At 31.9% G+C, this 57671-nt stretch carries 50 protein-coding genes and 2 riboswitches (2 of these 52 running past the window's edge); of the genes, 21 read left to right on the plus strand and 29 right to left on the minus strand.

All coding sequences use genetic code 11. The annotated features are described in order from the left end of the window. Nucleotides 1-587 carry the end of a sodium-translocating pyrophosphatase gene (locus ACJDUH_RS18195; protein ID WP_406766640.1) on the plus strand. Its footprint begins 1717 nt before the window's first position, so the window shows 587 of its 2304 coding nt (coding positions 1718-2304); its start codon lies off the left edge, out of view; its stop codon occupies nucleotides 585-587. 108 nt (nucleotides 588-695) lie between these two features. Here the strand turns inward: ACJDUH_RS18195 and msrA are convergent, their stop codons facing one another. The 10 genes from msrA to ACJDUH_RS18245 all read right to left on the minus strand — a co-directional run bounded on the left by msrA (nucleotide 696) and on the right by ACJDUH_RS18245 (nucleotide 13748). Continuing rightward, nucleotides 696-1271 carry a peptide-methionine (S)-S-oxide reductase MsrA gene (gene msrA, locus ACJDUH_RS18200; protein ID WP_406766641.1) on the minus strand — a complete coding sequence of 192 codons (576 nt, stop codon included), beginning with the start codon at nucleotides 1269-1271 and terminating at the stop codon, nucleotides 696-698. A gap of 34 nt (nucleotides 1272-1305) precedes the next feature. After that, complete coding sequence (locus tag ACJDUH_RS18205; RefSeq protein ID WP_406766642.1) at nucleotides 1306-1923, minus strand: HutD/Ves family protein; 618 nt, start codon at nucleotides 1921-1923, stop codon at nucleotides 1306-1308. Nucleotides 1924-1946: 23 nt separating this feature from the next. Beyond that, nucleotides 1947-2843 (minus strand): DegV family protein, encoded by an 897-nt coding sequence (locus tag ACJDUH_RS18210; RefSeq protein ID WP_406766643.1) that lies wholly within the window; start codon nucleotides 2841-2843, stop codon nucleotides 1947-1949. 46 nt (nucleotides 2844-2889) lie between these two features. After that, the gene (locus tag ACJDUH_RS18215; protein WP_406766644.1) at nucleotides 2890-3876 is read right to left on the minus strand and encodes an NADH:flavin oxidoreductase; all 987 of its coding nucleotides are present in this window, start codon (nucleotides 3874-3876) and stop codon (nucleotides 2890-2892) included. A 319-nt stretch (nucleotides 3877-4195) separates the two neighbouring features. After that, complete coding sequence (locus ACJDUH_RS18220; RefSeq protein ID WP_406766645.1) at nucleotides 4196-5533, minus strand: NCS2 family permease; 1338 nt, start codon at nucleotides 5531-5533, stop codon at nucleotides 4196-4198. 109 nt (nucleotides 5534-5642) lie between these two features. Next, a riboswitch (purine riboswitch) is annotated at nucleotides 5643-5744 on the minus strand. Between the two features lie 138 nt (nucleotides 5745-5882). Next, on the minus strand, nucleotides 5883-7124 hold the full coding sequence (locus ACJDUH_RS18225) for a HAMP domain-containing sensor histidine kinase (protein ID WP_406766646.1): 1242 nt from the start codon (nucleotides 7122-7124) through the stop codon (nucleotides 5883-5885). Beyond that, nucleotides 7121-7816, minus strand: a complete 696-nt coding sequence (locus tag ACJDUH_RS18230) for a response regulator transcription factor (protein ID WP_406766647.1) — start codon at nucleotides 7814-7816, stop codon at nucleotides 7121-7123. Before ACJDUH_RS18230 ends, ACJDUH_RS18225 begins: the two co-directional genes overlap by 4 nt. Before the next feature lie 104 nt (nucleotides 7817-7920). Further along, nucleotides 7921-10413, minus strand: a complete 2493-nt coding sequence (locus ACJDUH_RS18235; protein ID WP_406766648.1) for an ABC transporter permease — start codon at nucleotides 10411-10413, stop codon at nucleotides 7921-7923. 49 nt (nucleotides 10414-10462) lie between these two features. Next, nucleotides 10463-11155 (minus strand): ABC transporter ATP-binding protein, encoded by a 693-nt coding sequence (locus ACJDUH_RS18240; RefSeq protein ID WP_406766649.1) that lies wholly within the window; start codon nucleotides 11153-11155, stop codon nucleotides 10463-10465. 235 nt (nucleotides 11156-11390) lie between these two features. Then, the gene (locus ACJDUH_RS18245) at nucleotides 11391-13748 is read right to left on the minus strand and encodes a M4 family metallopeptidase (protein WP_406766650.1); all 2358 of its coding nucleotides are present in this window, start codon (nucleotides 13746-13748) and stop codon (nucleotides 11391-11393) included. Between the two features lie 461 nt (nucleotides 13749-14209). On the opposite strand from ACJDUH_RS18245, the gene ACJDUH_RS18250 reads away from it, so the two are divergent. The 7 genes from ACJDUH_RS18250 (at nucleotide 14210) to lplA (ACJDUH_RS18280) (ending at nucleotide 22146) form a co-directional block, all read left to right on the plus strand. After that, nucleotides 14210-14656, plus strand: a complete 447-nt coding sequence (locus ACJDUH_RS18250; RefSeq protein ID WP_406766651.1) for a MarR family winged helix-turn-helix transcriptional regulator — start codon at nucleotides 14210-14212, stop codon at nucleotides 14654-14656. A gap of 21 nt (nucleotides 14657-14677) precedes the next feature. Next, nucleotides 14678-16900 (plus strand): ABC transporter ATP-binding protein, encoded by a 2223-nt coding sequence (locus ACJDUH_RS18255; protein ID WP_406766652.1) that lies wholly within the window; start codon nucleotides 14678-14680, stop codon nucleotides 16898-16900. Beyond that, on the plus strand, nucleotides 16897-18768 hold the full coding sequence (locus ACJDUH_RS18260; protein WP_406766653.1) for an ABC transporter ATP-binding protein: 1872 nt from the start codon (nucleotides 16897-16899) through the stop codon (nucleotides 18766-18768). Before ACJDUH_RS18255 ends, ACJDUH_RS18260 begins: the two co-directional genes overlap by 4 nt. A 272-nt stretch (nucleotides 18769-19040) precedes the next feature. After that, a complete protein-coding gene (gene lplA, locus ACJDUH_RS18265) occupies nucleotides 19041-20003 on the plus strand; it encodes a lipoate--protein ligase (RefSeq protein ID WP_406766654.1) in 963 nt (320 codons plus the stop codon). 18 nt (nucleotides 20004-20021) lie between these two features. Next, nucleotides 20022-20258: a biotin/lipoyl-containing protein gene (locus ACJDUH_RS18270; protein ID WP_406766655.1), complete on the plus strand. Its 237-nt coding sequence runs from the start codon at nucleotides 20022-20024 to the stop codon at nucleotides 20256-20258. 50 nt (nucleotides 20259-20308) lie between these two features. Further along, nucleotides 20309-21178 carry a lipoyl synthase gene (gene lipA / locus ACJDUH_RS18275; protein ID WP_406766656.1) on the plus strand — a complete coding sequence of 290 codons (870 nt, stop codon included), beginning with the start codon at nucleotides 20309-20311 and terminating at the stop codon, nucleotides 21176-21178. Further along, nucleotides 21166-22146 carry a lipoate--protein ligase gene (lplA, locus tag ACJDUH_RS18280; protein WP_406766657.1) on the plus strand — a complete coding sequence of 327 codons (981 nt, stop codon included), beginning with the start codon at nucleotides 21166-21168 and terminating at the stop codon, nucleotides 22144-22146. The genes lipA and lplA (ACJDUH_RS18280) overlap by 13 nt, the downstream gene beginning before the upstream one ends. A gap of 141 nt (nucleotides 22147-22287) precedes the next feature. Here lplA (ACJDUH_RS18280) and ACJDUH_RS18285 read toward each other — a convergent pair whose 3' ends face one another. The 3 genes from ACJDUH_RS18285 to ACJDUH_RS18295 all read right to left on the minus strand — a co-directional run bounded on the left by ACJDUH_RS18285 (nucleotide 22288) and on the right by ACJDUH_RS18295 (nucleotide 25348). After that, the gene (locus ACJDUH_RS18285) at nucleotides 22288-23043 is read right to left on the minus strand and encodes an exodeoxyribonuclease III (protein WP_406766658.1); all 756 of its coding nucleotides are present in this window, start codon (nucleotides 23041-23043) and stop codon (nucleotides 22288-22290) included. A gap of 244 nt (nucleotides 23044-23287) precedes the next feature. Next, entirely contained in the window at nucleotides 23288-24430 is a 1143-nt protein-coding gene (locus ACJDUH_RS18290; RefSeq protein ID WP_406766659.1) for a glycerate kinase family protein, read from the minus strand. Nucleotides 24431-24469: 39 nt separating this feature from the next. Beyond that, nucleotides 24470-25348, minus strand: coding sequence for an aldose 1-epimerase family protein (locus tag ACJDUH_RS18295; RefSeq protein WP_406766660.1), 879 nt, complete (start codon nucleotides 25346-25348; stop codon nucleotides 24470-24472). Between the two features lie 269 nt (nucleotides 25349-25617). On the opposite strand from ACJDUH_RS18295, the gene ACJDUH_RS18300 reads away from it, so the two are divergent. Beyond that, nucleotides 25618-26595, plus strand: a complete 978-nt coding sequence (locus ACJDUH_RS18300) for a Gfo/Idh/MocA family protein (RefSeq protein WP_406766661.1) — start codon at nucleotides 25618-25620, stop codon at nucleotides 26593-26595. Nucleotides 26596-26649: 54 nt separating this feature from the next. Next, nucleotides 26650-27477, plus strand: coding sequence for a methyl-accepting chemotaxis protein (locus ACJDUH_RS18305; RefSeq protein ID WP_406766662.1), 828 nt, complete (start codon nucleotides 26650-26652; stop codon nucleotides 27475-27477). Nucleotides 27478-27572: 95 nt separating this feature from the next. Here the strand turns inward: ACJDUH_RS18305 and ACJDUH_RS18310 are convergent, their stop codons facing one another. The 3 genes from ACJDUH_RS18310 to ACJDUH_RS18320 form a co-directional block, all read right to left on the minus strand. Continuing rightward, entirely contained in the window at nucleotides 27573-29066 is a 1494-nt protein-coding gene (locus ACJDUH_RS18310; protein ID WP_406766663.1) for a WD40/YVTN/BNR-like repeat-containing protein, read from the minus strand. A 199-nt stretch (nucleotides 29067-29265) separates the two neighbouring features. Then, complete coding sequence (locus ACJDUH_RS18315) at nucleotides 29266-30312, minus strand: MupG family TIM beta-alpha barrel fold protein (protein ID WP_406766664.1); 1047 nt, start codon at nucleotides 30310-30312, stop codon at nucleotides 29266-29268. 30 nt (nucleotides 30313-30342) lie between these two features. After that, nucleotides 30343-31770, minus strand: a complete 1428-nt coding sequence (locus ACJDUH_RS18320; protein ID WP_406766665.1) for a PTS transporter subunit EIIC — start codon at nucleotides 31768-31770, stop codon at nucleotides 30343-30345. Nucleotides 31771-32224: 454 nt separating this feature from the next. Between ACJDUH_RS18320 and murQ the strand changes: the two genes are divergently transcribed. Both murQ and ACJDUH_RS18330 read left to right on the plus strand, forming a co-directional pair. Continuing rightward, complete coding sequence (gene murQ, locus ACJDUH_RS18325) at nucleotides 32225-33133, plus strand: N-acetylmuramic acid 6-phosphate etherase (protein ID WP_479723061.1); 909 nt, start codon at nucleotides 32225-32227, stop codon at nucleotides 33131-33133. Between the two features lie 85 nt (nucleotides 33134-33218). Further along, nucleotides 33219-34055 carry a MurR/RpiR family transcriptional regulator gene (locus ACJDUH_RS18330; protein WP_406766666.1) on the plus strand — a complete coding sequence of 279 codons (837 nt, stop codon included), beginning with the start codon at nucleotides 33219-33221 and terminating at the stop codon, nucleotides 34053-34055. A gap of 107 nt (nucleotides 34056-34162) precedes the next feature. Here ACJDUH_RS18330 and ACJDUH_RS18335 read toward each other — a convergent pair whose 3' ends face one another. The 9 genes from ACJDUH_RS18335 to ACJDUH_RS18375 all read right to left on the minus strand — a co-directional run bounded on the left by ACJDUH_RS18335 (nucleotide 34163) and on the right by ACJDUH_RS18375 (nucleotide 47091). Continuing rightward, on the minus strand, nucleotides 34163-37237 hold the full coding sequence (locus tag ACJDUH_RS18335) for an Ig-like domain-containing protein (protein WP_406766667.1): 3075 nt from the start codon (nucleotides 37235-37237) through the stop codon (nucleotides 34163-34165). Nucleotides 37238-37267: 30 nt separating this feature from the next. After that, a riboswitch (cyclic di-GMP riboswitch) is annotated at nucleotides 37268-37351 on the minus strand. A 493-nt stretch (nucleotides 37352-37844) separates the two neighbouring features. Continuing rightward, nucleotides 37845-40880, minus strand: coding sequence for a leucine-rich repeat protein (locus ACJDUH_RS18340; protein WP_406766668.1), 3036 nt, complete (start codon nucleotides 40878-40880; stop codon nucleotides 37845-37847). A gap of 219 nt (nucleotides 40881-41099) precedes the next feature. Further along, nucleotides 41100-42545: a lipase family alpha/beta hydrolase gene (locus tag ACJDUH_RS18345; protein ID WP_406766669.1), complete on the minus strand. Its 1446-nt coding sequence runs from the start codon at nucleotides 42543-42545 to the stop codon at nucleotides 41100-41102. A 171-nt stretch (nucleotides 42546-42716) separates the two neighbouring features. Continuing rightward, the gene (rlmH, locus tag ACJDUH_RS18350) at nucleotides 42717-43196 is read right to left on the minus strand and encodes a 23S rRNA (pseudouridine(1915)-N(3))-methyltransferase RlmH (protein WP_406766670.1); all 480 of its coding nucleotides are present in this window, start codon (nucleotides 43194-43196) and stop codon (nucleotides 42717-42719) included. An 81-nt stretch (nucleotides 43197-43277) separates the two neighbouring features. After that, nucleotides 43278-43781, minus strand: a complete 504-nt coding sequence (locus ACJDUH_RS18355; RefSeq protein WP_406766671.1) for an SEC-C metal-binding domain-containing protein — start codon at nucleotides 43779-43781, stop codon at nucleotides 43278-43280. A 61-nt stretch (nucleotides 43782-43842) separates the two neighbouring features. Next, on the minus strand, nucleotides 43843-44412 hold the full coding sequence (locus tag ACJDUH_RS18360; protein WP_406766672.1) for a GerMN domain-containing protein: 570 nt from the start codon (nucleotides 44410-44412) through the stop codon (nucleotides 43843-43845). A gap of 14 nt (nucleotides 44413-44426) precedes the next feature. Beyond that, a complete protein-coding gene (locus ACJDUH_RS18365; protein ID WP_406766673.1) occupies nucleotides 44427-45215 on the minus strand; it encodes an MBL fold metallo-hydrolase in 789 nt (262 codons plus the stop codon). Between the two features lie 24 nt (nucleotides 45216-45239). Next, entirely contained in the window at nucleotides 45240-46505 is a 1266-nt protein-coding gene (locus ACJDUH_RS18370; protein WP_406766674.1) for a UDP-N-acetylglucosamine 1-carboxyvinyltransferase, read from the minus strand. Nucleotides 46506-46914: 409 nt separating this feature from the next. Then, complete coding sequence (locus ACJDUH_RS18375) at nucleotides 46915-47091, minus strand: DUF1540 domain-containing protein (protein WP_406766675.1); 177 nt, start codon at nucleotides 47089-47091, stop codon at nucleotides 46915-46917. A gap of 154 nt (nucleotides 47092-47245) precedes the next feature. Between ACJDUH_RS18375 and ACJDUH_RS18380 the strand changes: the two genes are divergently transcribed. Further along, nucleotides 47246-47794 carry a 2'-5' RNA ligase family protein gene (locus ACJDUH_RS18380; protein ID WP_406766676.1) on the plus strand — a complete coding sequence of 183 codons (549 nt, stop codon included), beginning with the start codon at nucleotides 47246-47248 and terminating at the stop codon, nucleotides 47792-47794. Nucleotides 47795-47852: 58 nt separating this feature from the next. On the opposite strand, the gene ACJDUH_RS18385 is transcribed toward ACJDUH_RS18380, so the two are convergent. Continuing rightward, nucleotides 47853-48218, minus strand: a complete 366-nt coding sequence (locus tag ACJDUH_RS18385) for a zinc-ribbon domain-containing protein (RefSeq protein ID WP_406766677.1) — start codon at nucleotides 48216-48218, stop codon at nucleotides 47853-47855. A 167-nt stretch (nucleotides 48219-48385) separates the two neighbouring features. After that, nucleotides 48386-50284 (minus strand): type I glutamate--ammonia ligase, encoded by a 1899-nt coding sequence (locus ACJDUH_RS18390; protein WP_406766678.1) that lies wholly within the window; start codon nucleotides 50282-50284, stop codon nucleotides 48386-48388. A gap of 319 nt (nucleotides 50285-50603) precedes the next feature. On the opposite strand from ACJDUH_RS18390, the gene murI reads away from it, so the two are divergent. The 7 genes from murI (at nucleotide 50604) to ACJDUH_RS18425 (ending at nucleotide 55259) form a co-directional block, all read left to right on the plus strand. After that, nucleotides 50604-51389, plus strand: coding sequence for a glutamate racemase (gene murI / locus ACJDUH_RS18395; RefSeq protein WP_406766679.1), 786 nt, complete (start codon nucleotides 50604-50606; stop codon nucleotides 51387-51389). A gap of 127 nt (nucleotides 51390-51516) precedes the next feature. Beyond that, nucleotides 51517-51957, plus strand: a complete 441-nt coding sequence (locus ACJDUH_RS18400) for a hypothetical protein (RefSeq protein ID WP_406766680.1) — start codon at nucleotides 51517-51519, stop codon at nucleotides 51955-51957. 118 nt (nucleotides 51958-52075) lie between these two features. Next, nucleotides 52076-52594 (plus strand): peptidylprolyl isomerase, encoded by a 519-nt coding sequence (locus tag ACJDUH_RS18405; protein ID WP_406766681.1) that lies wholly within the window; start codon nucleotides 52076-52078, stop codon nucleotides 52592-52594. A gap of 32 nt (nucleotides 52595-52626) precedes the next feature. Further along, nucleotides 52627-53013, plus strand: coding sequence for a DUF3783 domain-containing protein (locus tag ACJDUH_RS18410; RefSeq protein WP_406766682.1), 387 nt, complete (start codon nucleotides 52627-52629; stop codon nucleotides 53011-53013). A 230-nt stretch (nucleotides 53014-53243) separates the two neighbouring features. Beyond that, entirely contained in the window at nucleotides 53244-53702 is a 459-nt protein-coding gene (locus ACJDUH_RS18415; RefSeq protein ID WP_406766683.1) for a dUTP diphosphatase, read from the plus strand. A 127-nt stretch (nucleotides 53703-53829) separates the two neighbouring features. Further along, nucleotides 53830-54261, plus strand: a complete 432-nt coding sequence (locus tag ACJDUH_RS18420; RefSeq protein ID WP_406766684.1) for a DMT family transporter — start codon at nucleotides 53830-53832, stop codon at nucleotides 54259-54261. A 101-nt stretch (nucleotides 54262-54362) separates the two neighbouring features. Continuing rightward, nucleotides 54363-55259 carry a selenium metabolism-associated LysR family transcriptional regulator gene (locus tag ACJDUH_RS18425; protein ID WP_406766685.1) on the plus strand — a complete coding sequence of 299 codons (897 nt, stop codon included), beginning with the start codon at nucleotides 54363-54365 and terminating at the stop codon, nucleotides 55257-55259. Nucleotides 55260-55730: 471 nt separating this feature from the next. Here the strand turns inward: ACJDUH_RS18425 and fsa are convergent, their stop codons facing one another. Further along, nucleotides 55731-56378 carry a fructose-6-phosphate aldolase gene (fsa, locus tag ACJDUH_RS18430; protein ID WP_406766686.1) on the minus strand — a complete coding sequence of 216 codons (648 nt, stop codon included), beginning with the start codon at nucleotides 56376-56378 and terminating at the stop codon, nucleotides 55731-55733. Between the two features lie 616 nt (nucleotides 56379-56994). Between fsa and ACJDUH_RS18435 the strand changes: the two genes are divergently transcribed. Further along, on the plus strand, nucleotides 56995-57240 hold the full coding sequence (locus ACJDUH_RS18435) for an AbrB/MazE/SpoVT family DNA-binding domain-containing protein (RefSeq protein ID WP_406766687.1): 246 nt from the start codon (nucleotides 56995-56997) through the stop codon (nucleotides 57238-57240). Nucleotides 57241-57333: 93 nt separating this feature from the next. Here the strand turns inward: ACJDUH_RS18435 and rsmI are convergent, their stop codons facing one another. Continuing rightward, a protein-coding gene (rsmI, locus tag ACJDUH_RS18440) for a 16S rRNA (cytidine(1402)-2'-O)-methyltransferase (RefSeq protein WP_406766708.1) crosses the window boundary here: on the minus strand, nucleotides 57334-57671 show its end. It continues 511 nt past the right edge of the window; the window shows 338 of its 849 coding nt (coding positions 512-849); its start codon lies beyond the right edge, outside the window; the stop codon is at nucleotides 57334-57336.

The following is a 57671-nucleotide window of genomic DNA, read 5'->3' on the forward strand; positions in this document are numbered from 1 at the left end:
TAGTTGAAGAAGTTAGAAGGCAGTTTAGGATTCCAGGATTAATGGAAGGAAAAGTTAAACCTGATTATCAAAACGCAGTAGATATTTGTACTGTTTCTGCTCAGAGGGAACTTATTGGTCTAGCACTTATAGGAATCCTCTCTCCAATAATTGTAGGTATTCTTTTGGGTGTAGAATCCTTAGGAGGCTTCCTTGCAGGGGTAATTGTTTCAGGGCAGTTTCTTGCTGTATTTATGTCAAATACTGGCGGTGCCTGGGATAATGCTAAAAAGACCATTGAGGACGGACTTTATGGAGGAAAAGGCTCTGATTGTCATAAAGCAGCAGTTGTAGGAGACACAGTTGGTGATCCACTAAAGGATACAGCTGGCCCTGCTTTAAATCCTATGATAAAGGTAATGAATTTAGTATCACTATTGGCTGCTCCGGTGCTTGTACAATATAAAGCCTCAGATTTCGGTATGGTAGCTACTTTATCAATCTGTGCTGTAGTTGTTATTGTTTCAGTTTTATATTCTAAAAGTGGTGGTTTTGGATTTTTAAAGGCTAATAAAGGTGCTTCAATAAAAGAAACGACAAAGCTTTAAAGAGATTTTAAACTTATCATTTACGGAATAAGATAGAAACGCGTAAGGGGCTTAATTAAGTTCCTTACGCGTTTTCTTAATATTCAGTGTATTTAGGGGCTAATATTCTTACTCTAAATCATTATATATATCGTAATATTCTTCGCCCCAGTATTTTTGTATGAATTCATCTCTTCCAGAGATTTTTCTGTCTTCCTTATATTCTATGGGACTCTTTTTATAGAAATCTTGATGATATTCCTCTGCTTCGTAGAAGGTACCTGTTGGAAGAATTGGAGTTACTATAGGCCCTGGGAACCTTTTGGATTCGTCTATTGTTTTTTTAGATGCTTCTGCCTTTATTCTTTGATTTTCAGTTGTGTAAAAAATGGCAGTTCTATAGGAAGGTCCTCTATCCTGAAATTGTCCCCCATCGTCAGTTGGATCCACTTGTCTCCAATAGGCTTGAAGAAGCTTATCATAATCTATTACCCTAGGATCATAAATTACCCTTATAACTTCATAATGTCCTGAGGCTTGAGATTTAACATCCTTATATGTAGGATTTTCTATATGACCACCTGTATAGCCTGATTTTACTTCAACAATTCCATCAAGCACATCAAAAGGAGAAACCATACACCAAAAGCAGCCACCTGCAAATATAGCAGTTTCATATTTGTTTTCACTGTTGTTCTGAACCATTTTTAATCTCCCATCTTAATTTTAATTTTTAATATTAGCAGTAACATATAGTGCTTCTAATCAGCTTTACTTCTTTATTTAAACTATTAGTTAAATTTAAGTAAATATCTTTTTCAAAAGGTGCTGCATTTATGCAAATAGAATCACCTTGTAGAAGAACAAACGTTGTACTTTTCTCGGTAAAAACTTGAATTTCACCTTCTATTAAATAAAAAACTTCTGTTAAATAATCTGCTTCCTTATTTTCAAGTTTTAATTTTAAATTCTTTCCTGCATCAATAGTTATTGGCACCAGAATGCCCTTACAGCCCTCAGACATCATAAGATTAAAATCTGTTACCTTTCCATAGCTGTTTGTAACCCAATCACCTTTAAAGCAATCCTGCTGAAAGCCCTTAAGTAGTACTTTATGATGTCCCTCATGTTCAAGTAAAAGTTCACCTTTCAAAACCAAAATAATCCTTGAAATCCCAGGCAGGCTGGTAAAGGTTGATTTTTCTGCCTCTACAGTTGCAGAGCTTAATCTCCATTTAAAATTTCTTTCACTATAGGAGGTCTCAGGGGGGAATATTAATAGCTCAGTAGTTCTTCCCCCTGACCAGTTACTTGTTTTATAATCCTCTTTTTTTAAAATGTTAATATTGTATCCCATATCTTCCCCCACTTGTACGAAAACTAAATATTCACATCAACAATATGATTTTGTCTATGCTTCCCAACAAAGAATACTGCTAGTGCCCCTGGACCACCATAAGTACCCACTACTGGTCCTACATAGTTTATAATAACGTCTTTCACTTTCACTTCTTTCAAAATTGCTTCCTTTAGTTTCTCAGCTTCTAAATAAGCGTCCCCATGGCAAATAGTTACTATTTCTTCTTCAGGGTTTTCCATCTTAGTAACAACAAATTCAGAAAGCTTTTTAATAGCACTTTTTCTGCCCTTAACTTTAAGAATTGCAATAACCTTTCCCTCATTATTTAGAGTAAGAATAGGCTTTATATGAAGAACTAAGCCTACCATAGCAGCTACGGTAGAAATCCTACCGCCTCTTTTAAGATGGTTAAGGTCGTCAACGGTTATATAGGTATTTAAGTTAAATTTAGCAGCCTCCATATAGCTTACTATTTCTTCAAGTCTTACTCCATTTTTCTTCATCTCAATTGCTTTTATAACCATTAATCCTTGCCCTAGAGAAGCAGTTAATACATCTACTATTACAATTTTTATTCCGATAAACTTGTCTTCTATCATATTTTTAGCAATATTAGCACTATTATAAGTGCCGCTTAAACCAGAGGATACACAAATGTAAAGAATATCCTTGCCTTGACTTGCTATCTGCTCAAAGGTCCTATAAAAAGCTTCCGGACTAGGCTGAGAGGTTTTAGGTATCTCTCCTTCCATCATACCTTCATAAAATTCCTTATAGCTCAAACTTTTCCCGAAGTCATCCATATACTCTTTACCTTTAAAGTTACAGGTAAGGCTAACGTAGGAAATATTATTATTTTCTATATATTCATATGGTAAATCACAACAGGAATCAGTAATTATACTATAATCTTTCATAAGTAAATCTCCTCGTCTTTAATATCCTCTTTTTCTTATATAATTTTTAACTTTCCATAGTTCTTTCAGCCCACTTTGAATCTTTTAAAATAGCCCTTCCTACTCCAATAAGCTCTGCCTTACCTTCAGAAAGAAGACTTTCAGCAGCTGAGGCCTCTGTTATTCCACCTGTTAGAATTACAGGAATAGATACCACTTCTTTAATTGCCTTTGTAAGAGGTGAAAAATATCCTTGCTCTGAAACCCCTGGTACTATATATCCACAAAATCCCCCTGAAATATCAAGAATGTCAATACTCGCCTTTTCAAATTCTACTGCAGCAAGCTTACTATCCTCTATAGTTGCTCCGCCCTCCATATAGTCTGAAGCACCTAATCTTAATAATATAGGAAACTCACTGCCAACTGCCTCACGAACTGCTTTAATAACTTCAATATGTATTCTTATACGCCCCTTAACATCTCCACCATATTCGTCTGTTCTTTTATTAGTCAGAGGAGAAAAAAATTGATCTAAAAGATATCCATGTGCAGAATGAATTTCAACAGCGTCAAAGCCTGCTTCTTTAACTCTCCTAGCAGCTTCTTTAAATGAATTAACTATATCTGAAATATCTTTCTTAGTAAGCTCTTTTGGCATACTGCCTTGTCTTGGATTCATAACAGCTGAAGGTCCAACCACCTCACAGCCTGTAACTTCTGACTTAGCAGCACTTCCAGCATGGTTTATCTGCATTACAGCTTTTGATCCGTTGCTGTGAATAACACTTGCTAATTCTTTTAAATTTAGAGCATTTGAATCTTCAGCTATAGAAAGCTGACCTGCGCTGGCTTTTCCATCTTGGCTTATAAAGCTATGCTCTATAATTATCATTCCAATAAAACCACCCTTAGACTTTTCTTCATAATAATCTAATAGAGCCTGGCTCACCTTTCCATCCTCTTTAGACTTAGAAGTAGCCATAGGTGGCATAACTAGCCTATTCTTTAAAGTTAATCTATTTAATTCAAGTGGTTTAAGTAAATTCTTCATAGTAATACCTTCTTTCACAAATATTCTGTGTGATTTCAATAATATAGTTATTATACACTTTATTATTTATTGTTATCAACTTATGTAAAACAGTAGAATATGATGTTTTTATATTGCCTAAATGGGAAGTGCTGATAATACTTTTGAATTTAGTCTTTCGTTATACCTTCAATAGAATAAAATTAATAAAAGGAAAAACTACACTCATTATATTAATGAGTGTAGTTTTTTGCTCTGTAAATAATATTAGTCATTTTTAAATGTTTCTTTAGAGAATCTTAACTACTTTCCATAAATCACTGGTTCTTTATTAATTTTTCTAGATTACAAACATTACTACAAACAATATTGCTATAACATACATTGGCTTTGGTATTTCCTTATGCTTTCCTGTAAGTAATTTTATAAGCACATAGGACATGAAGCCAAAGGCTAATCCATCAGTTATGGAGTAAGTTAGAAGGGTAAGTATTAAGGTTAAAAATACTGGTAAGCCTTCTGTAAAGTCTGAGAAATTAATCTTTGTTATTGGCTCCATCATTAGAAGTCCTAGTAAAATTAAAACTGGTGCTGTTGCAAAGCCTGGTATTGCAGTTAATATTGGTGAGAAGAAAAGTGATAGTAAGAATAAGGCAGCAATAGTTAATCCAGCAAGACCAGTTCTTCCCCCTTCAGCAATACCTGCAGCTGATTCAATAAAGGCAACTGGTGTTGATGTTCCAAGACAGGAACCTATGGTTGAACCTATAGCATCTGCAGTTAAAACCTTATCAGCATTTTGTACATTACCATTTTCATCAAGATAGCCAGCCTTTGAAGCTAGTCCAATTAACGTACCAACACTATCGAATATATCTATAAAAAGCATTGTAATAATAACTGGAATAATTCCTATAACCATTGCGCTCTTAAAATCAAATTGTAAAAATACCGGGCTAACTGATGGAGGCATTGAAACTATTCCACTAGGAAGCTTAGCAGCTCCAAAGATCATACCTAAAACATACACTGAAAGCATTCCTATTATAAAGGAACCTTTAACATTCTTGTAGTATAAAACCGCTATAATAACTACTCCTGCAAAAGCTAGTAATACAGTAGGACTGGTTATTTTACCAAGACCTACTAAGGTTGCCTGATTTGCTACTATGATACCTGCATCCTGAAGACCAATAAAGGATATAAAGAATCCAATTCCAATACTTATTGCATATTTTAAGGTTTGTGGAACACTATCTATAATTGCTTGTCTAACTTTAAAGAAATTTAAAAATAAAAATATAAGTCCTTCAATAAATGATGCTGCTAAAGCAGTTTTCCAAGAAAATTTCATTGTAATACAAATTGTGAAAGTAAAAAAGGCATTTAGTCCCATACCTGGGGCCATTCCGAAAGGATAATTTGCTACTAGAGCCATAATTAAGGTTCCTATAAAGGAAGCAAGTGCTGTAGCAGTAAATACTGCCTTTATTGGCATTCCAGTGTTGCTTAAAATCTGAGGGTTAACAATTAAAATGTAGGCCATAGTCATGAAGGTTGTTAAACCAGCTAGTATTTCTGTTTTAACAGTTGTGTTGTTTTCAGAAAGCTTGAACACTTTCTCTAAAATTCCTCGTTTTGTCTTTGGCACTGATGTGTTTAATGCATTCTCTGTCATGGGTATCCTCCTAAAGTGATTATTTTGAATCTGCAATAATTGCAGCCCTTAAATAATTTTAAAAGAAAAACTCCCCAGATAAATTAAGGGAGTTTATAAATAGGAAATACCTATACCTATAAACACCCATAGTCAGACAATTTACGGCAGTCTGGTAGAAACACTTAAACCATATCTCTAAGCATATACGGGGGTACGTTTTTATTCCAAATTATTTAATTGTTCGGCATTTTTCAACCGATAGCATAATAATACACTATATTTTTACACAAATCAAGCATTTTTTAATATTTTACGAACTTTAAAAAATATTTGTATATAATCATTCGGTAAATGTTTACATTGTTTATTAATACTTTAATAAGGTAATAATAAATTCTGCCCCTTTTCCCATTTCGCTTCTAACCTCTATTAAACCATTATGTGCTTCAATTATTGATTTAGCTAAGGCCAGCCCTATTCCAATTGAATCACTTTTCTTAGAGCCTTTTACCTTATAAAACCTCTTAAATATATTCGGTAAATCCTTTTCTTTTATTCCTTCTCCATTATCTTTAATTATTATTCGTCTATATACAGGATTTTCACATATTTCTATTCTAATTTCACCGCCGCTAGGTGTATGTTCTATAGCATTTTTAATTATATTGTTAAATGCCTCTACAAGCCACAGCCTGTCATGTTGAAACATCACTTCTTGAGTTTCATGGAAACTAATATTTATGTTTTCTTTTTTAGCCCTATCTTCAAAAGTTTCTATGGATTCCAATAAGCTTTCATTTAAGCTTATATTTTCTTTAGAAAACTCTATTGCATTAGCGTCAAGTCTTGCAAGTTTTAGTAATTGTTTAATAAGCCAGTTCATTTTATCCAGCTCATTTTTATCATTTAATAAAAAAGTTTTTCTTTGCTCCACTGTTAGTTCCTTGGTGAGCATTATATCATTATATAGAATCATAGAAGATAAAGGGGTTTTCAGCTGATGGGATATATCAGAAAGTAAATCCACTAAGAATTGTTTTTCTTTTTTAAGTTCATTAATATTATTTCTAATTACCTGCCTCATTGAGTTAAAAGCTATGGATAGCTTTGATAGATCTCCTTCCTTGTCTTCACTTATGAATGTATCATATTCTCCTTCTACCACCCTCTTAGCTGCTGAGGTTAATTTTCTTACTTTATCGTAGAAAAAACCATATTGAAAATAATTAAATATAAATAATGTAATTGCTAAACATAAAAAAATAACCACCATGTAATAATTGTTTCGAGTTAGAGTTTCCTTCATATAGGGAAAAAAACTATAACCTGTTTCCCCATCTAAACCATATTGGGCTAATAGGTTCTTCCCCTCTAAAGCTTCTTCCTTTGATATTTCCTTGGTAATAATGGGCATAACCTCTTTTTCAAGGCTGGGATCTTTATCTATAACTTTTACAGCTATTGCACCAATACTATTTACATAGCTGTTCTTTAAGCTGTCATAATTAAGCTTTTGTATTAGCATTGAAGTAAATAAAAATAAGCTTATTATTGCTAGTAAAACTGTAGAGCTTATCTTTAATTCTGGATTGTTAAAATATGTTTTCACCTTGCATTAACCTCCATTGCCCACATATAGCCAAGTCCCCTTTGAGTTAGGATGTATTTAGGTTCTTTATCATTATCTTCTATTTTTTTCCTTATTCTTTTAATATAGACAGATAGGGTATTTTCATCAAAAAATGCCTCTTCCCCTTCTGTAAGCTTATTTAGTATCTCATTTCTCTTCATAAGAGTCTGAGGCTTACTCATAAAAATTAAAAGGAGCTTATATTCCTGAGATGTAAGCATAATGTTTTTATTCCCTTTTTTAACAGCTGCAGTTCCAGTATCAAGAGTAATATCTCCGCTTATCAACTTAACTGCCACCTCTGCAGCCTTAAAATTCCTTCTAAGCAGTACCTTAATTCTAGATAATAATTCTCTTACTCTAAAGGGCTTTGTAATATAATCATCACCGCCTATTTCTAGTCCTAGAACCACATTGACTTCCTCATCAAGTGCAGTTAAAAATATTATTGGAACCTCACTTTTATCTCTTATATACTTACATAAATCATATCCATTGCCATCAGGTAGATTGACATCCAATATAATTAAATCAAGTTTTTCTGTTTCAAATAGTTCTATAGCCCCTCTATAAGATGAAGTTCTGGATACATCATACCCTTCATCCTTTAATGTAAATTCTATACCCGCTGCTAGAGCCTCATCATCCTCTACTAAAAGTAATCTGCTCATAATCTTACCCCTTTTTATCCTTTATATTTTTAATAATACACAATTAACGCACTAAATTAAATAACCTTACATCTTATAATTATATTTGATGTAAGGTTATATTCTTATTCTTCTCTTATACTGTCTATTAAATTATCCTCATTGACTCTTCTAAGTGGAGATAAAACTGATAGATATCCAATGAAAATGGCAAATGCAGCTGCAATTATCATAGCCTTAATGGGAGGCATATAGCTAAATTCCCTTATGCCATGCATACTTTTAAATAATAAATAAGAAAGTCCAAGCCCTGCTGTGCATCCATAAACACAACCCATAAAACCATATAGCATTCCTTCAATAATAATCATCTTTCTTAGTCCCCTTTGAGTAAGACCTATGGATTTTAGGGTTGCAAATTCTCTTCTCCTTAAAATTATATTTGTAGTTAATGTATTAACTATGTTAACACAACCTATTAAAGATACTACAACTACAAAACCATAAAGTAAAATTTGAATCATCAATATACTTGTTTTTGATTTGTTATTTATATCAATATAATTTATTAGCTGTAATGAAGAATTAGTTTTAATTAAATTCTCTATTTCACTTGTTGCTTTAGCTTCATTATTAATATCTTTGATAATAATATTAATACCTTGTAAAGTAATAGAATTTGGTTTTGCAAGTTTTTGGGCCATCTCTTCAGTAGTAATTATTTTAAGACCGCTAGAATTGCCACTGAAATTAAAAGGTTCCTCCTTAAGTGTAGCAATAACCTTTACCTTTTTAACCTCACCGCTTCCAAACTGTTCTTTACCATTACTCAAATTATCCGTATTTTGCAGCAATATTTCATCTCCAACCTTAATATCTGTAACTGCTCCAATATAGGATTTATTAGTTTTTATGTTAAAAACCTGATTTTTATTAATAACTATTACCCCGTTTTCATTATTAATTTTATCTATATCAATATTTCCTGATTGAAGGTACTTTTTAGAGGCCTCTAAAGCATCTTTATCATATACCATTATATTAGCATCTAGTTTAAATTTATCTTTCCCTTCATAAGTTATATCCTTATAAACTGTTCCAATTTCCTTAATATCCTTTACTTCTTTATCTTTATCAATAGCTGCTTCAAAGGGTATGGTATTATATCGCTTATATATTTTATCTACAAAATTAAATTCTCTAATATTATTTATTAAATTACTATCTATGGATTCCTTTGCTTCCTGAGCTCTGCTGCCAAGTAATATAGAATAATTTACTTTAGTAGATTCATTAGTAGAATCGTTCATGACTAGAGCTATATCCGTAAAGTACTTGAAAGTTACAAATAAAACTACACTTATAACAATAGAAAATACAGTTATTCTATATCTTTTTCTGTTTCTCTTAATGTTTTTAATGGCTAATTCTCCTTCAAAGCCAAGGAGCCTTTTAATAATTATACTTTTTCTTCTTTTAATTTTATCCTTCTTTATAGAATTTCTGCTGCTGATTGCTGTAAGCGGTGAAATCCTTCCAGCAAATAATGCAGGCATTAATGCTGAAAAATAAATAGATAATAGTCCTACTGCAAAACTTAGCAGCATTATTTTTAAAGATACATTAGGAACTATAAAATTATCTGCGGTTCCTCCAATTAATTTAAAAGTAATGCTTATTCCATAAATAGCTATAACTCCGAAAATGAGTCCAATAGGTATTCCAAAACCAGCTATTATTGCAGCTTCCTTAAATACAATATTTCTTATTTGCTTAGGTGTGGCACCTATGGCCCTTAAAAGTCCAAATTCCTTTATTCTTTCCACTACACTTATTTGAAAAGCATTGTATATCACTGCAATGGTTACAATTACAACTACGGATATAATAATACCCAAGGTCATATTTATTGAATTATTGGTTGAATTATCTCCTGCTCCCTCCATTGTAAGAAGCATACTATTTTCCTGAATTTGATTCTTATTAACCAGGCTCTCAATTTCTTTCAATGCAGCTTTAATATTAGTTTTAGAATTTATTTCTATAAGCAGAGTTGCATTTTTAATACTTAAATTGTTATCTTTTGTAATAACTAACCCAGTACTTTCTATTTGTGTAAATGAATTGTCCTCTAAAATTCCGCTTAAAATATACTCCTTATTATTGATCTTAATTTTACTGTTAAGTTTTGCATCCTTGTCTATATACCTAAGAAGCCATCTTTCAACTGCTATTTCCTTATTATTCTCCGGTAGTCTTCCAGATTTAAGACTTAAAGGAAGAAGCTCTAATGCCTTATCTGAAGCAATTATTACATTAGTAGATAACTTATCTGTAAGTCTTATTGGGCTTCCAACCTCATAAAGCCCGCTTCTTGAAACCTTAGGATTGTTAGTAATCTTTGAAGCTATATTTTCATCTATCTTACTAATGGCAGCATGATATGATCCCGTACTTTTCTTAGCGTTATCTATTCCTGCTTGCTGAAGGCCATTAAAGAACAGTCCAATAGAAGATATTAACGCCACTGATAAAATTACTCCTACTACAGTTAATATTGTTCTTTTTTTGTTTGACTTTAAATATTTATTTGTTATTTGTTTGTAACTATTAATCAATCTTTATCCACCCCTGCATTTCTTAATAACACATAAACATAATTAAGCTTTATGCCTGCTTGCTTTTTAGATATTTATCCGAAACTATTTCCCCGTCTTGAATAGTAATTATTCTGTCAGCCATGGCTGCTAAATTAATGTCATGGGTAATAAGCAGCAGAGTTTGATTGTATTTTTTAGCACTTAGCTTTAAAAGTTCTATTACTTCCTTTGAATTTTTGCTGTCTAGGTTTCCCGTAGGTTCATCAGCTAAAATTATTGACGGCTTATTAAGCAGCGCTCTTCCTATGGATACCCTTTGCTGCTGGCCCCCCGAAAGCTCAGAAGGCAGGTGAGTTTTTCTATTTTCAAGTCCTAATAATTTTATAATTTCATTTAAATATTTTTTATCCACTTTATCATTATCCAGAAGTGCAGGAAGGGCTATATTTTCTTCTACATCAAGTACAGGTATTAAGTTAAAAAACTGAAATACAAAGCCTATTTTTCTTCTTCTAAAAATAGCAAGTCTTTCTTCTTTATAATCGTAAATACTCTCTCCGTCTATTAAAACCTTTCCATCTGACGGTCTGTCCAGACCCCCTAATAAATGTAGAAGTGTACTCTTTCCAGACCCTGAAGCACCTACTATAGCTACAAACTCTCCTTTGTTTATAGACATATTAATATTATTAAGTGCCTCTACCTTGTTATCACCTTTTCCATAAGTTTTATTTAAATTTTCCGTTCTCAATATTTCCATAAATTTCTCCCCTTAGTTAGTATCTTATTCTATACGTAAATTATATTATCCAATTGTTTCTAACTCCATATCTATTAGCTTACATAAAAAGAGTTTAACTTACATTTTAGTAAGATTAGCATAGATTTCAGTCTATTTTATCTTGTTTTTGCTATACTAATTAAATAAAAAAATATCCTAGAGAGGATTAACTCCCTAGGATTATCTAATTTTAGGATTTGTTAAATATTATTTGTTAAAAAGTTGCTTTTAAAGCATATTTTGTTGTTTTACTGTATGCCCCATTATAGCCTACAACTTCTACATAGTAAGTTCCTGAACTAGCACTATAACTTATTGATTCGGAGGTTGTACCTGCATTTTCTGAATATGCCACAATTGTACCAGAAGAATTTCTTAAATATAAATCATAATCTCCAGGAAGATTTGTTAGGCTTATAGATATAGTTCCTGAGGTAGTCTTGCTTATCTTATAATAATCCACATCAGTACTTGAATAAATATAAGCATTATAGGTTGTTCCAGATATAATAGCATATGCTGTACTTGTAGAATCATTTGGCTCATATGGGTCCACTGAACTACCCGAAAACGTAGCTTTTAAGTTATAAGCTTGAGTTGTGCTGTAGGCACCATTGTATCCTATTACCTTTATATAGTATGTGCCAGCTGCAGAATTACTATAGGTTAAACTTTCAGAAGTTGTACCTCCATTTATTGATTGTGCAAGCACAGTGCCTGAAGAATTAACAAGATATAAATCATAATCTGCAGGAAGATTTGTTAAGTTAACTGTGATGCTTCCGGCTGATGTCGGGCTTACTTTATAATAATCTATATCCGAACTTGAGAATATATAGGAATTATATACTTGATCAAAATTAATAGCATAAGCTTGAGAAATAGTATTGTTAGGTTCATAGGTATCCTGCGCCGAACTTCCTATCCCTACTGTGGTATAAGCAGAATTAATGGCTGAAACCTCTGCACCACTTGCACCATAGAGATCAGTTGCTGCCTGAACAAGTCCGCTCTTTGATCCTGAAAAATCAGTAGTAGATATAAAGTAATTTGTTAATGCTCTGTAATAAATTCTAGCTGTTTTATCGCAGCCAATAGATTGAGCTATTAAGTAAGCTGCCTTATTAGGAATTCCACTATTTGTATGAACACCACCATAATCAGAAGTGGTGTTTACATATCCACTCATTGTAGAAGGCTGTCCATATAGCCCAGGATTGGCTAAACTTCTAAGGGCATCTCCTGAAGTACCTGGTGTATACACATCATCTCCCACTACCCAATCTGCAGTATTAAATGTCCATGTTCCTCCTCCTTTGACATTATATTTATCATAAGTTTCAATTAATACTCCAAAAATATCTGATAATGATTCATTTAATGCACCCGGTTGGTCTTGATAATTTAAGTTTGCTGTACTACTGTCAACTCCATGGGTCATTTCGTGGGCAACTACATCGAGATCACCACTTAAATAAGTAAATTGAGTGCCATCTCCATCGCCGTATACCATTTGAGTTCCATCCCAAAAGGCATTATTGTATTTTGAGCCATAATGAACAGTAGATATTATATTCATTCCACTATTATTAATGCTATTTCTATTAAATAAATTCTTATAAAAATCATATACCATTCCAGCATAATAATGAGCACTAACTTCAGCTTTATCGCTAATTGTTGTAGAAGTACTAGTTGCCAGTGTTCCAGGCTCTACCTGTGCATTGTTAGCTGTATAGGATGTAATCTGACCTGTCATTGGCTTAGTAACATCCTTTAACTGATAAATGGTACCAGATTGGTAAAGATTCAAGGCCTTAACTGTTCCATCAACAGCTGTTCCGCTTCCCGTTACTGCACCATCATATCTAATGTTATTATCCACTTTTACTACTTCACCAGAACTAGTTTCAACATATACATCCCAATTTCCTATTTCGGGAGTATTATACTGAATATTTATTTTATATACCTGGTAAGCTTTATCTTCCTTTATTAATACTTCCTTTTCAAAAGAAGCCGCTTGTCTAAGTTCTGTAACCCCAATCTTATTTTTAGCGATTTCTATGGCTTCTTTAGAAGTAATATTTTTTGTTCCGAGTTTTGTAACAACATTAACTTTATTTTCAATATTTCCAGTGAAATTTACTATATATCCATCTTTGTCAAAGTGTACAGTAATTACTCTATCCTTTATCTCATATCCATCTAATATCTGTGACAGCTTTACATGAGTATACCCTAGCTCATCTTTAGAAATATTTTTTCCCTTTAGATCATTTTTACTACCTTTAAAATCCAATAGTTCTTTATTTTCTTCTACAAATTTCATTGCTTCATCTGTACTTGGTATTCTTTTATCACTTAACCTGCCAGATATAAATATTTGGTGTCCGTTTTTATCGCTTGTTTCCATTTTTAATTTTCCTGAACTTTTTTCTTGCATGGAAGAAATTATTTGTCCTTTTTTATCAAGCTCTTTTGCATTAACCTTTGTGAAAGAGCCATAAGATGTAGCAGTGGATACAAGCATAACGAATGAAGCAAGTAGGGCAGTAACTTTTTTATTCATATTATCCCCCTAAAATTTATTCACAACTTGCAATTTCTGAATTTAAAAAATCAGATTCTATAAAAGCTTAAAATGATTTTGCAAATTCATATGCATTTGTGATATACATTTTATTTTATGCTTTAAGTTACTAAATTTTGACTTAATTTTTAAAAATATTATATATAAACTTGTTTAATAACTGGTTCTTTACTAGCATTATTCTTATTTATTTTTTTTAATAAATTATGCGGCTTATTGTTAAAAAGTAGTTGAAATTTAGTATAGATAAACTTGCTATTGCAAAAAATACCCTAGAATATTTCGTTAATAAAAAATTTAAATTTGTAATCGTTTATCCATAAGAATTTAAAAAAAGGGTTATTGACATAATGTATAGTACTGAGTAAAATATATTTTGTATCCGAAATATTTTTATGCAAATAATTTTAAATCGAAACATTTAAAGAAGGTGATAAAATTTGGACACAGAAGAAGTAAATGAAGGTGTTAGAGTAATAAAAGTAATAAAAAAAGTGATGCATGTTTTTAAGCAGAAGATGGGCGGTTGCTTTAAGGAAATGAACTTAACAGGTACTCAAGGAATGCTTATAGGGACTTTGACCCACCACGGAAAGATGAAAGTCAGCGATTTAAGCGAAACTCTTGGATTATCTAACAGTACTGTATCAGGAATACTGGATAGGCTTGAAAACCAAAGCTTAGTTGAAAGAATCAGAAGTAAAGAAGATAGAAGAGTAGTTTACGTTGATGTCACTACTAAATGTAGAAAAACCTTTAAAGATCAACATGCGGAAATTAATACGATGTTTCAGAACATGATTAATAAAGCCACTCCTGAGGAACTTAATGTAATATTTAAAGGTCTAGATACACTAGAAAAAGTTATTGAACGAGAAGAAGAATAAGAATATGCCAGGAGGAAAGTAATGACTAAAATATTAAAATATTTAAAACCATTTATTGGTCTCATTCTTGCCGCAATAGTACTGTTATTTGTTCAGGCTATGTGTGATCTTTCACTGCCAGATTATATGTCTAATATAGTTAATATAGGCATACAACAGGGCGGTATAGAAAATGCGGTACCAGAAGCAATTAGAGCAAGCGAGATGAATAAGCTAGAAATATTTATGAATTCAGATGATAAGTCTGAAATTTTAAGCAATTATACTTTGGTTAATAAATCTAGTACAGATTATGATAAGTATGTTAAAAAGTATCCTGTTCTAGCAAATGAAGATATTTATGTTCTTAATAAGGTTAATCAATCAGAAATTGATAAAATGAACCCAATAATCGGAAAAGCTATTCTAACTGTTTCAGGAATAGACAAAATGAAGGCTGATGCCAAGGGCGGGGAAATTAATTTTAATGGAACTAAGCTTCCTGCAAATACTGATTTATTTGCATTATTTTCAAAGCTTCCTGAAAGTCAAAAGTCAAAAATAACCGATGATATGGATAAGAAGTTTACTGCCTTAGGTGACAAAATGATTATTCAAGGTGCTGCCAATGGGCTTAAGGATGAATATAAGGCTTTAGGAATGAATACAGATAAAATCCAAAGCAATTATGTAATTAAAACAGGCGCTTACATGCTTGGTTTATCATTACTAAGTGCACTTGCTGTTATAATAGTAGGCTTTCTTGCATCAAGAACTGCTGCAGGATTATCAAGGAACTTACGTAAAGCCGTATTTAGTAATGTTGAAAGATTTTCAAATACAGAGTTTGATAAGTTCTCAACAGCTTCACTTATAACTAGAACTACAAATGATATTACTCAGATTCAGACACTTATTGTTATGGGTATTAGAATGTTAATTTATGCACCAATCATAGGTGTAGGAGGCGTTTTAAAGGCTTTAAATAAGAGCCAATCCATGTCCTGGATAATAGCTTTAGCAGTTGTAGTACTTTTAGGTCTAATATTAAGTGTATTTACAGCAGCTCTTCCAAAATTCAAGGCTATTCAAAAGCTTGTTGATAGATTAAATCTAGTTACTCGTGAGAGTCTTTCTGGAATGATGGTTATTAGGGCCTTTAACACAGAGAGTTTCGAAGAAGGTAGATTTGATAAGGCTAATAAGGATCTTACAAGCACAAATTTATTTGTAAACAGAATAATGGTAGTAATGTTCCCTGCCATGATGCTTATAATGAACGGAGTTACCCTTCTTATTGTATGGGTAGGCGCACATCAAATTGCAAACTCCAGCATGCAGGTTGGTGATATGATGGCATTTATGCAGTATGCTATGCAGATTCTATTTGCCTTCTTAATGATGTCCTTTATGTTCATTATGATTCCAAGAGCATCTGTTTCAGGTCAAAGAATTGCAGAGGTTATAGAAACAAAGCCTTCAATTCTAGATCCAATTAAACCTGTTAAGTTTGAGAAATCAGAAGGCGTTGTGGAATTTAACAATGTATCCTTCAGATATCCTGGTGCCGAGGAAGATGTAATTAAGAATATAAGCTTCAAGACTAAATCAGGTGAAACTACTGCCTTTATAGGTTCTACAGGCTCAGGTAAAACTACACTTATTAATCTAATTCCACGTTTCTATGATGTAACTGATGGAGAAATCCTTATTGATGGAGTAGATATAAGAACAGTTACTCAACACGACCTAAGAGATAAAATTGGCTATGTACCTCAAAAGGGTTCATTGTTTAGCGGAACCATTGAGTCCAACTTAAAATATGCAGATGAAAATGCATCAGAAGAAGATATTAAAAAAGCTGCTGAAATTGCACAAGCTATGGAATTTATTGATGAGAAGCCAGAAGGCTTTAATAGTGAAATTTCACAAGGCGGATCAAATGTATCAGGTGGTCAAAAGCAGAGATTATCAATAGCTCGTGCTCTTGTAAAGAAACCAAGTATTTATATATTTGATGACAGTTTCTCAGCACTTGACTTTAAAACTGATGCTAAGCTAAGAAAGGCACTTAAAGCTGAAACTGGCTCAAGTACAGTTCTCATTGTAGGGCAACGTATATCAACCATTAAGAATGCTGAGCAGATAATAGTACTTGATGAAGGTAAAATAGTTGGAATAGGTACTCATAATGAACTTATGAAAACATGTGAAACTTATCAGGAAATTGCTTTATCACAGCTTTCAAAGGAGGAATTGGCATGAGTGAGAATAACAAATCGAAAATAAATGGACCTCAAGGAAGACATGGAGGTCGTCCTGGCGGTGGCCCAATGGCTATGATGAAGGGTGAAAAGGCAAGAGATTTTAAGGGTACTATGAAAAAACTTATTGAGTACCTAAGCGTTTATAAATTTTCTATGTTTATAGTGCTTATATTTGCTATAGGCAGTGCTGTTTTCTCCATAGTAGGCCCAAAAATTCTAGGTAAGGCAACTACTAAATTGTTTGAAGGTGTTATTGCTAAAATATCTGGAACTGGTGAAATAGATTTTACCTATATCCAGAATATAATGCTATTACTTATAGCCTTTTATGTAATAAGCTCATTATTCAGTTATATTCAAGGTTGGATTATGTCAAGCGTATCTATGAAAGTAAGCTATGGTTTTAGAAAGGATATTTCAGAAAAAATAAATCGTATGCCTCTTAAGTATTTTGACGGTACCAATCACGGAGAAGTATTGTCCCGTGTTACTAACGATGTAGATACCTTAAGCCAGACCCTTAACCAAAGCTTAGGTCAAATTATTACTTCTGTTACAACTGTAATAGGTGTTTTAGTCATGATGCTGAGTATTAGCTGGATAATGACACTAGTGGCAGTTGCAATACTACCTTTATCCTTTATGCTAATTATGTTTATTGTTAATAAGTCTCAAAAGTATTTTAAAGAGCAGCAGGATTTCTTAGGAAATTTAAACGGTCATGTTGAAGAGATGTATGGTGGCCATATAGTAATGAAAGCCTTCAATGGTGAAGAAAAGAGTATCGAAGAATTTGATAAAGGCAATAACAAACTCTATGGTGTTGCTTGGAAATCTCAATTCCTTACAAGTATAATGATGCCTCTTATGGGCTTTGTAGGCAATCTAGGTTATGTTGCAGTATGTATATTAGGAGGCTGGCTTGCTGTAAAGAAATCTATTGAAGTTGGTGATATTCAAGCCTTCATTCAATATGTTCGTTCCTTTACACAGCCAATTTCACAAATTGCAAATATATCTAATATTCTTCAACAAACAGCAGCTTCAGCTGAACGTGTATTTGAATTCTTAGCTGAAGAAGAAGAAGTTCCAGAAACCTCAACTCCTGTTAAATTAGATCATGTAAATGGCAGTGTTGAGTTTAAGGATGTTCATTTCGGATATAACCCAGATAAGATCATAATTAATGATTTTTCTGCTACAATTAAGCCAGGCCAAAGGGTTGCTATTGTTGGACCTACAGGTGCAGGAAAAACCACTATGGTTAAGCTCTTAATGCGTTTCTACGATGTTAACAGTGGTTCAATAATGGTAGATGGTCACGATATAAGAGACTTTTCACGTAATGATTTACGTTCCATGTTTGGTATGGTGCTTCAAGACACATGGCTTTACAACGGAAGCATAATGGAAAACATAAGATATGGTAGACTTAATGCTACAGATGATGAAGTAAAACAAGCCGCTAGGGCAGCACATGTAGATGGCTTTGTTCATACCTTGCCAGATGGCTATAACATGGTTTTAAATGAAGAGGCTTCAAATGTATCTCAGGGACAAAAACAGCTTCTTACCATAGCAAGAGCAATTTTAGCTGATCCAAAGATATTAATACTTGACGAAGCTACTAGTTCAGTTGATACTCGTACAGAAGTACAAATTCAAAAGGCTATGAATAACCTTATGAAAGATAGAACCAGCTTTATTATAGCTCATCGTCTTTCAACAATCCGCGATGCAGATTTAATCCTTGTAATGGATCACGGTGACATTGTTGAGCAAGGTACTCATGAAGAGCTCTTAGCAAAGAATGGTTTCTATGCTAACCTGTACAACAGTCAGTTTGAAGGCAGTATTGCTAGCTAATAGTGTAGCAAAGTGGCAGGAGGCAATATCCTCAATTTAGTATTCAAATAATTTCTAATTAAATGGCTCAGATAGTTATTATCTGGGCCATTACTATTTTCTATGCTTAAAGACAGAACTTTTATTAAAAGAAAAAGAATAAATATTTCAACAATTTAATGAAAAATAATGTATAATAATGTTGTTTGATAATTTAAAATTGTAGAAAAACGGACTAAATTTGTGGTACCTTGGGGAAAAATTATGTTCTTAATAGAGGAGTTAGACTTAAAATGAAATATATAGAGAATAAAGATAAGGATGTTTACTTCAATCTTGCTCTTGAAGAATATGTGTTTAATAACTTTAAAGAAGATAGTTATTTACTTCTTTGGAGAAATGAGAACAGTATAGTTTTAGGAAAACATCAGAATATCTATGAGGAGATCAACACACTGACAGCTGAAAAAATGGGTGTACGGGTGGCAAGAAGGAATACCGGAGGCGGCACGGTTTTTCATGATACTGGGAACTTAAATTACTCCTTCATAACTCATCATGGAAAAGATCCATCTATAGAATATGATAAGTTTTTAAATCCAGTTATTTCAGCTTTAAGGTCACTTGGAATTCCAGCTGAAAAAAGAAGAGATTGCGATATTGCCATAGAAGAAAAAAAGATATCAGGAAGTGCTGAGGCTATAAAAGGTGGTAGGATACTTCATCATGGGACCTTGCTTTTTAACAGCGATTTATCTAGACTTAATGAAATCTTAAAGCCCTCAGAGGGAAAAATAATTTCAAAAGCTGTTAAATCAGTAAAGAGTCCAGTTACAAATATCAAGTCCTTTATGAAGGATAAGAACATGACTATAGAGGAATTTGAAGAACTTTTACTTAAGGCTTTATTTCCAAAGGGCATTGAGAGGATTAATCTAACAGATGAGGAACTTGTGGAAATAAGAGAACTTGCAGAAAGTAAATATGTACTTTGGGCTTGGAATTACGGGAATTCGCCTAAGTTTATCTATGAGAAAGAGTCAAGGCTTTTAGATATGGACATCTATGTAAAATTAAAGGTAGATAAGGGAATTATCCTATCCTCAGAAATTACAGTAAACAAAATATCTAATACTGATATTATGGAGGCTCTGCAGGGTGCTTGCTATAATTATCAGGTGCTATTAAAGAGATTTAAGGCTATTAAAAGCATTGAAAATATTAATAAAGAGGAATTAGCACTATGCTTTTTCTAAATTTAGGAGGTATACATTATGAAAAAGGAAATTAAAATGCCAAAGCTGAGTGAAAATATGGAAAAAGGAGTTCTTGCAGGCTGGAATATTAAGATAGGTGATAGAGTAAAAAAAGGTGACATAATTTTTGAAGTTGAAACAGATAAGGTTGTAAGCGAAATTGAATCCATGGAAGAAGGGATTTTAAAGGAGTCTTTCTTTGAAGAAGGTGATGAAGTAAAGGTAGGAGAAACAATTGCAGTAATTGAAGGCTAAAAGGCAAAAAGTTAGCTGTTAAATGTTTTGGACTAATAAGGGGGAAAACTATGGATAAGAAGCCTAGCTGGCTTAAGGTGAATTATAACAAGGAAGCTGTGGAAGAGATAAGCAGCCTAATGGCAAATCTTAAATTAAATACAGTGTGTAAGGAAGCAAATTGCCCTAATCTAGGAGAGTGTTATAAAAATCGAACTGCAACCTTTATGATTTTAGGCAGTGTTTGTACAAGACATTGCAGATTTTGCAATGTGACAAAGGGCTTCACTCAGGCAGTAGACCCTATGGAGCCTAAGCATCTTGCTGAAGCCGTGAAAGAGCTTAAGCTAAAGCATGTTGTTATTACAAGTGTAACAAGAGATGATCTCTCAGATGGCGGGGCTGAGCACTTTGCTGAAACTATAAATGAGGTTAGAAAATTAAATCCTGATACAACTATTGAAGTACTTATTCCTGATCTTAAGGGAGAAGCTAAAAACCTTGATATTATAATAAAGGCAAATCCAGAGGTTATAAATCATAATATTGAGACGGTAAAATCCTTATATAGCAAGGTTCGCCCTGAGGCTAATTATGAAAGGTCTCTAAAGGTTATCAGTTATATAAAGAGCAAGGCACCTAGCATCTATACCAAAACCGGTATTATGGTTGGCCTTGGAGAAACAGATGAAGAAATCTATGAATTAATGGATGACAGTTTAAGGGCAGGCTGTGATATTTTCACAATTGGGCAGTATCTACAGCCCTCAAAGCATCATATTGAATTGAAGGAATATGTTACACCTGAAAAATTTGAAGAATACAGGAAAATAGGAATTGAAAAAGGCTTTAAATATATCGCAAGCAGTCCTCTTGTAAGAAGCTCCTATAGGGCAGAAGAGGCATTAAATTATGAAGGAGATGGAAGATGCTCTATATAGATAACAATTCTACAAATCCATATTTTAATTTTGCATTAGAATATTACCTTATTTATGAAAAGCAGCTTCCAGAGGACAGTGTATTTATATTTTGGAGAACTGAACCTACGGTGATGCTTGGAAAATATCAGAATACTCTAGAGGAAATAAATGAAAGCTATGTAAGAGAACATGGGATAAATGTAGTAAGAAGAATAACTGGTGGTGGAACTATATACACAGATATGGGAGGCTGGCAGTTCAGCTTTATAACAAAGGGCTCTGCAAGTCAGATAGATTTTGAAAAGTATATTGAACCAATACTTAAGGCTTTAAATGACATAGATGTTCATGCTGAATTTAACAGCAGAAATGATCTTGTTATTGAAGGAAAGAAGTTCTCGGGAAATGCTCAGTGTATGAGTAATGGCTATACCCTCCATCACGGGTCTCTGCTTTTCAATACTGATTTCGAGCAAATGGTTAGGTGTATAACTGTAGATGATTATAAAATTATTTCTAAGGGAATTAAATCTGTTCGTGAGAGGGTAACAAATATTTCTGATCACTTAGCTGAGCCTATGGATGAATTAAGCTTCAAAAAGCTTATGGTGAAAAGTATTATGAATGGCTCAGAGAAGGAATATAAATTAACTAAAGAGGATTTAACTAGAATAGAGGAAATTGCTAGGGAAAAATTTGAAAGCTGGCAGTGGAATTATGGGGCCTCACCGAAGTTTAATATAACAAAAACAGGACGATTTAAAGGCGGAAAAATAGAATTTAAGCTGGATGTAAATAAGGGAATTATTGAAAACTGCAACATCTATGGAGATTTCTTTGGCTTAATAGATATTTCTACCCTATGTAATGCCTTAATTGGCGTAAGCTATAATAAGGAAAGTATTGGTGAAACCTTATCAAAACTTGATTTGGATAACGCTTTTTATAATATCAGCTTCGAGGAATTACTTGATATAATCAGTTAGTGTGGTATAGATATGTGGTATGAGAACGTTTCTTGTGCCACATTTTTTATTAAAATAAAAAGCAGAGGATGCCTCCCCTGCTATCAATATCTTGTACTTGTTATTCACATTATACACAATATATTGTTGATAACTTTTAGCTTATATTTCTATAGAAAGTTCAACTGGGCAGTGATCCGACCCCAGTACTGAGGCATGAATGTCTGCATTTATAAGCTTATCTTTTAATATATTAGAAACACAGAAGTAATCAATACGCCACCCTGCATTCTTTTCCCTAGCACTAAATCTATAGGACCACCAGGAATAAGCTCCTTCTTTTTCCGGATAAAAATAGCGATAGGTATCGATAAAGCCTGAGCCTAGTAATTCAGTAAATTTACTTCTTTCCTCATCTGAGAATCCAGCATTTAGCCTGTTAGTCTTAGGATTTTTAAGATCTATTTCATTGTGAGCAACATTTAAGTCTCCACAAATAATTACAGGCTTAACCTTATCAAGCTCCATAACGTAGCTTCTAAAGGCGTCCTCCCAAGTCATTCTGTAATCAAGTCTTGCTAATTTCTCCTTAGAATTTGGAGTATACACAGTTATCATATAAAAGTCCTGAAATTCAAGAGTGATAACTCTGCCTTCTTTATCATGCTCCTCAATATTAAGACCATAACTTACATTAAGCGGCTTTAATTTACTAAATATAGCAGTACCGGAATACCCTTTTTTTTCAGCGTAATTCCAATATTGATGATAACCTTCTAGCTCAAGATTAATTTGCTCAGCTTGAAGCTTAGTTTCTTGAATACAAAAAATATCAGCATCTACTTCTTTAAAATAATCTAAGAATCCCTTCTGCATAGCAGCTCTTATTCCATTTACATTCCAAGATATAAGTTTCATATCATCACTTCCTATGTAAAAAATTAAGGTAAGATTTTACTCCTGCCATTATATTTAATTATAACTATATTATCTACTAAATTCTAGTATATCCATTGATGTGTAAATAACTTTCATAAAAAACTGTGACCAAAAAAATAAACCATTAACGATATGCTTAGTTATAAATAACTAAGCATATCGTTAATGGCTTATAAAAAAACACCTCAATACCTGCCTGTGAGATTTTCTTATAAAACTTATATTATACTGAGTACATTAGTCTAATAATATTCTCAGCAGTATTCTCAATGTTCTCTTTTCCACTTTTAAGTGCTTCATCTAATGTGGAAACACCTTTCATAATACAAAAGATTGAATCTATTCCCATATCATATAAAACTTCTACATCATCGCCAATTCTGCCTGCAAGAGCAATAACTGGCTTATTGTATTTTTTAGCAACTTGTGCAACACCTATTGGAGTTTTTCCGTACTGTGTTTGAAAATCAATACTTCCTTCTCCAGTCCAAACAATATCTGCACATTTTATCTTTTCTTCAAGCTGTGCGTACTCTATAACCATTTCTATACCTTTTTTAAGCTTTCCATTTAAAAAAGCCATAAGCCCTGCTCCTAGACCACCAGCAGCTCCTGCTCCTGGTACATCTAATACATCTTTACCCATTTCAGCTTTTATTAAAAAGGCATAATGCCTTAAATTTCTATCTAAAACCTCTATCATTTCCTCAGTGGCACCCTTTTGAGGACCAAACACCCTGGACGCACCCTCTTCTCCGCAAAGAGGATTATTCACATCACAAGCTACTTCAACAATTACATCTTTTAATCTGTTATCAAAGTTACTTAAATCGATTTTGGCAATTTTACCAAGCTCTCCGCCGCCAAAACCTATTTCATTTCCTTCTGGATCAATAAATTTTCCGCCTAATGCCTGAACTACACCACTTCCGCCATCATTGGTTATACTTCCTCCAATACCTATTAATAGCTTTTTTACTCCATGGTCTAAACATGCTTTTATAAGCTGTCCCGTTCCATAGGAGGTAGTTATTAATGGATTTCTCTTTTCCTTCGGTACTAAATGTATTCCACTAGCGCTTGCCATTTCTAAAATACCCGTTTCTCCATCACCTAAGATACCATAAGTTGCTTCAACATTATTCCCAAGTGGCCCTACCACTTCTACAGTATATATCTTCCCATTAGTAGCATCCACAAGAGACTGCATTGTTCCCTCGCCCCCATCAGCCATTGGCACATGGACACATGTAATATTTTTATTTACTTTTTTTATTCCTTTTTCCATGGCCTCACAAGCTTCTTTTGCAGTCATACTTTCTTTAAATGAATCAGGTGCCAATACAATTACTACATTTTCCTTCATAGTAAACCTCCAAAATGTAGGACTCTAGGATAATTCTCTTTATTGATGGATTATAATTTTATAACAACACGTAAAGGCATTATTCTCCTCTAGTGAAATTATGCCTTCCTTATCTTTTAATTCCCCATTGAAATCCTCAAAATCTGCATGACCAAACCAAGGTTCTATACATACAAAGGGTGCTCCAGTTGGTTTTGACCAAAGACCTAAATATGGAAAATTCTCGAAATCAAATTCTACAAATTTATTATGATTCTTAGCTTTTAAATATATTATATGAGAATTTAAATTATGAAAAACTAAGGCATCATTCTTAAATACTTCTTTTGATAAAGCTACTATTTTCTCACCATTTAAATATGGAAATTCCTTGTGAGTAAAATACCCCTGCTCTGAAAGTTCCATAATTGAAGCAGTTTCATTTTTACTAAATTCAAAATAATAGTCCTCTAAGCTCTCATTAGGTAGTATTGGACACATAAAAGCAGGATGTGCACCAATTGAAAATAGCATATTTTTATTATCTCTATTTATAACTTTATATTTAATTATTATTGAATTATTGTCTAAGGTGTACTCTATTTCAAAAGAAAATCTAAATGGATATACCTTTAAAGTCTCCTCTGAATAATCCAGATTAAAGGTTATACTTGACTCCGTTTCAGTGGTCTTTTTAAATTCAGATACTCTTGCAAGCCCATGTTGAGGAAGGGTATAGGTATTTCCATCAACAATATATTTACTGTTAAGCATTTTCCCCACAATTGGAAATAAAACTGGAGCATGATACTTCCAATACTCCTCGTCACCATTCCATAAAAACTCTATGTTTTCTTTTTTACCCTTAATATTATGGAGCTCCGCACCATGATCATTTAAGGTAATTTTTAAAAGAGCATTTTCTAAACTATAGTTCATATTCTTATCCTTTCCGCATACTTATTATTACTTAAAAATTCATCACTATGAACTAAATAAATCTTCTTATTTAGTTGTATTTATTTTAAGCTAGTATACTTTTATTATAACATTATTAATAAGAAAATTTCCTTTTGTAATTTATCATTATCAATATTACGAACTTATTTTTAAAATTCATGTAAAATTTAGCATCACAAGATTTATTTAACTAATCTAAAGATTTATAATATAAGTAATAATAAAACATTGAAGGGAGAAGTATTTATATGAAAATGGCTATTTTAGGAGCTGGTTCTATTGCAAGATCTATGGCAGCTACAATAAATAAAATGGAAGAAGTCACAAGCTATGCTGTAGCCTCTCGAGATTTTAGAAAGGCAGAAGACTTTGCAAAGGAATTCGGTTTTGTTAAGGCCTATGGTTCCTATGGGGAAATGCTGTCAGATCCAGAGGTGGAACTCGTATATGTAGCAACACCTCATTCTCATCATTATGAACATGTAAAGCTCTGTCTAAACCACGGAAAACATGTACTTTGTGAGAAAGCCTTTGCTATTAATGCAAAGCAGACCATAGAAATGTTTGACCTTGCAAAAGAAAAGAATCTCCTTCTTACTGAAGCAATCTGGACTAGGTACCTGCCTCTTAGACAAACCTTAGATGAAATTATTGAAAGCGGGGTTATAGGAAAGGTTAGTATGCTCACGGCTAATCTTGGCTATGTAATTAATCATGTTCCAAGGTTAGTAGATCCTGCCTTAGCAGGAGGAGCCCTGTTAGACCTTGGAGTGTACCCTATAAATTTTGCTCTAATGTTCTTTGGAAGTGATATTGAAAGCATTGCCTCAACTGCAGTTATAACTGATAGAGGTGTAGATTCACAAAACAGTATTACTTTTGTATACAAGGATGGAAAAATGGCTGTATTGCAAAGTACCATGCTGTCGCTGACAGATCGTCAAGGTATTATAAGCGGCAGTAAAGGCTTTATTATTGCTGAGAATATTAATAATTATGAATGGATTAAGGTTTATGATATTAATCGTAAGGAACTAGCCTGCTATGAAGCTCCAAAGCAGATTACTGGCTACGAATATGAGGTGAGAGCTGCCATTAGAGCTATAAAAGAAGGTAAATTGGAATGTAATGAAATGCCTCATGCTGAATCTATAAAAGTTATGCAGATAATGGATGCATTAAGGAAAGAATGGGGAGTTATATATCCTGGAGAGCAAACAATTTAAGTTTCATTACTAAAACACGATAAATATATTAAATTATTGAAAAGGGGATATAAAATGCTGAGAGAGGATTTAACAAATGATGTATTAAAAAGTGTTTATACAGCCATTCCTTATATAAATATCTTTTTTGATAATGACATTGAGATAATGCTGACAGATAGAGAAAAAGTATTATATTATCAAGGAAGTAAAGAGATAGATGGCAAAATTCAAGTGGGATCTGCAGCAGGAAAGTTTGTAAAAGATGCAATGGAATCAGGCAAAGATGAAATTAAAATTATTCCAGAGGACTTCCTAGGAGTTGCCTTCAAATCCTATATGATTCCTATAAAAGATGGAAACGCTGTTGTTGGCTCCATAGCCATTGGAAAAAGCTTGTCTAAAAAGAAAGCTGTAACTGGAATTACTAACGAGTTAATTACTGAATTATCACAAATAGAGTCAGTAGTAAATGAAATTTCTGCAAGCGTTCAAGAGTTGGCTGCCATGAACAGCGAAATACTAAACGAAACTAATACTGCTAATGATATGGCTAATGAAACAGATAATATAGTAAGTTTTATAAAGGGAATATCAACTCAAACAAACCTTTTAGGTTTAAATGCCTCTATAGAAGCAGCCCGTGCAGGGGATTCCGGTAAAGGTTTTAACATTGTGGCGCAGGAAATTAGAAAATTATCCAAGTCCTCTAATGAATATATAGGAAAAATAGATCATGTTATTAAAAGCATTTCATCCTCTATTGAAAAAATTAATAATAAAGTAGGCAATACTGATGATGTTTCCTCTAAACAATCTGTTGCTCTGCAGGATGTGGCTTCTTCTATAGAACAGCTGAATTCAACTGCTAAACTTTTAGGAAAATTGGCAGATGAATTGTAATTTAGTGATTATTATATAAAATCCATTTATTTCTGGATTACTTAAAGGTGGTACTGCAAGATTACTTAAAAAGTAACTTTCAACACCACCTTAACTTATTTATTCACTTCCTTTACATATTTCCATGTTATTCCCTTATCAGTCGATTGATACAAGGCTTTACAGCCTCCCTTATAATCACCATCTGCTCCTTGTCCAACAAGAATATTAAGGGTTCCATCTTCCTCATAAGGCATTTCCGGTAAATCGAAGGGATTATATTCCGCACCACTGCTTAATACTGCTTTTACTTCCGGAAAATTTACTTTTTTATAGGATTTTCCTCCATCTTCTGTCCGAAATAATTGTCCCTTAATTCCACCACTGTAAGAAAGGCAAAGAAATCCTAATTTTTCATTCAAAAAAGTAATTCCAGCTGCAGACCCAAGCATCCCTGAGAAAGGGTCTTCATTTATTGTGCTAAAGGTCTGCCCCCCATCAACTGTACCAGTTAATGAATAAGCCCTGCTTCCTAAAGCAGCTCCCGTTACTTCTAATCGGAATCCTACTTGCTTTGTTAAATAAAACTCATCAACATTATTCTTATATTGATTAGAACTATTGCTATTACTCTGTGCAGGCTCCACACCTTTACTATTATTTAAGCTATCTATTAAATTGTATCTAACTGGAATAATTTTATTTTCTTTACCTGGAACATATACAGAAACAATATATCCTATTATCTCGGAATAGGCATTAACCTCTGGAGTTGCATTCCCCTTTGAATCGATATCAACAATTCCTGTAGTGTTGTATCCAAAGCTCCGCTTACCTGAATAAAGAACACCATACTTTTCATTAGTCCAATTGCTCACAGTTTCCTTAAGCTTAATAACCTTCATTGTCTTAATGAAAGGTTCTAAAAGTTTATCGTTGCTATAATTTGCATTCACATTCCCATTTAAATAAATAGTTATATCTTTTGATTTACTGCTGTTATAGCTAATTAAATAGCTTTGTAATTTACCTTTATCATTCTTCCCGTAAAGAAAAGTATCAAAAGATGTTATTGCTCCATTAGAATCAAAATTAAGGGTAAAGTTACTTGAAATATATAATTTTTCAGGCATTTGAATTTTTTTATTGATATCTGTAAATATGCCTTCTATACCACTTTCATATATATTGTTATGAACAAGCTCTACAGTTCTTTTATCCTTCAAATCATGTAAGTACCATGATAGCTTTCCATTATAATTTATTGCATTATGATATATTTTTGCTCCATAAATGCAAGTAATAATAACTATAATTAGTATAATTACAAAATTCCATATAGTCCTGCAGCGTGAATAAAACTTGTATTCATCTTCATTTTGCTCAGTTACAGCTGCTGGTTTTTTTACAATTCTAATAACTAGAATTATAAACCAAAGCAAAAAAAACACCATACATCCCATTAGTACAGTTGTATTATTCTTAAATCTTCCAAATCTACTTAAGGTATATGCTTCATAAAATGAAATCCAATATACTAATATAAATATTGACCAACTTATTAATGATAAGATAAATCCTGATTTTGTAATTTGTTTTTTAACTCTCACTTCTACCTCTACACCCCATAATAATTCTTTATATTTTTTCAAGATAAATATTTATCTTGAATATTATATTTACTATATTATACATCAAACTTTCAGCTATTAAAATTAATCTATCATTTAAGGCTTTATATAACCTTAATATAAGTCTTAAACAAGAAATCCATCCTTAATTAAAAGAATGGATTTCTTATTTATATAACTATATTAATTTAAAGCCTAAACCATCTGTAATATAATCTAAATACTTTATGTCCTCATTATGAACTTCACCTATAATATTAACTTTAGGCTCAGATTCAAGGTCTATTCTTGCGATTTCTAGTTCACCTGAATATCTTAAATAATTAAAATTTCCTATGGAAATGCTACCCTTTTTACGTTCTTTCAAAGATTCAGCTTTGAATATTTTTCCTTGTGAACTAAACTCACGTGATTCCTGAGACCTTATAACATATTCACTGGAATCTGGTCTATCATGATGAATAGTATCTTTCACAAATGAATATTCTTCATTAATATCAGCATGTAAAGCTACATATCCTTCTGATAATTCTTTTAATTTTCTCCAGTCTTCATCTGAAATGTCTATATCACCAATCATACATATATCTGTTTCACAATCTTTTATTAATTGAAGAATATTAAATAGTATATCACCATTTCTATGTTCTTCAACTGTAGGCAAACCCCTATGAAGTGGCCCTCTTAATTCTTTATTTCCTGCCACAAAAGCCATTGTAGTTATTCCAAGACTTTTTAGCCTTTGATTCATTTTCAAAACCCTCTTTAAGGATAATCCAGTTAAAGGCTTAGGATAGAAGTTATGACACGCTAAAAATTTCGAAAAATCTCCATTAAGTCTTTTTAATTCTTTTATATCCTCTTCTGTAAGGGTTGATGCATTGAATACAATGTTAAAGTCTTTAGATAGCTCAATTATTTGTTCATAGGTAAAACCATAATCTAAACGTAAATGAGTTATACTTGTTTGCTTTAATTCCTTAAAGTCTTTAAAGCCTAGCTTTCCCAAAGTTCTTGGACCTACATCAACAATTAAGTTTAGATTGTTTATTTTACAAATATCTAATAACGCTTTTACCTCTTTTTCATAATCCTCTATGCTTTCTTCGGGTATATGAAGTGAGGTAAAAGCATATTTAGCATTATTACTTTGGGCCTTTTCAATTATTTCTTTATTTTTTCCAAATCCAGTTCCAAGATATAGTGATATTCCGAATTGATTCATAATAACACCTTTTTCCGTAAGTTAATCTAACTATTTTCCATATACCTCATCTATTCTATCATGATCAACTCCAAAGAAATAAGTTAATGCAAATCCACCTATATAAGCTCCTACCATAGCAATTATATAATAAATTTGACTTCCTGGTTGAACTATTAATAATCCAAATAATCCTGATACACCTTGAGATACAGTTCCTAAATTAAATATACGTGCTAATATTCCGCCAAGTCCTGCTCCTAAACATGCAGTAATAAATGGCTTTCCCAGTGGAAGAGTAACTGCATACATCATTGGTTCACCAATTCCTAAAATACCAACTGGTAATGAGTCTCTAGTTAATTGTTTTAATTTCTTATTCTTAGTTTTAAGGTATAATGCAAAACCAGCACCAACCTGTCCGCCACCTGCCATCATAAGAATAGGTAATAGATAGTTTATTCCCTTTGTAGCTCCATTTGGATCATTTAACATTGCATGTATTGGAGTTAATGCTTGGTGTAATCCTACTGCAACTAGTGGTAAGAACCCAGCAGATAATACATATGCACCAACCACTCCTAAGCTATTATAGAAGAAACTTAATAACCCGAAAATTCCTTTTGTAAGTCCTGCTCCAATTGGCTGAAGAACTAGTAATGCAACCAAGCTACCAATAATTACTGTTAGTAATGGTGTAAAGAAGGTATCAAGCATGTCTGGCATAATTTTACGAATTTGTCTTTCTATTAATGCAAAGAACATACCACCAATAAGAGCTGCTAATAATCCACCTGCTGCTGGATTAAATACTGCATTTGTTATTGGAAGGTTTACTGGTAATTTTCCTGCACCGTATTTAGAAAGAAGAGGCATAGCAACATTTGCAATTGATAAAGCTCCTGCTAATGCTCCAAGTACTGGTGAGCCTTTAAATTCCTTTGCTGCATTCATACCAACTAATATAGGTAAGTATGCAAATAGCGCCCATCCCATTGTTCTTATACATTCATACCACCAAATTCCACTGATGGAGTTATGTGTAGATACATTTATAACATTTGTTAAACCATTAATCAAACCTGCTGCAATAATACCTGGTAATAAAGGTACGAAAATATTAGCGATTTTTCTTAAGAAAACTTGAACAGGATTGTTTTGTTTTGCCTTATTAGCCGCCTTATTTTCTCTAGCAAGATCTTCTGCATTTACTTCATCAGAAGTTCCAAGTGCTATACCTGTAAGTGCTGCAAATTCAGCTCCAACTTTGTTTACCTTTCCTGGTCCAAAAACTACTTGTAGTGTATCAGATTCAACTACGCCTAATACACCTTCAATTTTCTTAACTTCATCAAGCTTTACCTTTGATGTGTCCTTAAGACTGATTCTAAGTCTTGTCATGCAAGTGAAATTAGCTGAAACATTACTCTTTCCACCAACAGAATTCAGTACTTCTTGAGCAATTCTTTTATAATCCATAATATCTCCTTTCCGCTATCATAATAGTAGAAATAAAATCTTATTAAAAATAATTCCTAAGCTACTTATCTACTATTATTGATAACCTTTGCATTTTTTATTTGGTATACCTTTATTATAGCTTGTTCAATTTATATGTCAATAATATTTCAAAAAATAGTTTATATAGATAAAATATTATTTCATCTCTCTTTTAACCCTGAACTTTAAAGCTATAGCAAAATTAAGTTAATATAAAATATAAAGTCCATTTATACTTTAGCTCTATGTATTTGTTTACACAATTAAAATTAAGCCATTTATTTAAGTATCTTGTAATAATAAGTTTATTAATAAAAATAAAATATATGACAAATATTCAACAATTATTTTGAAGATTTATTACACATTATTTTAAATAATATTGAAATTTTATTTTAAAGTTATATAATATAGTTACAAAGGAGTGATTATAATGAAAGTTGATTTAAATGTTCTTGATACAGAAAGAATTAATGAAAATAGTGTAAATATTGATATTATGGATACTAAAGATATTCTAAAGACAATTAATAATGAAGATAAACAAGTTGCTTATTCAGTAGAAAAGGTACTTCCATTTATTGAAAGGTTAGTTGATCTTGCTTATGAAAGAATGTTATTAGGAGGTCGAATTATATATATGGGAGCTGGCACTAGTGGTAGGCTTGGAGTCTTAGATGCCAGCGAATGTCCTCCAACCTTTGGAGTGGATCCTAGTCTAGTTCAAGGTTTAATCGCTGGTGGATTCAGTGCACTTTTAAAAGCTAAGGAGGGCGCTGAGGATTCACCTTCACTTGCCAAAGAGGACTTAATAAATATTAAACTAAATAAGAATGATGTAGTCATTGGACTAGCTGCCAGCGGTAGAACCCCTTACGTAATTGGTGGGCTTGATTATGCTCATGAAATTGGTGCATTAACTGGAACTATTTCATGTGTACATTCATCTGAAATTGGTAAACATGCTGATATATCAATTGAGGCTGTACCAGGGCCAGAAGTTATAACTGGCAGTACAAGAATGAAGGCTGGAACTGCACAAAAAATGATATTGAATATGATTTCTACTTCTTTAATGGTAAAGTTAGGTAAAGTTTATCACAATTTAATGGTGGATGTTCAACCAACAAATGAGAAATTAGTGGCACGAGCTATAAATATTATAGCTAAAAGTTCAAATTGTACAACAGATGAGGCCGCTAAATATTTACTAGAAAGTGATAATAATGTTAAAGTTGCAATTTGCATGGTTTTAACTAAGAATAGCAAAGAAGTTTGCAGTGAAATTTTAGCTAAAGAAAATGGTAATATTTCAAAAGCTATTAGAAAAATAAAAGGTTAATTCTTATGCAATTTATCAATAAATTTGGTACAATTATTATAGGCATATTAATTTTGATCAATGAAACTTAAAGTGAGGTCATTTCATGAGCTGTTTATATAAAATTAAATCCTGTGATAATTTCACAAAAACTGAAGAAAAAATTTCACAATACATTTTAGAAAATGTAAATGGAATAGTGTATGATTCTGTTCAGGATATCGCTGCCAAAATAAATACATCCCCAGCTGCAATTATAAGATTTTCAAAAAAACTTGGATATAACGGATTTAGTGAATTAAAAATAGATCTTGCAAAGGATAACACCGAAGAAATTCCATTATTTTCCGAAAAAATTTGTCAAAACGACTCTTTAAAGACAATAGTAAAAAAGTCAAAGTCATCTGATACTTCTGTTGTAGATCAGACATACAAGCTTTTAAGAATTGAAACCTTGAATGATGCAGTTCAGGCTATGAAAAATGCCAGACGTATTTATTTATACGGTTTAGGTAGTTCTGGAATTTGTTGTTATGATTTAGCACAAAAGTTATCTCGTGTTGGTTTTGATGTAGTGTTTTTTAACGACTTCCATATGCAATTAGCAGCAACAACTTATATCTCTAAAGAGGATGTTGCTCTTGCGGTTAGCTACAGCGGAAACACAAAAGAAATAAATATTGCAATGGAACAGGCAAAAAATCAAGGTGCAACAACAATTTCAATAACACAGTTTATAAAAAGTCCACTATTGAAATTTTCAAATTTAGTATTATATGTACCGTCTCAAGAAAAGGATCTCAGACTTGCCGCTGTTTCATCAAGAAATTCGTCTTTAATTTTAACAGATTTATTATATTTAGGTATAATTTCAGATAAATTAGATGAACACAAGAAAAATATAATGACTTCACGACAATTGGTAAACAAATTGAGATTCTAATTAACACAAAAGTTAAATACTCAAATAGGAAAAAAGCAGCCACCAGTGAATTGGAGGCTGCTTTTTTTATTTTATATGCTATTGCCTTTAATAAATCTCTAATTTAATTACTTGAGACTTATTTGTATTGGTTCAGATGTATAACCACCAAAGTTAATAGTTAATTTATACGTACCTTTTTCTAAATTCTTAGTGCTTAAATTAAATATATATTGATTAGCTGTTGAATCATATCTAAATGCATTTCCAGTAGTTGCAGCACTTGTAGAAACGACCTCTTCATCAGTCCCTGCAACACTATCGGTCATTCTTGCAATTGATAATGTAGCTGCTGCAGTTGAAACATAGTTTCCAGTAGCATCCTTCAATTGGAATTTCACCGGTACTGTACTACCTAGCTTAAATAAACTAGTACCATTTGGATTAATTGGCTGAAGTATTCCACCAAACGCATATTTAACTGTATAGGATATAGTCTTTTCTATAGTATTGCCTGCATTATCTCTAGCTATAATTAATTGAGTTCTGAGGCCTACTTTACTTGTATCAATTGTTCCGCTGGATGGTGTAGCTAATCCTGATAACTCATCAGAAGAAGTCCATGCTACAACCTGATTAAGTGTGTAGGTACCACCATCTTCAACATTTATAGTAGGTGCTGTCTTGTCTATGTTTATTCCTGATACAGTATATGATGCACTGTTTCCAGCCTTATCAGTTGCTGTTCCTGTTACTGACTTGTTTCTACCTTCAGTTGATATTGTCTGATCAGGTGTTACACTTGCAATTCCTGATAAAGCATCGCTAGCGGTAAAATGAACTTTTACGTCACTATTGTACCAATTTGCAGTATTTGGACTAGTAGTTGGTGCACCAGTAATAACTGGAGGTGTATCATCAACTGTATAAGTTACACTAGCTGTTCCAACGTTTCCAGCTTCATCAGTAGCAGTAACTGTTATTGTATGGATTCCTTCTGTCTTATCTAAAGAATCAGCTTTTATGACCAATCCAGAATCTGAATTATCAGTTGTTGTGTATTTTAAATCAGGCAACTCATTTGACTTATAGGACATTCCATTTACTGGATTACTTATTGTAACAGTTGGATTAGTATCATCTATGAAATATTGGATTTCCTTTTCGCTGCTATTTCCAGCTGCATCTGTTGCTGTAATAGTGTAATTATGAAGCCCTGCTTCTCTTGAAAGTTCAGGAGTATTATAATTAGGATTTGAATCCAAATTGTCAGTAACAGTTAAACCAAGTTCCGGTAGGTCTGTTGATTTATAGTATTTATGAGCAAAGGAATTTGCAATAATAACTGGAGGTGTATTATCTACTGTGTAAGTTACAGTTTTTTTAGTTTCATTACCTGCAGCATCCTTAGCTATTACACTTAATGTCCAATTTCCCTCTGAAGTTTGCAATTGGTCTGCTACTTGACTTACAACTCCAATATTATCTGTTGCAGTATAATAGCTTTTTCCATCAAGAAGCTCAATTAAACTCTTTGTAGTTAAGAAACTTCCATCTTTAATATTAAAGTTGACTTCAGGTGCGGTGTCATCGATAGTGTAAGTAATATCTTTTGTTTCCTCATTTCCTGCCAGGTCTTTAGCTGATACTGATACCGTATGTGTTCCTTCTGTTAAATTTAAAGACACTACAGTAACACTACTTAAATCTAAATGAGCATCTGTTGCAGTAAAGAAGCTATCCTTAATGTCTTTTAATGCACTTGATTTATAGAACCCTCCATTTACAAGCTCTTTATTAAATGTAATTACAGGTTTAGTATTGTCTACAGTATAGCTGCTAGCCTTTATAGTAATATTACCTGCTTTGTCTACAGCAGTTACAGTGGCTGAATGTGTACCATCTGTGCTCTTTTCCAAAGAAGAAGCCTCAACTTTAAGTAGATTGATATCATATGCTGTGTAGTAATCTCCCAGTGTATCTAAGGCTGCTTTATTGTAAAACTTATCAGAGTCCAGTTTGATAGTTACAGTTGGAGCAGTATCATCCACTGTATAGGAAGCAGATGCACTATTTGAGTTTCCTGCTAAATCTGACGCACTCACTGTGACACTGTGATTATCTTCTTCTAAATTAAGAGCAGGTGCATTCACAGAATTTTCGTCAAGATGTGCATCCTTAATATTAAAATATGGATTAAAACCCTTAAATGTAGAATTATAGAATCCATTATCATCAAAATTAAAGGATATAGATGGTGCAGTATTATCAATTGTATAATTAATATTCTTGGTTGTAGAATTACCAGCCTTATCTGTAGCGGTAATTGTAGCTGTATAATCCCCTTCTGTATAAGTTAAATCTGATGCAGATACTTGGCTAGGGTCAAGATTAGCATCTTGAACAGTATAGTATTTTCCTCCACCATTCTGAATTATACCTTTCAGAGTGTCTGCATTATAAATTCCTCCATCAACTATAGCAGTTGATATTGTTGGAGCAGTTTTATCAACTGTATATATAGCACTTGCACTGCCTATATTACCTGCGGCATCAGTTGATGTTACGGTAACTGTATGCGTACCTTCAGTAGTATCCCATCCAGTAATTTCCTCAGTGTGTTTATTTGCTTCATCAACACTATATATAGGTGAATTTGGTAATGTTGTTGCATTGTAGTAACCATTGTTTATTGGAGCTGAAATAGTTACTACTGGCGCTGTCGTATCTCCTGCTTGGACATTTACAGTAAAAATATCTACTATATTATTAACAATTTGAGCCTTACCACTATTGGGATTTGCATTAGTAATTATTACAGTAATTGGAATAACTACATTTCCAACAGGTACATCATTGTCCACAGTTACAGTGGCAGCCACAGTTTGCGTGGTATCAGTATTAGTATTAAATGTTAAAGCAGATGAAGGTACAGATGACGTAGGAGTACCTGATTTGGTAATGTGGTAGTTTGTATTCACCGTTACTGTTGATGATAAATTATAACCACTTGGGATTGACACTTTGATAGAAAAATTCACAGTTGCTCCTTGAGCAGCCTTAACAACATTACCACTCTGTTCAGAAGCAGCAAGTTCAATATTTGGTGGTGGTGGATTATCATTAGCAGCAAAGGTAGGTGTATATAAACTTGCGGTCATTGCCAAGGCTGTAAAAATTGAAATAAGTTTTTTCTTGTTCATAAAATTTTCTCCTCTTAAAATAATTTTGTTTTTTAAGAGGGGAGGTTACACTATTAGCTCCATGAGGCCCAAGTGTCCAGATACAGACCGCACTTCTCAGCTCCCCTAATTTAAGAAACTTCCTACACGAGCATTAGTTTCTTATCAGCAGTATTAGAGATAAAAGTCTAATATTATGCAAAATCACCTCCATCTTTGTAATATCATAGCTTGTATTTACATTCAGCTTGCTAAGCTATACAATATTAGAATCTCAAGATAAATTTATAATAATTTTCTACAAAGAAAGCAAACCTTTATCTAATTTGTTGATTTCTAATCTATAGTAGAGGCTCTAACTAGCCAAATAATATAAGTCAAGCTGTTTTAAATACAATTATACTGAATATTCCATTAATTCTCAATAATTGTAATAATATAAATTTCAACAATATATTTCAAATACGGACATCTAATTGTAAATATAGTTTAAAAACCTCATCTATTAGTAGTAAGACTCTCCATAACTACTAATAAATGAGGTTCCCCGTTTTATTTTTGAATTTTTGTATACCTTTTACGTGTTCCTACATTCACTTTATTTTCAAGTTTAAACTTAAATATTATTTTATTGTAGACATTGTATTAATGAATCTACAGCGGTGTTTGAAATCCCTCCACCAGTCCTTATTATAATATTACCATATCTTTTACCAATTACTGCTTTTTGACTCGTATCTAAATCATTGTCTGACAGTACTACTGGAGAAGTATTAATTGCTGCAATTGATCCTGCTGATAAAGCATCTATAAGCTCATATCCCTTTGCTATATAAGTCTTATCTATAACGCTTCCATAAAACTTATCTATAACTAATGAGTTTGTTTCAAATCTATTTTTTCCACCTAGTCTGTTATTTCTTATATCTCCGGAAACAATTACATCAATACTATTAAGTACATTATTAGATACTACTCCAGTGCCACCTATAATGTATGCATTCTCTATATTCTTTGAACTTAGCCAGCTATAAGTAGCTGTTGAAATATTGTCTTTTTCCACCAATATTATAGGCATATTATCTCTACCTGCAGCAGGTGCAATGGATAAAGCATCAGCTTCACCATAGCCATTGCTTATAACTATTTTGCTTACATTATAACAATTCTTGTCTATATATTTTGCAACCTCTAAAGATGTACTATATCTATCACTTCCACTGATTCTTTCAACAGTTAATCCTAAAGCTTGAATCTCAAATTTTACATTATCACTAACTACACCAGTTCCCCCTACTATAATAGCTTTCTTAGCTTTTAATCTCTTTATCTCATTTATAGTTGAATCCGTAAGAGAGTTTGTTTCTGTCAGTAGCAGTGGAGCATTCTTGTATTTAGCTAGTGGTGTAGCCCCTAATCCATCTGCCATAGCTCCTCCATTTACAATTATTATAGTATCTGTAGTACTAAATTGACTTTGACTTAACTTGACAGCTGTATCATATCTGCTGCTTCCTATTAATGATAAAACTTCTATATTTCTATCAACTACGTTAACAATGCAGTTAGCAATGTATCCACCTTCAATAGTCTTAACAGTTATTGTAGCTGCGCCTTTTCCTATGGCTGATACTTTTCCTGTATTATCAACTATAGCTACAGATGTATTGCTGCTTGACCAAGTCACATCTTTATTTAGTACATCTGTGGGATTTACTGTTTCTTCAAGGCTTGTTGATTCACCTATTTTTAAGTTTACGGTAGTTTTATTTAAATTTACCCCCGTTACTGGCTTAGCTGTCCATTTTGCATACAATGTTACATTTGTTGTTACTTTATCAGTTCCAAAGTTCCATGCATTTAAGCATTCAGCCTCTTTATACCAGCCAGCGAAGGTATATCCTGATTTTGTTGGTTCTATTGGTGCTGTTATTAAAGTATCATTATCTGCTTGTACACTTCCTACAGCACTTCCACCTTCACTGTCAAATGTTACAGTATAATTTATTGCAGGCTGTTCTATTATCTGGTCAGCTGTCCATTTTGCATACAATGTAATATCTGTTGTTACTTTATCTGTTCCAAAGTTCCAAGCATTTACGTATTCAGCCTCTTTATACCAACCAGCAAAGGTATATCCTGCTTTTGTAGGTTCTGTTGGCGCTGTTATTAAAGTATCGTTTTCTGCTTGTACACTTCCTACAAAACTTCCACCTTCACTGTCAAATGTTACAGTATAATTTGATGTAGGCTGTTCTATTACCTGGTCAGCTGTCCATTTTGCAAACAATGTAATATCTGCTGTTACTTTATCTGTTCCAAAGTTCCAAGCATTTACGTATTCAGCCTCTTTATACCAACCAGCGAAGGTATATCCTGCTTTTGTAGGTTCTATTGGTGCTGTTATTAAAGTATCATTATCTGCTTGTACACTTCCTACAACACTTCCACCTTCACTGTTAAATGATACAGTATAATTTGCTGTAGGCAGTTCTACGAATGTTATGGAGTTACTACCTGCATATACCTGAGCATAAGAACCTTCAAACCCCTTTATCTTAAAATTTGAATTAACGCTGTCGAATGTTAAAAATCCAATACTAGTAACGCTTTTCGGAATTGTTATTTCAGTTAAAGAAGTACAATAATAAAATGCGTAATCTCCAATACTTGTAACACTATCTGGAATTACTATATTTGTAAATGCATAATTATGAGCAAAAGCATTAAAATCTATGATCTTAACAGTGTTTGGAATTGTTACGTTTTGGAGGACTTTACACATTTCGAAAGCGCGATATCCAATTCTCACCACGCCCTTTGGAATTGTTATATTTGTAAGAGCTGTACAATTTTCAAATGCACTGTTTCCAATATTCGTTAGACTACTTGGAAGAGTAACACCTGTAAGAGAGAAGTTATTGTAAAATATAGAATCTCCGGTATTTGTAAGATTATTTGGTAGTCTTACATTTGATAAAAGTTGATCATTATAAAACAAATAGTTTCCTACACTTATTACACTATCAGGCATTTCAGCAGTTTTAAGATTCTTACAGTCCTTAAAGGCGCCTTCTCCAATGTAGGTTACACTATTTGGAATTGTTATATTAGTAAGAGAAAAGTTCTCTAAAAAAGCATAACTTCCAATACTTTTAACACTATTTGGAATAGTAATTCCAGTTAATGCTTTTAAGTCTTGAAAGGTAGAATTCCCTATACTACTAAGGTTAGCTGGAAGTTTTATATTGGTAATGGAAGTACAATATGCAAATGCACTATCTCCTATGCTTGTTACACTATCCGGTATTGATATGTTTACAAGAGAGGAGCAATAATAAAATGCAAAACCGCCTATACTTGTAACAGTATTTGGAATTGTTACACTGGTTAATGACTGGTATCTAATATCATTATTTCCATTAAAAGCATTATTCCCAATACTCGTAACAGCATGTCCATCTATGGAACTAGGAATTGTAATATTTGTATCGCTACCATTATAACCTGTTATAGAATATGTTACTCCATCATCAGACTGCCAAGTAAAGCCATTTGCATCTGTGCCTGTGGTAGCTGCCAAAACAGGCATGAAATTAAAGCTTACAATTAAAATTGTTAAAACTAACATTAATGATAACATCTTCATTTTTCTATTATTCATAACTATTCTCCTATTAAATAAGAATTTTTTTATTAATAGATAAAATTACTACTATTATCGTATTTCTCACTTTTTCCTTTAATTTCTTTTTTGCTATTGATAAACAAAGGTTTATCAAAAAATCTCCCCTACTTATGATATGGTTCACCGTAAAGGGCATAAAGTAGATTTTCAAATTATATAAGCTGATATTTTTAATAATATTACAAAAATAAGTACTTAATAACCCTCTTTCTTAAGTGCTTCTACAATTTCCACATATTTTTCTATTACATCAAACCCTTTATAATCATCTCTTCTTAAGTCTATAATATCACCATGAGAGATTCCTCGCCTTCGTTTATTTTTCAATACCCCTTTAAATTCACCCCATTTAGCAGATTCAATAGATACTAAGCCATCATTTTCACCTTCCATTAACCTTACTAAAATATAAGGTATGGCTACTATATAATCACTTAATATATTCTTTACTACCGATGAGTAACTTTGATAATAAACTTGCTGAGCATCCCTTACCTCTTCATTAAATTTTTTACTATGACTAGTTGAAAACTGTCTGCTTGCAGTATAAAAGTCAGGATTTTTATCCCCTAGAAACCTATAATATTTATCAAAAAATCTTGCAATAGCTTTGTAAATTTTATCAGGAAGTTTACAAGCAATATCAACAAACTTACATCCTCTATGTGGTGATGACATCATGGTTAGTGATGCCACGCAGTCCCCCATTTCTAATTTACTTATCATATAACGTGCATCTAGTCCTCCCTTTGAATGCGCAATAATATTTACCTTTTTACATCCTGTTTCTTTCATAATATCAAGAATTTTATTTTTAATGTCCTTTGCATTATACTCAACTGTCCCCCAAGCTTCTTGATTACCGTAATAAACTGTTGCTCCATTGCGAATTAATTCCTTAGGTATCCTTCCCCAGTAATTAATATATTTTAAATCTCTAAATCCAACACCATGAACCAATACGAGTGGATATTTTGTTTTACATACTTCTGAATCAACACGAGCTTTATTATTAATTACTTTATAACACTCATGATCGTATTCTATTTTTGCTATATAGCAAGCATATAGCATTATAAGCACATTTATGATTGGAATAAGGCTCCCAAAAACTACTATAAGTCGCTTCATTATATTTAATCTTCTTGAAGTACATAAAATTCGTATCATACCATTTGTAAGTAATATAATAATATTTAATGTCATAATAACAATGTCAATTATTAAGATATTCTTAGGCATGGCGAGGTTTTGTATTGTTGTAACTCCCATTTGATATATTATGATTTGAATAAATGCTGCATACAATCCATATAAAACAATACTTCTTCCACCTATCATTACCCTTAATCTAATGTTTACAATTTGATTCCTGGCATATGGAACTATATTTACTTTTATCCAAATATAAAAAGTGAAAAAAATCACCTCAGCTAAAATAATCCATTTATATATAACTTTATCTTGTCCAAATTTAGTACGTCCACTAAAAAAGTAACCTAACAAAAAAATATGAGGAGCAAAAATAAAATACACATGCAAAAAAATTTTATTTAGTAAATGTATCTTCTTATTAATGTCTAAGTATACGATACTGATTACAATTAGTGTTAATGCAAAAGTTATTATAGGTGCTATCATAATTTCTCCTTACTTTGGTGGGAATACTTATTAAATAATCTTATTTTACCATATTTTTTAATAAAACCCATAGTTTTTAAGAAAAGTGGGCGAATGAAAAAAGATTGAGTTTTTCCTCAACCTTTTAAAGTTTATTGCAATTTAATTAATATCACATAATTCATACTTACGTTATTTATGGTACGGTTCACCGTAATTAATTCTAAATCCCCTATAAACCTGTTCCAGTAAGATTACTCTCATTAACTGATGTGGAAAAGTCATTTTTGAAAAAGATAATTTATAATCAGCTCTATTTAAAACTTCCTTTGAGAGTCCAAGGGAACCACCAATAACAAATGCTATGCTGCTGTTACCTTTTATGCCTGCATCTTTAATAAACTCTGCAAGCTCCTCTGAAGATAACATTTTCCCTTCTATTGCTAGGGCAACTAAAAACATGCTATCCCTTATACATTTTAAAATTGCCTCTCCTTCCTTTGCCTTTATCTGAAGTTCTTCCTTTTCTGAGGCATTATCAGGTGTTTTCTCATCCTGAAGTTCAATTATTTCTAATTTACAATATCTGCTTAGCCTTTTTGAATATTCGTTTATGGCATCCTTAAGATATTTTTCTTTTATTTTCCCAACAGTTATTAGTGTTATATTCATACCTAGTCTCAATCCTTTATCTATAAAATTAATGCCGGCCTATATTTATCAATAGGTCGGCATTTAAGTTACAATTAATTATTATGCATTAGCACCGCAGCACTTTTTATATTTCTTTCCGCTGCCGCAAGGACATGGGTCATTTCTTCCTACTTTACTTTCATTAACTATAGTTTTAGTTTCTCTCCACTTTACTTGGATTTCTTTTCTCTTTTCCTTTACGAAAATTCCTTCCCATTGTGGTAATTCATAAAGATAGTCTGCTTTTGCATCTAACATATTGAAATAGAGCTTTTCAAAGTCTATATTTATTTCTATTTCTGAGTTTTCATCTATATTTTCTAAATCGATACTTTCTTTTAAGCTTTCATTAATGCCATCTAAGAATCCCATGAAAAATATATTTGTTGTTTGGAATTCTTCTGCTAAGTTTTTAACTGTACCTTTTACAATTTCTTTGTGATTTGCTAAGAGTTTTGTATATATGCTTTTTTCAATTGCCCCATATTCCTTCCAGAAAGCGGCTTCTCCTTTAGTTCTTACATATTCTACAACCATATCTGTCCATTCTTTATATAGGCTCATGTTTATTTCTCCTTTTGTAAATCTTTTATTGTAACTTTATTACAATTATAATAATTTTTCTTTATTTTTTCAACAATATATTTTCAATATCATCTTTCCCAAAGGGCTTAGATATATTGTAATTTCCGCCTAGGCTTTCTATATCTTTGTTTTCAACTAGTATTTTTACCTTTGACACTGATGGAAGCTGAGTCAAAGAATTTAAAATTCCTCTAAGACAGGCCTCTTCCTTAACTGGAGTCATATTGAAATTAGCTTCTTTACTTAAGTTCACATAAGCTACTTTATCCTTAATTGAAAAACTAAGAAGTTTTGTTTCCTTAGGTAGAACTGGCTTTAGCATACTTACGTTGGAAGGACCTTTTAAAAATTCCTGCATTATAATTTCGCCAATAACCTCTTCTTTATTAATAAGCCTTTCTTCCTTAACTACAGCTGCTTTATCCTTAGTAGTAGAACCATCAAAATATAAATCCAAGCTGATACTATTATCTTTCTCTTTAGGCAATACTATACTTTGTATTTTATCATTGTTATTTGAGCTAAGTTTATCCTTTTTTTCGCATCCAGTAAATCCTATTGAAGTAATAACTAAAGTACTGAATAAGAATACTGAAAGTATCCTTTTCATGCTCTCACCCCACTCTAAAATTCAACATAATTACTTGGCATATCCCTCTTAGCTACAGTGAGTCCAATATCTTTATTTAAGCTTATCTTTCTGGCAGTTAAAATATTTACTACTGTTTGATATGCAAGCTCAGGATAATTATTAGTCTTGCTTAAATGTCCTAAAATGACTTTTTTTCTCTTGTAGCCATCTATCATATCTGCAATAGCTTTCCCACAGTCCTCATTTGATAAATGTCCTACGTCACTTAATATTCTTCTTTTTAAATTATATGGATATGGTCCAAATTTTAGCATCTCTATATCATGATTACTTTCAAATAAAAGTACATCTGCATCTTCAATGTTTTCTCTTACCACATCAGAGTAATAACCTAAGTCTGTAGCAACGGCAACTTTCTTCTTATTATGATATAATGCATAGCCTTGTGCAGCTGCGGCATCATGAGATATTGGAAAACTTTTTATATCCATATCTTTTATGCTTGTATAATTTTTAGACATAACCATAATATTATGCTCTTTAATATTTCCAATTAAGCTACTCATGGCTTTCCAGGTAAGTTCATTTGCATATATTGGTATATCATATCTTCTTGATAATACCCCTATACCTTTAATATGATCAATATGTTCATGTGTTACAAAAATAGCATCTAATTCTGAAGCATTTTCATTTATTTCCTTTAAGGCTTTTTCTATATTTTTACCTGGTAACCCGGCATCAATGAGCACCTTTGTCTCACCGGAGGATACATATATACTGTTTCCACTGCTGCCACTATATAACGAACAAAATATCATAAAAATCCCCCTATATATAACCCTTTAACAATCTTCTGTCTTTATTCTTCTTATATCCGCACCTAGCATTTTAAATTTTTCTTCAATGTATGGATATCCCCTATCAACATGATCAATACAGGTCACTTCAGTTGTTCCTTCTGCTGCCAGTCCAGCTATTATCATTGCAGCTCCAGCTCTTAAATCAGTGGCCTTAACTACAGCGCCTGTTAATTTATTTATTCCATCTACAATGGCAGTTCTGCCTTCAACTTTTACATTTGCTCCCATTTTTTTTAGCTCATCTACAAATTTAAATCTGCTTTCCCATACGCTCTCATTAACAATGCTTCTCCCTTGAGCTATGCTTAAAAGGGTTGTCATTGGCTGTTGAACATCTGTTGGAAATCCAGGGTAAGGTAGTGTTTTTATGTTTACACCCTTTAATCTTCTATCTGACTTTATAAGTATTGAATCTTCATTTTCTATAACATGAACGCCCATTTCTATAAGCTTAGCTGTTATTGACTCAAGATGCTTTGGTATAACATTGCTAACAACGACCTCGCCTCCACAGGCAGCCGCTGCTATCATGTATGTCCCAGCTTCGATTTGATCTGGAATTACGCTGTAATTGCAGCCCTTTAATTCTTTTACACCAACTATTCTAATTATATCTGTACCAGCGCCTTTAATATTAGCACCCATAGAATTTAAAAAGTTAGCTACATCTACTACATGAGGTTCTTTAGCTACATTTTCAAGTATTGTTGTCCCTTCTGCAAGTGTTGCAGCAAGCATAACATTAATTGTTGCACCTACACTTACTACATCAAAAAATATATTTGCTCCTATAAGCTTTTCTGCTTTTGCCTTTATAAGTCCATGTTCTATTGTAACCACAGCTCCTAAGGCCTCAAATCCTTTTATGTGCTGATCTATAGGTCTTACCCCAATAGCACATCCTCCTGGCAAATCTACATTTGCTTCCTTAAATCTGCCTAAGAGTGCACCTATAAGATAGTAAGAAGCTCTCATCCTTCTTACATCATCAGTATTAGCAAAAACGTTATTTATCGCTGTGCTGTCTATAGTTGCACAATTATTACTTTTATTTATCTTACAATTAAGACTTTCTATAATTCTTTCTATACATTGAACATCTTCTATTTCTGGTATGTTGTCTATTACAGAAACACCACTGCTGGCCATAATGGCTGCAGGTAATATTGCTACAGCAGCGTTTTTTGCTCCGCTAATGTCTATCTTTCCAAACAACTTTTTCCCACCATTTATAACAAGCTTATCCATGCCAGTTCCCATCCTTACTAATTTTTTTATTGCATAATGCTATATCAATTAAAATCCTATTTTTCCACGTTAAATTACAAATCTCATTATATCATAAAATAAATACTATACCATAGTTTTAACATTAGGTATATTCTTCCACAAAATATTAAAAACATACATTTTCCATTATATAATATTCTATTATATATTAAATAAAGTGTAATTTCTATGGTAAATTTGCAATTTATTTATAAATACTATCATATTATATTAAAAATCCTTAAGAAATTCTTAATTAGAATTCTATAATATTAATTTCCTGCATATTATAAAAAAATAAAAGGCAGCTTATTACTAAAAATACTTAACAAATTATCTCAAGTATTTATTAGTAAAAGCTACCTTCTACAACTACTACAATTAAATTTTAACTTAATACAAAACTTCCACAATCAGTACATTGTACAGTGTTAGCTTTAGCTTCATGTTTAACTACCTGAATCTGCTGCAAAGTACAATAGTTATCTTGATGATAATGATATTTACATTCACTTACTGTACAGCCTATACTGTTGTTTTGCTTTCCATTACTTACTGTTGTCATAATTGCCTCCTAATAATTAAATATTGTATACATCATACAAATCACTATTCATACGCTGTATACTATTTTAGTATTAGAATAAACAAGCCATATTATACTTGGAATAATTATGGTATAATATTTTTATAACTTCTACTTAGTTAAGGGGGAAAAAATGAAATACTATTTAGTTGCTTTATTCGATACAGAGTCTTACTCTGCTATGGAAACGATTCAAAAGAGCATTTGCAAAAAATATAAATTATACAAAAACATTCCTATGCTTCATATAACTTTAGAGACAATAGAAGATCCTGATATGGATAAACTTTCAAGGGTGCTTTCCGATGTATTAAAGCCATATAAGACTTTTAAAGTAGAAACAAATGGCATTATATGCTTTGATCCACCATATAAATCTGTAAATTTAAAAATTGAAAATAAGGGATATATTATTCGTTTAGCAAGAACTATTAATGATACATTAAAGCTTAATGGTTTTAATGTAAGAGAAAATATAGAGAATTGGGATTTACATGTTTCACTGGCCAATTCTAATTATGCTATTAGAGAATGGACAGGAAAAGAATACGTTGCTGCCTGCAGCGATGCTAAAAAAGATGGCTTTTATAGACTTGCCAAAATTGAGAGAATTGAGCTATGGAAACCTATAAATAATAAAAAAGAAATGCTGGTAAAAAGCTTTCCTTTAAGAACATTTTAATGAACTCAAAATAAGAGCCACGAGAAACGTCCCGTGGCTCTTATGGGTCATGCTTTGGTTATTGCTGTTTACCACATTTAGGGCAAAACTCATCTTCCTTTTCCATTGCTGCTCCACATTTCTTGCACAACTTCCTATTCTTAAGCTTTAATATCTTCTTTTTAATACTTTCTATGTCTTTATTTATTGAATCTATTTCTTTGCATTTTTCTATTAAACTACTGTCGCTAACTTTATCATCTGCATATTCCTTATATATCTTCTTCCCAATTTTTAAGTAAATCTCGTCAATATGTTTCTCATTAGAAGATACCGACATATTAAGTTTGGATATCTCTATAAGGTTTTCTGATTTGTAAGCAACATTTGAGACTCCATCCTCTAAGCATTTTCCTATTTTAAACAAATTATCTTTAAATGCCATAAATCTAACCCCTAAAACTAATTATATTTCTATATATTATTATATGTTTAAGTCTAGTAAATTGATTCCAAGTAGGAAATATCAGTTAGTGATTTAAACTAATTTATCTAAATAAAAAAGCCCCCGGGGGGGGACTTTAATTGCTAATCATTAATTAGGCAAAGCTCTTAGATATCTAATAAATTTTTCTTATAAGCTGCATATAGGTCTCTAAGTTCTTTCATTTTATTTTCTATTTCTATTTGAAGTATTGAAACTTCCTCATAGTCAGCAGCATCTACTGCATCTTTAATTCTTGTAAATAAGCTTTTCTGAGTATAGGAATCCTTCATAATATTATATCTTAAATTATTTATAGCCATCCAATTTGAAACATCAAGGTCTAATGCCTTATCTATGGAATGAAGCATTTTGCATCCTCTTATTTCATCACTATAATCCACTATAATCCTGCCAGTTATCTCTGTAAGCCATCTCTTAATAACAGCTAGTCTAAAACTGTTAATTAGTTTATCATTTAGAACGTCCCCTGCTTTAAGTGAATTTAACTTTTCTGGATACTTTTTAAATGCAGCAAGATTTTCATAAACAGTGGCTGGAGCTTTTCCAAAGAATTTTTCTCTATTTTCAGTAGTAAAATCTTCAAATACATCCTCTTCTGTTCTATATGCTCTATCCTTTTGTAAATAAGTTGCTTCTTCACCTGGTTTTTTAGAAAGCTCTGCTAAAAGATCATCTTCAGTTTTTCTATTGCTTAAAGCATAGCTTATTCCATCCATCATGGCCATGTATAAAGCTGCTAGACATAAATAAGTATTTGTGTGAGGGTTAGGTGCTCTTAACTCAAACCTTGTTGCAAGCGGGTTTTCAATGTCACGTACAAGACCCATTAAAATTGTTCTGTTTCTTGATGGTACTTCTATGCTGTGACCTAAGGAAGTAACTATACATACAGGTGCTTCAAATCCTGGCTTAAGTCTTCTAAATGAATCGTTAGTTGCTGATACAAAAGGATTTATTACTTCATAATTATTTAATACCCCCATAACAGAGGCATACCCAATTGTACTTAAATAATGATTTTTATTTGCTGTGAATAAGTTTATCCTTTTCTCATTTTTTAATTTTAAAGCCAAGCCTACATGAGTGTGTTCACCGCTACCTGCAACACCCTCTATAGGCTTAGCGAGGAAGGTAACATCAAGTCCGTATCTTCTAAAGGTTTCTTTTACAATTGTTCTAGCTAAAAGTTCATTATCAGCTGCCTGAAGTGAAGTTGAATATTTCCAATCAATTTCAAGCTGCTCCATTATATGAGTAAGATTGCCGGACTCATCAATCTTTGCCTTAACTCCACCAACTTCTTTATGCCCCATTTCTGCTTCTAAGCCGTACTTATCCATAAGAAGTAAGCTTTCTTCCAAGGCAGTACGAACTGCACCCTTAGTTCTAGTCCAGTACTGTTCCTGCAATACCTGGGAAGTTGAAAGTTCTTCAACTTCAGCCTTTTCATTTGGGGTCTTTACCCAAAACTCAAGTTCTGTAGCTGAAGTTGGCACAATGTCTTCTATATCATCATATTTAATACCGTAATCCTTTAAATATTCTGGATAGCTTTTAAATAGATTAAGTATGGTATTTTTAACATAATTGATTGAGCTGTTTAATATATTTCTTGAATCTACAGCCTTTCCTTCATGTAATAAGAAACTTGGAATTCTTAGGGTTCCAACTGGCTTATTAGTATCTATGTCTATATTTTCATAGTTGTAGTCTATATACCAATTTACTTCTAGATCTGCTACTATATCAACTTTTGCGTTATTAAGGCTTGCTATACCTGGGAGGACTACGGATGAGCCGTCTGTTTGAATTGCTCCATTTAGAAAAGTGTCAATATCGTCTAAGAAGACTTTTACAGGTATTTTTTCATCTGTATCATTTCCAGCTAAATCTATACCAACCAATGATACGAATTTAATTTCTGAGTGATCTGCAAGTAATTTTTCCAAACTTTCTTTAGAATGTTCTTTCTTAGGTACAAGATAAACTAAATCCTTATACATAATTGCCCCCCTAAAATTTTAATTTTTAAATTCTAATACTTTCATTATACGTTCATATTGTGCTTTAGTTACAGACATGTCTATTATAAGTTTGCATTGATTTTGAATAATTATTACAAACTCTAAACTCAATTTTATTATAGTAAAGTATTTGAGTCAATACAAAAATTGAAGGTTTGAAAATTATTTATTTCATTCTTTTGAAATTTTTAAAGAATGCATTCCTTCAATTTTAAGAAATATTTTTATTACACAACTTTTGTTTTTTGGAGTATAATTACTGTAGATTATAATATAATGAGCCCAGGTGGTGAAGAACATGAAAACAAACAAAGAATTTAATAATAAACCAATTGGTTTCTTTGATTCTGGGGTTGGCGGAATAAGCGTTCTAAGAGAGGCAAGAAAGCTTCTTTCCCATGAGAACTTCATATATTTCGGTGATTCTAAAAATGCACCCTACGGTGTGAAATCAATTGAGGAAGTTAAAAAACTTACCTTTGCTGCTGTTGAATATTTAATTTCTAAAGGGGTTAAGGCTGTTGTTATAGCATGCAATACTGCAACAAGCGCTGCTATAGATGATCTAAGAGCATATTATAAAGATATTCCTATTATAGGTATTGAGCCAGCACTTAAGCCTGCAGTAGAAAATCAAAATTCAGGTAAGATAATAATTATGGCCACTCCAATGACACTTTGTGAAACAAAGTTTAATAATTTAATGAATTCTTATAAAAACGACGCAGAAATAATACCTCTACCTTGTGCAGGGCTTGCGGAATTAATAGAGAATGGAAAAACTGATGGAGAAGAAGTAAATTCATATCTAATAGAAAAACTAAAACCTTATTTAAATAGTCCTGTTGATTCTGTTGTATTAGGTTGTACACATTATCCTTTTATAAAGACTGAATTATCGAAGATTCTTAGTAAAGACACTACTATAATTGATGGCAGTATAGGAACCTCAAAACAATTAAAAAGGCAGCTTAAGAATATTAATGCTTTAAATAATCAAGCTAAGGAAGGTACAATTGAAATATTAAATTCCCTAAACAGTGAAAAGATAATCGAATTTTCTTATAAATTATTAAATAGTTAAACTTAAAACTTACTTATGATCTTTTCAGCAAAAATACTTTTATTATTAATCAATTACTTTGCGAACATATTTTGTCACCTTAGAATACATTGAATTATAAAAGTACAATAGAAATAAGGTGATTAAAATGAAAGTTTTTTGGTTAGCAAAATTCACTGGAGAAAAGCCTTTAACTCTATATAGAACCTTTTTGGAATCAGATAATTTATTTTCTTCAAATATTGAAGAAACTTTACCATTTAGATATGTAGAAATTAATAACCCCATAAACAGCAGCTTAGTATATACAATAAGCAATCTTTATTTAAAGCCTTATGAGTGTACTGAGCTAAAGCTTTTTATGACTGATAATGTTAGTTGTTCCTCAAATAATAATCTAGAAATTAAACATTTATATGAAGATAATAATATTTCACATATGACGCAGCTGTCTACTAATACTAGTGCTTCAAACCTTTTAACTAACCATTATGTGATAATTATTCCAGGAGGCAGCCTTATAATAAAGACTAATACACCAATACTTAATGCGAAACTATCTATGAATTATACCACTGAAGAATTGTAATTATAGCCCTGCGAATTAACTTAAGCAGGGTTTTTATTTTTTGAATTGTATTGTATAATTATAATTACTATGGTAATAACTACTAGATGAAACTATATGCAGATAAGGAGAGATAGATATGTCAAATCCAATTGTTACAATTAAAATGAATACAGGTAAAATTATGAAAGCTGAGCTTTATCCTGAAGTAGCACCAAATACCGTTAAGAATTTTATTAGCTTAATTAATAAAAAATACTATAATGGCGTTATATTTCATAGAGTTATCCCTGGATTTATGATACAGGGAGGAGACCCACAGGGAACTGGAATGGGTGGTCCTAGCTATTCAATAAAGGGAGAATTTACTTCAAATAGATTTAAAAATGACTTAAAACACTCAACAGGTGTTTTATCTATGGCAAGGACATCAGACCCCAATTCAGCAGGAAGTCAATTTTTCATCATGACATCCGATGCACCTCATCTTGATGGACAGTATGCTTCCTTTGGAAAATTAATAGAAGGTATTGAAGTAGCAAAGGAGATAGTTGGTGTTAAGAGGGATTTTAGGGATAAGCCTCTTGCTGATCAAGTAATGGAAGAAGTATCTGTAGATACTTTTGGCATTGAATACGGAGAACCTGATAAATATTAACAGTTGATTCCATAATGGAAGGAGAAGAGATTATGAATAATAATAAGATGGCCCTTATTTATGGCTTCAATGAAGAAGAAAAAGCTTTACTTCATAAGATCTTTATTGATCTTCAGCTTCCTAAGTATAAGGTTATTGAAAACAATATGGCAAACATGAAACTAAAGGATATTATTAATGGTCTTATTTTAGATACCTATGATAAGGTTTTGCCTGATGAGAAAATTATTCTTTTTAATAATTTTACCGATGAGGAATTGGATAAATCAGTGAGAAGAATACGTGAAAATAAAGCAATTAAACCAATATTGGCTGTTGTAACCCCCACATCTATTAACTGGGAATTTTATTACTTAGTTAATCATTTGCTTGATGAAAGAGAACAAGCAAAAAAATATATGCAGCAAAAATCTAAATAAATTATGAAAAGAACTCTAATTTAATTTAATTGGAGTTCTTTCTCTTTTTATCCCTTAATTTTTTTAAAATTCCATAATAAAGCAATTTATTAGAATTTTTAAAAAAATAAAGAAAAAAATTTTTTTGTAAAAGTTTACAGAACTTTTAAAATTCATTGATATTTAGTACAATAGGAAGTGTCTTAAAATAATAGTTATACTATTTTTTAAAAGGAAAGGCAGGCTCTTATATGAACTTACAAAAGCTGTATGATTATCAAAATAAACTCGATGAAGAAATCCAATCTAAAATAGATACACAAGGCAAACTTTTACTTTATCAAAAGCTTTTAGCCCTGCAAGTAAAAGTTGGAGAATTAGCAAATGAAACTAAATGTTTTCACTATTGGACCTCTAGGAAAATACAATCTAGAAAAAGAATCTTAGAAAAATATATAGAAGCGATATATCTTATTCTAAGTATTGGAGTGGAAAAAGGATTTACCGAAACTGATTTTGAAGTTAAAGAAGTTGAATATGAGCTTACAGAAAACTTTTTAAATCTATTTGTGGATATGAACGATTTTATGGTATGTTCATCTAAAGATCATTATATAACTATTATAGAGGACCTTTTAAGCTTAAGTCTATTTTTGGGCTTCACAGAAGACGATATTTTAAACGCTAACAGCCAGGTTTTCAGCGCATAGTTAAATTTATTTGTCACCTTAATTATTATATTGAGTTTTATTAATAATTATAAATTTATCTTAAAAGTGCAAACTAAGATAATGATACTAATAAAAATAAAATATAATAGTTAGAAGGTGACTTTTTATGTTAGGTGTAATTTTTTCTATAATAGCTGGTGTGGCTATGAGTCTTCAAGGGGTATTTAATACCAGGCTTTCTGATAAAATTGGAACCTGGGAGACAAATGTCTTTGTTCAAGCTACTGGTCTAATTTTATGTTTAATAGTATTTTTAATTGCCGGAAACGGCAGCTTTAAAGATATAAAAGGTGTTAATAGGTTATATTTGCTTGGTGGACTACTTGGGGTTGTTATAATATTTACAGTTATGATGGGTATTAAAAATTTAGGGCCTACTTGCTCCATATCAATAATATTAGTGGCTCAACTTACAGCAGCAGCTATAATAGATGCTCTAGGATTATTTGACTCTGAAAAAATAGTATTTGGAACAACTAAAATAATTGGTGTAGTAATTATGATGGCTGGCATTATTATTTTTAGATGGAAATGCTGACTTTACTTAGCCATCTGCTTAGTTATAATATCTTAATGCTTTTATGGGACTAAACTGTTATAATTAATTATTATTAGTATTTAACAGAAAGGAAGCATTTTATGGATTTTAAACAGATTGAGGCTTTTATTAGTGTTGCAAAACATAAAAGTTTTTCAAAGGCAGCAAGCATAATTTTCTTATCCCAACCAGCCATTAGTGCTCAAATTTCTGCTTTAGAAAAAGAACTTAACTCACAGCTATTTGATAGAACCTCTAAGGAAGTTGCCCTTACTGCAAAGGGTGAAGCATTTTTGCAATATGCCCTGGATTTGATTAATACTAGAAACACTGCTATATGTCACTTGTCTGACTCTTCAAGTTACATTTCTGGTAGATTTTCATTGTCTGCCAGCAGTACTCCTTGTAATTCTATTGTTCCTATGCTCATTGAAAAATTTTCACTGAAATATCCTATGGTAACTTTTAATATAACAGAACAGCCAACAGGAGAAATAATTGAAAACATACTTAAATTTAATTGTGAAATAGGCCTAATTGGAAGCTATATTAAGGATGAACGGATAAACTGTTATAAACTTACTGATGATGAACTTGTACTTATTTCTAATCCCTCTTTAGAAATTCCTGATATTGTACCTATCGATTTATTACTGGATTATAAATTTATTTTTAGAGAGCGAAATTCAGCCACAAGAAAGAGTTTCGAAAAGGCCCTTCTTGATTTAGGATTAGATATTGAGCAAATGAATATACTATGTGAAGTAAACAGCATTGATACCTTGCTGCAATTAGTAAAATGCGGCTTAGGTATTTCTATTGTTTCAAAAAGAGTATGTGAAGATTATATAAATTCAGGAAGCATAAAGATAAGCAGAGTTTCTAACTTAACTCTAAAAAGATACATATATATGATTACAAGTTCAAAGAGAGCTCTTACTCCTACCGCCAAAGCATTTTATAGTATTTGTAAAAACGAATTTTACTTCGAAGAGTAAAAAAGACACTGTATATTAGATGACCTCATAACAATGAGATTTTCTTCTAAATATCAGTGTCTTTTTTATAGTAGAGTGATGTTATTAAAGATTCGACAAAATAATTATTCTAAAAACTGAATTAATTCACCAATTTTATTTCAAATACGAATTTTATTCACATTATTTGATTGTTATCCACAGTTTTACTGACTTTATGCACAGATTTTGTGGATAACTAGTAATGCTTGATATAATTAACTTTAAATTAACATAAGATTATTTTGTTAACATTGTCCACAATAAAGGTGTTAATTCTTACATTAAAATTTTATAATAAGAAGCTATAAACTCCTTCAATTTTTAAACTTTTTACTTTACTGTGGTCCATTATTTGTAAAATATTTTAATAAAAAATAAGTTTATATTGAACAATAATTGGGAAATTTTAGTTCAATATAAACTGTATAGTTAATATATGTAATTCTTAATTTACTTATTATAAACTTTGTTATAGTCCTCTATGAATTTTTCGATGCCTGCATCAGTTAATGGGTGTTTTATCATCTGCATTATAACTTTATATGGAACAGTAGCAATATGAGCTCCAGCCTTCGCACAGTCTAGAACATGCATAGGTGTTCTAATGCTGGCAGCAATAATTTCTGTTTCAAAGCCATAGTAATCAAAAATTGCTGCAATATCCTCAACAACTTGAATGCCGCCGTTTCCTATATCATCAAGTCTTCCCATAAATGGACTAACAAAACTTGCTCCTGCTTTAGCAGCTAATAAAGCCTGCTGTGCTGAAAATATTAAAGTAACATTTGTTCTAATTCCATCTTTGGAAAGAGCACTCACTGCCTTCAGTCCTTCTTCGCACATAGGTATTTTAACAACAATATTTTTATGAAGCTTTGATAATTCTTTGCCTTCTTTTATCATATCTTCTGATTTTAAGCTAATACCTTCAGCACTAATTGGCCCATCAACAATACTGCATATTTCATTAATTACCTCTTTCAAGTCTCTACCTTCTCTTGCTATCAAAGATGGATTTGTTGTTACTCCATCTAAAACTCCAAGAGCAGCAGCCTTTTTGATTTCATCCACATTGGCAGTGTCAATAAATAATTTCATAATTAATCCCTCCATATAAATTTTTCTAATAGACTTATTATATCATAATAATGAATTTATCAAAAATAAATGTAGTTTTGAATTTTTAAATAATCTTTTTACCTTTTTACTATATTATTTAATATAAAATTGTTTAATTTTTACATATTTTAAATATATATATTTTTACTATTAGTATAATTCCCATAATGTGTATAATAAAAACATTAATGGTAAAACTATATGCTATAATATGGATTCTCATTATTAATTCATATTATGTTTCTAATAATTTCTATCTTTTTTTTAAGTTATTTCGACATATTCCTTTTAATATTCCATATTATTACTATTTTTATTTCAATAAAATAAATTATTAAATAATTCATATTTATTCTAAAAATATGTATAACCCTTGATATTACTGTATTATAGTTTAAATATATGGGGATAAAATTTGTAGAATTATATAAAATTGTATATTGACTTTTCAATAATATGGTAGTATATTAGCTATAGATAGAAATTAGTAAGAAATTTGTAATTTTTTATAAATAAATCCTTGACTTATTATGTCATATTTGTTATTATTTATTTATAAAGTTGTCGAATGTTGTAATTATTAGGAGGAAAGATTATGAAATCAACAGGTGTAGTAAGAAGAGTAGATGAGTTAGGAAGAATAGTAATTCCAATCGAATTAAGAAGGACTTTAGATATCGCTGAGAAAGATGCTTTAGAAATTTACGTTGACGGAGAACAAATCATTCTTAAGAAGTATGAACCAGCATGTATCTTCTGCGGAGATGCTAGAGATGTAATTAACTACAAAGGAAAAAATATTTGCAAAAACTGTATGCATGAATTAAAAACTGAAAAATAATTTACTTGCTAACGACTTTTAACATAAATACACTCTATCCCCTCCCACAGGTTATCCTGTGGGTTTTATTTTTTTAAAGTAAAATGCTTTTTATTAATCAATATTGAAAGAATATTTATAGACATCTGTCTTGGGTATGTTTCTATCCTTAGCTACCTTTTTAATGGCTTCTTTCTTATTTAATCCCTCATTAACGTATTTTTTAATGTGGTCTTCTATTGAAAGCATTTCCCATTTTGCTTTTTCTTCCTCTAGAATTTCTACATCTGTCTTACCTGCAACAACAATTACGTATTCGCCTCTGGGGGAATTCAATTTATAATACTCTACAGCTTCATTTATGCTAAACCTTAATATCTGTTCATGAAGCTTTGTAAGTTCTCTGCAAATAGCTACTTTTCTTTCTCCAAAATACTCAGCCAAAAACTGAA

Source organism: Candidatus Clostridium radicumherbarum (assembly GCF_045310525.1).
Taxonomy (GTDB): Bacteria; Bacillota; Clostridia; order Clostridiales; family Clostridiaceae; genus Clostridium_AT; species Clostridium_AT radicumherbarum.

Excerpts from the sequence above, each read along its gene's own strand:
- msrA (WP_406766641.1), bottom strand. The coding sequence starts at position 1,271 with ATGGTTCAGAACAACAGTGAAAACAAATATGAAACTGCTATATTTGCA.
- ACJDUH_RS18205 (WP_406766642.1), bottom strand. The coding sequence starts at position 1,923 with ATGGGATACAATATTAACATTTTAAAAAAAGAGGATTATAAAACAAGT.
- ACJDUH_RS18210 (WP_406766643.1), bottom strand. The coding sequence starts at position 2,843 with ATGAAAGATTATAGTATAATTACTGATTCCTGTTGTGATTTACCATAT.
- ACJDUH_RS18215 (WP_406766644.1), bottom strand. The coding sequence starts at position 3,876 with ATGAAGAATTTACTTAAACCACTTGAATTAAATAGATTAACTTTAAAG.
- ACJDUH_RS18220 (WP_406766645.1), bottom strand. The coding sequence starts at position 5,533 with ATGACAGAGAATGCATTAAACACATCAGTGCCAAAGACAAAACGAGGA.
- ACJDUH_RS18230 (WP_406766647.1), bottom strand. The coding sequence starts at position 7,816 with ATGAGCAGATTACTTTTAGTAGAGGATGATGAGGCTCTAGCAGCGGGT.
- ACJDUH_RS18240 (WP_406766649.1), bottom strand. The coding sequence starts at position 11,155 with ATGGAAATATTGAGAACGGAAAATTTAAATAAAACTTATGGAAAAGGT.
- ACJDUH_RS18245 (WP_406766650.1), bottom strand. The coding sequence starts at position 13,748 with ATGAATAAAAAAGTTACTGCCCTACTTGCTTCATTCGTTATGCTTGTA.
- ACJDUH_RS18255 (WP_406766652.1), top strand. The coding sequence starts at position 14,678 with ATGACTAAAATATTAAAATATTTAAAACCATTTATTGGTCTCATTCTT.
- ACJDUH_RS18260 (WP_406766653.1), top strand. The coding sequence starts at position 16,897 with ATGAGTGAGAATAACAAATCGAAAATAAATGGACCTCAAGGAAGACAT.
- lplA (WP_406766654.1), top strand. The coding sequence starts at position 19,041 with ATGAAATATATAGAGAATAAAGATAAGGATGTTTACTTCAATCTTGCT.
- ACJDUH_RS18270 (WP_406766655.1), top strand. The coding sequence starts at position 20,022 with ATGAAAAAGGAAATTAAAATGCCAAAGCTGAGTGAAAATATGGAAAAA.
- lipA (WP_406766656.1), top strand. The coding sequence starts at position 20,309 with ATGGATAAGAAGCCTAGCTGGCTTAAGGTGAATTATAACAAGGAAGCT.
- lplA (WP_406766657.1), top strand. The coding sequence starts at position 21,166 with ATGCTCTATATAGATAACAATTCTACAAATCCATATTTTAATTTTGCA.
- ACJDUH_RS18285 (WP_406766658.1), bottom strand. The coding sequence starts at position 23,043 with ATGAAACTTATATCTTGGAATGTAAATGGAATAAGAGCTGCTATGCAG.
- ACJDUH_RS18290 (WP_406766659.1), bottom strand. The coding sequence starts at position 24,430 with ATGAAGGAAAATGTAGTAATTGTATTGGCACCTGATTCATTTAAAGAA.
- ACJDUH_RS18295 (WP_406766660.1), bottom strand. The coding sequence starts at position 25,348 with ATGAACTATAGTTTAGAAAATGCTCTTTTAAAAATTACCTTAAATGAT.
- ACJDUH_RS18300 (WP_406766661.1), top strand. The coding sequence starts at position 25,618 with ATGAAAATGGCTATTTTAGGAGCTGGTTCTATTGCAAGATCTATGGCA.
- ACJDUH_RS18305 (WP_406766662.1), top strand. The coding sequence starts at position 26,650 with ATGCTGAGAGAGGATTTAACAAATGATGTATTAAAAAGTGTTTATACA.
- ACJDUH_RS18315 (WP_406766664.1), bottom strand. The coding sequence starts at position 30,312 with ATGAATCAATTCGGAATATCACTATATCTTGGAACTGGATTTGGAAAA.
- ACJDUH_RS18320 (WP_406766665.1), bottom strand. The coding sequence starts at position 31,770 with ATGGATTATAAAAGAATTGCTCAAGAAGTACTGAATTCTGTTGGTGGA.
- murQ (WP_479723061.1), top strand. The coding sequence starts at position 32,225 with ATGAAAGTTGATTTAAATGTTCTTGATACAGAAAGAATTAATGAAAAT.
- ACJDUH_RS18330 (WP_406766666.1), top strand. The coding sequence starts at position 33,219 with ATGAGCTGTTTATATAAAATTAAATCCTGTGATAATTTCACAAAAACT.
- ACJDUH_RS18335 (WP_406766667.1), bottom strand. The coding sequence starts at position 37,237 with ATGAACAAGAAAAAACTTATTTCAATTTTTACAGCCTTGGCAATGACC.
- ACJDUH_RS18340 (WP_406766668.1), bottom strand. The coding sequence starts at position 40,880 with ATGAATAATAGAAAAATGAAGATGTTATCATTAATGTTAGTTTTAACA.
- ACJDUH_RS18345 (WP_406766669.1), bottom strand. The coding sequence starts at position 42,545 with ATGATAGCACCTATAATAACTTTTGCATTAACACTAATTGTAATCAGT.
- rlmH (WP_406766670.1), bottom strand. The coding sequence starts at position 43,196 with ATGAATATAACACTAATAACTGTTGGGAAAATAAAAGAAAAATATCTT.
- ACJDUH_RS18355 (WP_406766671.1), bottom strand. The coding sequence starts at position 43,781 with ATGAGCCTATATAAAGAATGGACAGATATGGTTGTAGAATATGTAAGA.
- ACJDUH_RS18360 (WP_406766672.1), bottom strand. The coding sequence starts at position 44,412 with ATGAAAAGGATACTTTCAGTATTCTTATTCAGTACTTTAGTTATTACT.
- ACJDUH_RS18365 (WP_406766673.1), bottom strand. The coding sequence starts at position 45,215 with ATGATATTTTGTTCGTTATATAGTGGCAGCAGTGGAAACAGTATATAT.
- ACJDUH_RS18370 (WP_406766674.1), bottom strand. The coding sequence starts at position 46,505 with ATGGATAAGCTTGTTATAAATGGTGGGAAAAAGTTGTTTGGAAAGATA.
- ACJDUH_RS18375 (WP_406766675.1), bottom strand. The coding sequence starts at position 47,091 with ATGACAACAGTAAGTAATGGAAAGCAAAACAACAGTATAGGCTGTACA.
- ACJDUH_RS18380 (WP_406766676.1), top strand. The coding sequence starts at position 47,246 with ATGAAATACTATTTAGTTGCTTTATTCGATACAGAGTCTTACTCTGCT.
- ACJDUH_RS18385 (WP_406766677.1), bottom strand. The coding sequence starts at position 48,218 with ATGGCATTTAAAGATAATTTGTTTAAAATAGGAAAATGCTTAGAGGAT.
- ACJDUH_RS18390 (WP_406766678.1), bottom strand. The coding sequence starts at position 50,284 with ATGTATAAGGATTTAGTTTATCTTGTACCTAAGAAAGAACATTCTAAA.
- murI (WP_406766679.1), top strand. The coding sequence starts at position 50,604 with ATGAAAACAAACAAAGAATTTAATAATAAACCAATTGGTTTCTTTGAT.
- ACJDUH_RS18400 (WP_406766680.1), top strand. The coding sequence starts at position 51,517 with ATGAAAGTTTTTTGGTTAGCAAAATTCACTGGAGAAAAGCCTTTAACT.
- ACJDUH_RS18405 (WP_406766681.1), top strand. The coding sequence starts at position 52,076 with ATGTCAAATCCAATTGTTACAATTAAAATGAATACAGGTAAAATTATG.
- ACJDUH_RS18410 (WP_406766682.1), top strand. The coding sequence starts at position 52,627 with ATGAATAATAATAAGATGGCCCTTATTTATGGCTTCAATGAAGAAGAA.
- ACJDUH_RS18415 (WP_406766683.1), top strand. The coding sequence starts at position 53,244 with ATGAACTTACAAAAGCTGTATGATTATCAAAATAAACTCGATGAAGAA.
- ACJDUH_RS18420 (WP_406766684.1), top strand. The coding sequence starts at position 53,830 with ATGTTAGGTGTAATTTTTTCTATAATAGCTGGTGTGGCTATGAGTCTT.
- ACJDUH_RS18425 (WP_406766685.1), top strand. The coding sequence starts at position 54,363 with ATGGATTTTAAACAGATTGAGGCTTTTATTAGTGTTGCAAAACATAAA.
- fsa (WP_406766686.1), bottom strand. The coding sequence starts at position 56,378 with ATGAAATTATTTATTGACACTGCCAATGTGGATGAAATCAAAAAGGCT.
- ACJDUH_RS18435 (WP_406766687.1), top strand. The coding sequence starts at position 56,995 with ATGAAATCAACAGGTGTAGTAAGAAGAGTAGATGAGTTAGGAAGAATA.